Annotated in this window: 53 protein-coding genes (1 of these 53 cut by a window edge); 27 read left to right on the forward strand and 26 right to left on the reverse strand. The window is 54.3% G+C overall.

Going from position 1 to position 57,671, the window contains the following annotated elements; translation table 11 throughout:
• Positions 1-23: 23 nt before the first annotated feature.
• Complete coding sequence (gene tyrS, locus IEX96_RS09740; RefSeq protein ID WP_150005083.1) at positions 24-1,274, reverse strand: tyrosine--tRNA ligase; 1,251 nt, start codon at positions 1,272-1,274, stop codon at positions 24-26.
• 90 nt (positions 1,275-1,364) lie between these two features.
• Between tyrS and IEX96_RS09745 the strand changes: the two genes are divergently transcribed.
• The gene (locus IEX96_RS09745) at positions 1,365-2,495 is read left to right on the forward strand and encodes an anhydro-N-acetylmuramic acid kinase (protein ID WP_188873851.1); all 1,131 of its coding nucleotides are present in this window, start codon (positions 1,365-1,367) and stop codon (positions 2,493-2,495) included.
• A gap of 55 nt (positions 2,496-2,550) precedes the next feature.
• On the opposite strand, the gene IEX96_RS09750 is transcribed toward IEX96_RS09745, so the two are convergent.
• Positions 2,551-3,189, reverse strand: coding sequence for an alpha/beta hydrolase (locus tag IEX96_RS09750; protein WP_150005082.1), 639 nt, complete (start codon positions 3,187-3,189; stop codon positions 2,551-2,553).
• Positions 3,190-3,380: 191 nt separating this feature from the next.
• Here IEX96_RS09750 and IEX96_RS09755 point away from each other — a divergent pair, with 191 nt between their 5' ends.
• From IEX96_RS09755 to IEX96_RS09775, 5 genes are all read left to right on the forward strand, one after another.
• Positions 3,381-4,532 (forward strand): cysteine desulfurase family protein, encoded by a 1,152-nt coding sequence (locus IEX96_RS09755; RefSeq protein WP_150005081.1) that lies wholly within the window; start codon positions 3,381-3,383, stop codon positions 4,530-4,532.
• A 24-nt stretch (positions 4,533-4,556) separates the two neighbouring features.
• Positions 4,557-5,717, forward strand: coding sequence for a cysteine desulfurase family protein (locus tag IEX96_RS09760; protein ID WP_150005080.1), 1,161 nt, complete (start codon positions 4,557-4,559; stop codon positions 5,715-5,717).
• A 16-nt stretch (positions 5,718-5,733) separates the two neighbouring features.
• Complete coding sequence (locus IEX96_RS09765) at positions 5,734-6,051, forward strand: 2Fe-2S iron-sulfur cluster-binding protein (RefSeq protein WP_150005079.1); 318 nt, start codon at positions 5,734-5,736, stop codon at positions 6,049-6,051.
• Between the two features lie 15 nt (positions 6,052-6,066).
• Positions 6,067-6,402, forward strand: a complete 336-nt coding sequence (locus IEX96_RS09770; RefSeq protein ID WP_150005078.1) for a TfoX/Sxy family protein — start codon at positions 6,067-6,069, stop codon at positions 6,400-6,402.
• A gap of 74 nt (positions 6,403-6,476) precedes the next feature.
• Complete coding sequence (locus IEX96_RS09775) at positions 6,477-7,118, forward strand: glutathione S-transferase family protein (RefSeq protein ID WP_150005077.1); 642 nt, start codon at positions 6,477-6,479, stop codon at positions 7,116-7,118.
• On the opposite strand, the gene IEX96_RS09780 is transcribed toward IEX96_RS09775, so the two are convergent.
• The 7 genes from IEX96_RS09780 to IEX96_RS09810 form a co-directional block, all read right to left on the reverse strand.
• Entirely contained in the window at positions 7,115-7,843 is a 729-nt protein-coding gene (locus IEX96_RS09780) for an SDR family NAD(P)-dependent oxidoreductase (protein ID WP_188873852.1), read from the reverse strand. The genes IEX96_RS09775 and IEX96_RS09780 overlap by 4 nt on opposite strands.
• A 13-nt stretch (positions 7,844-7,856) precedes the next feature.
• Positions 7,857-9,350 (reverse strand): amidophosphoribosyltransferase, encoded by a 1,494-nt coding sequence (purF, locus tag IEX96_RS09785; RefSeq protein WP_188873853.1) that lies wholly within the window; start codon positions 9,348-9,350, stop codon positions 7,857-7,859.
• A 97-nt stretch (positions 9,351-9,447) separates the two neighbouring features.
• Entirely contained in the window at positions 9,448-10,125 is a 678-nt protein-coding gene (locus IEX96_RS09790; protein ID WP_150005076.1) for a CvpA family protein, read from the reverse strand.
• 112 nt (positions 10,126-10,237) lie between these two features.
• On the reverse strand, positions 10,238-11,611 hold the full coding sequence (radA, locus tag IEX96_RS09795) for a DNA repair protein RadA (RefSeq protein ID WP_150005075.1): 1,374 nt from the start codon (positions 11,609-11,611) through the stop codon (positions 10,238-10,240).
• A 98-nt stretch (positions 11,612-11,709) separates the two neighbouring features.
• Positions 11,710-12,486, reverse strand: a complete 777-nt coding sequence (locus IEX96_RS09800) for an ABC transporter ATP-binding protein (protein ID WP_150005074.1) — start codon at positions 12,484-12,486, stop codon at positions 11,710-11,712.
• The gene (locus IEX96_RS09805) at positions 12,483-13,256 is read right to left on the reverse strand and encodes an MlaE family ABC transporter permease (RefSeq protein WP_150005073.1); all 774 of its coding nucleotides are present in this window, start codon (positions 13,254-13,256) and stop codon (positions 12,483-12,485) included. Before IEX96_RS09805 ends, IEX96_RS09800 begins: the two co-directional genes overlap by 4 nt.
• A 206-nt stretch (positions 13,257-13,462) precedes the next feature.
• Positions 13,463-14,980 (reverse strand): replicative DNA helicase, encoded by a 1,518-nt coding sequence (locus IEX96_RS09810; protein ID WP_229773650.1) that lies wholly within the window; start codon positions 14,978-14,980, stop codon positions 13,463-13,465.
• A 303-nt stretch (positions 14,981-15,283) separates the two neighbouring features.
• Here IEX96_RS09810 and rpsB point away from each other — a divergent pair, with 303 nt between their 5' ends.
• From rpsB to fabZ, 11 genes are all read left to right on the forward strand, one after another.
• Entirely contained in the window at positions 15,284-16,084 is an 801-nt protein-coding gene (gene rpsB, locus IEX96_RS09815) for a 30S ribosomal protein S2 (RefSeq protein WP_150005072.1), read from the forward strand.
• A gap of 74 nt (positions 16,085-16,158) precedes the next feature.
• The gene (gene tsf, locus IEX96_RS09820; protein ID WP_150005071.1) at positions 16,159-17,085 is read left to right on the forward strand and encodes a translation elongation factor Ts; all 927 of its coding nucleotides are present in this window, start codon (positions 16,159-16,161) and stop codon (positions 17,083-17,085) included.
• 181 nt (positions 17,086-17,266) lie between these two features.
• Positions 17,267-18,001 (forward strand): UMP kinase, encoded by a 735-nt coding sequence (gene pyrH, locus IEX96_RS09825; protein WP_150005070.1) that lies wholly within the window; start codon positions 17,267-17,269, stop codon positions 17,999-18,001.
• Positions 17,994-18,551, forward strand: a complete 558-nt coding sequence (gene frr / locus IEX96_RS09830) for a ribosome recycling factor (RefSeq protein WP_149999428.1) — start codon at positions 17,994-17,996, stop codon at positions 18,549-18,551. The genes pyrH and frr overlap by 8 nt, the downstream gene beginning before the upstream one ends.
• Positions 18,551-19,285: an isoprenyl transferase gene (locus IEX96_RS09835; RefSeq protein ID WP_150005069.1), complete on the forward strand. Its 735-nt coding sequence runs from the start codon at positions 18,551-18,553 to the stop codon at positions 19,283-19,285. The genes frr and IEX96_RS09835 overlap by 1 nt, the downstream gene beginning before the upstream one ends.
• Positions 19,275-20,123 carry a phosphatidate cytidylyltransferase gene (locus tag IEX96_RS09840; RefSeq protein ID WP_229773651.1) on the forward strand — a complete coding sequence of 283 codons (849 nt, stop codon included), beginning with the start codon at positions 19,275-19,277 and terminating at the stop codon, positions 20,121-20,123. The genes IEX96_RS09835 and IEX96_RS09840 overlap by 11 nt, the downstream gene beginning before the upstream one ends.
• Before the next feature lie 15 nt (positions 20,124-20,138).
• Positions 20,139-21,302, forward strand: a complete 1,164-nt coding sequence (locus tag IEX96_RS09845; protein ID WP_188873855.1) for a 1-deoxy-D-xylulose-5-phosphate reductoisomerase — start codon at positions 20,139-20,141, stop codon at positions 21,300-21,302.
• A gap of 11 nt (positions 21,303-21,313) precedes the next feature.
• The gene (rseP, locus tag IEX96_RS09850; protein ID WP_150005067.1) at positions 21,314-22,423 is read left to right on the forward strand and encodes an RIP metalloprotease RseP; all 1,110 of its coding nucleotides are present in this window, start codon (positions 21,314-21,316) and stop codon (positions 22,421-22,423) included.
• A 131-nt stretch (positions 22,424-22,554) separates the two neighbouring features.
• Positions 22,555-24,855: an outer membrane protein assembly factor BamA gene (bamA, locus tag IEX96_RS09855; protein ID WP_229773652.1), complete on the forward strand. Its 2,301-nt coding sequence runs from the start codon at positions 22,555-22,557 to the stop codon at positions 24,853-24,855.
• Between the two features lie 20 nt (positions 24,856-24,875).
• Positions 24,876-25,436 (forward strand): OmpH/Skp family outer membrane protein, encoded by a 561-nt coding sequence (locus tag IEX96_RS09860; RefSeq protein WP_188873856.1) that lies wholly within the window; start codon positions 24,876-24,878, stop codon positions 25,434-25,436.
• 56 nt (positions 25,437-25,492) lie between these two features.
• On the forward strand, positions 25,493-25,954 hold the full coding sequence (gene fabZ, locus IEX96_RS09865) for a 3-hydroxyacyl-ACP dehydratase FabZ (RefSeq protein WP_150005064.1): 462 nt from the start codon (positions 25,493-25,495) through the stop codon (positions 25,952-25,954).
• Positions 25,955-26,086: 132 nt separating this feature from the next.
• Here fabZ and IEX96_RS09870 read toward each other — a convergent pair whose 3' ends face one another.
• The 3 genes from IEX96_RS09870 to gltX form a co-directional block, all read right to left on the reverse strand.
• Entirely contained in the window at positions 26,087-26,476 is a 390-nt protein-coding gene (locus IEX96_RS09870) for an RDD family protein (protein ID WP_150005063.1), read from the reverse strand.
• Positions 26,477-26,685: 209 nt separating this feature from the next.
• Entirely contained in the window at positions 26,686-27,996 is a 1,311-nt protein-coding gene (locus tag IEX96_RS09875) for a citrate synthase (RefSeq protein WP_150005062.1), read from the reverse strand.
• Positions 27,997-28,080: 84 nt separating this feature from the next.
• Positions 28,081-29,499: a glutamate--tRNA ligase gene (gene gltX / locus IEX96_RS09880; RefSeq protein WP_150005061.1), complete on the reverse strand. Its 1,419-nt coding sequence runs from the start codon at positions 29,497-29,499 to the stop codon at positions 28,081-28,083.
• Between the two features lie 129 nt (positions 29,500-29,628).
• Here gltX and IEX96_RS09885 point away from each other — a divergent pair, with 129 nt between their 5' ends.
• Complete coding sequence (locus IEX96_RS09885) at positions 29,629-31,761, forward strand: ComEC/Rec2 family competence protein (protein ID WP_150005060.1); 2,133 nt, start codon at positions 29,629-29,631, stop codon at positions 31,759-31,761.
• A gap of 105 nt (positions 31,762-31,866) precedes the next feature.
• Here the strand turns inward: IEX96_RS09885 and lexA are convergent, their stop codons facing one another.
• The 6 genes from lexA to IEX96_RS09915 are packed head-to-tail and all read right to left on the reverse strand — an operon-like array spanning position 31,867 to position 36,760.
• Positions 31,867-32,574, reverse strand: a complete 708-nt coding sequence (lexA, locus tag IEX96_RS09890; protein ID WP_150005059.1) for a transcriptional repressor LexA — start codon at positions 32,572-32,574, stop codon at positions 31,867-31,869.
• Positions 32,575-32,628: 54 nt separating this feature from the next.
• Positions 32,629-33,840 (reverse strand): molybdopterin molybdotransferase MoeA, encoded by a 1,212-nt coding sequence (locus IEX96_RS09895; protein ID WP_188873857.1) that lies wholly within the window; start codon positions 33,838-33,840, stop codon positions 32,629-32,631.
• Positions 33,840-34,346 (reverse strand): cyclic pyranopterin monophosphate synthase MoaC, encoded by a 507-nt coding sequence (moaC, locus tag IEX96_RS09900; RefSeq protein ID WP_150005058.1) that lies wholly within the window; start codon positions 34,344-34,346, stop codon positions 33,840-33,842. Before moaC ends, IEX96_RS09895 begins: the two co-directional genes overlap by 1 nt.
• Positions 34,343-35,140, reverse strand: a complete 798-nt coding sequence (gene trpC / locus IEX96_RS09905; protein ID WP_150005057.1) for an indole-3-glycerol phosphate synthase TrpC — start codon at positions 35,138-35,140, stop codon at positions 34,343-34,345. Before trpC ends, moaC begins: the two co-directional genes overlap by 4 nt.
• Complete coding sequence (gene trpD / locus IEX96_RS09910) at positions 35,133-36,161, reverse strand: anthranilate phosphoribosyltransferase (protein WP_150005056.1); 1,029 nt, start codon at positions 36,159-36,161, stop codon at positions 35,133-35,135. The genes trpC and trpD overlap by 8 nt, the downstream gene beginning before the upstream one ends.
• 2 nt (positions 36,162-36,163) lie before the next feature.
• A complete protein-coding gene (locus IEX96_RS09915) occupies positions 36,164-36,760 on the reverse strand; it encodes an anthranilate synthase component II (RefSeq protein WP_150005055.1) in 597 nt (198 codons plus the stop codon).
• A 172-nt stretch (positions 36,761-36,932) separates the two neighbouring features.
• On the opposite strand from IEX96_RS09915, the gene IEX96_RS09920 reads away from it, so the two are divergent.
• Entirely contained in the window at positions 36,933-38,138 is a 1,206-nt protein-coding gene (locus IEX96_RS09920) for a divergent polysaccharide deacetylase family protein (RefSeq protein ID WP_188873858.1), read from the forward strand.
• A 19-nt stretch (positions 38,139-38,157) separates the two neighbouring features.
• Here the strand turns inward: IEX96_RS09920 and trpE are convergent, their stop codons facing one another.
• Positions 38,158-39,705, reverse strand: a complete 1,548-nt coding sequence (trpE, locus tag IEX96_RS09925) for an anthranilate synthase component I (RefSeq protein ID WP_150005053.1) — start codon at positions 39,703-39,705, stop codon at positions 38,158-38,160.
• On the reverse strand, positions 39,706-41,619 hold the full coding sequence (locus IEX96_RS09930; RefSeq protein ID WP_188873859.1) for a peptidylprolyl isomerase: 1,914 nt from the start codon (positions 41,617-41,619) through the stop codon (positions 39,706-39,708). It abuts the gene before it with no gap.
• A gap of 204 nt (positions 41,620-41,823) precedes the next feature.
• Here IEX96_RS09930 and tpiA point away from each other — a divergent pair, with 204 nt between their 5' ends.
• From tpiA to pyrG, 3 genes are all read left to right on the forward strand, one after another.
• A complete protein-coding gene (gene tpiA, locus IEX96_RS09935; protein ID WP_150005051.1) occupies positions 41,824-42,585 on the forward strand; it encodes a triose-phosphate isomerase in 762 nt (253 codons plus the stop codon).
• A 133-nt stretch (positions 42,586-42,718) separates the two neighbouring features.
• Positions 42,719-43,021: a preprotein translocase subunit SecG gene (secG, locus tag IEX96_RS09940; protein ID WP_150002409.1), complete on the forward strand. Its 303-nt coding sequence runs from the start codon at positions 42,719-42,721 to the stop codon at positions 43,019-43,021.
• Positions 43,022-43,138: 117 nt separating this feature from the next.
• Complete coding sequence (pyrG, locus tag IEX96_RS09945; protein ID WP_188873860.1) at positions 43,139-44,767, forward strand: CTP synthase; 1,629 nt, start codon at positions 43,139-43,141, stop codon at positions 44,765-44,767.
• 70 nt (positions 44,768-44,837) lie between these two features.
• Here pyrG and IEX96_RS09950 read toward each other — a convergent pair whose 3' ends face one another.
• The 5 genes from IEX96_RS09950 to IEX96_RS09970 all read right to left on the reverse strand — a co-directional run bounded on the left by IEX96_RS09950 (position 44,838) and on the right by IEX96_RS09970 (position 52,517).
• Positions 44,838-46,640, reverse strand: a complete 1,803-nt coding sequence (locus IEX96_RS09950) for an acyl-CoA dehydrogenase (protein ID WP_188873868.1) — start codon at positions 46,638-46,640, stop codon at positions 44,838-44,840.
• A 79-nt stretch (positions 46,641-46,719) separates the two neighbouring features.
• Complete coding sequence (locus IEX96_RS09955; RefSeq protein ID WP_188873861.1) at positions 46,720-48,081, reverse strand: TRAP transporter large permease; 1,362 nt, start codon at positions 48,079-48,081, stop codon at positions 46,720-46,722.
• Positions 48,078-48,671, reverse strand: coding sequence for a TRAP transporter small permease subunit (locus tag IEX96_RS09960; RefSeq protein ID WP_150005050.1), 594 nt, complete (start codon positions 48,669-48,671; stop codon positions 48,078-48,080). The genes IEX96_RS09955 and IEX96_RS09960 overlap by 4 nt, the downstream gene beginning before the upstream one ends.
• A 5-nt stretch (positions 48,672-48,676) precedes the next feature.
• Positions 48,677-49,765 (reverse strand): TRAP transporter substrate-binding protein, encoded by a 1,089-nt coding sequence (locus IEX96_RS09965; protein WP_229773654.1) that lies wholly within the window; start codon positions 49,763-49,765, stop codon positions 48,677-48,679.
• A 22-nt stretch (positions 49,766-49,787) separates the two neighbouring features.
• The gene (locus IEX96_RS09970) at positions 49,788-52,517 is read right to left on the reverse strand and encodes a coiled-coil domain-containing protein (RefSeq protein WP_188873862.1); all 2,730 of its coding nucleotides are present in this window, start codon (positions 52,515-52,517) and stop codon (positions 49,788-49,790) included.
• 131 nt (positions 52,518-52,648) lie between these two features.
• On the opposite strand from IEX96_RS09970, the gene IEX96_RS09975 reads away from it, so the two are divergent.
• The 3 genes from IEX96_RS09975 to IEX96_RS09985 all read left to right on the forward strand — a co-directional run bounded on the left by IEX96_RS09975 (position 52,649) and on the right by IEX96_RS09985 (position 54,095).
• On the forward strand, positions 52,649-52,963 hold the full coding sequence (locus IEX96_RS09975; protein WP_188873863.1) for an Hpt domain-containing protein: 315 nt from the start codon (positions 52,649-52,651) through the stop codon (positions 52,961-52,963).
• A 75-nt stretch (positions 52,964-53,038) separates the two neighbouring features.
• Positions 53,039-53,590: a response regulator gene (locus tag IEX96_RS09980; RefSeq protein WP_150005047.1), complete on the forward strand. Its 552-nt coding sequence runs from the start codon at positions 53,039-53,041 to the stop codon at positions 53,588-53,590.
• Positions 53,583-54,095 carry an Hpt domain-containing protein gene (locus tag IEX96_RS09985; protein WP_188873864.1) on the forward strand — a complete coding sequence of 171 codons (513 nt, stop codon included), beginning with the start codon at positions 53,583-53,585 and terminating at the stop codon, positions 54,093-54,095. Before IEX96_RS09980 ends, IEX96_RS09985 begins: the two co-directional genes overlap by 8 nt.
• A 21-nt stretch (positions 54,096-54,116) precedes the next feature.
• Here IEX96_RS09985 and IEX96_RS09990 read toward each other — a convergent pair whose 3' ends face one another.
• The gene (locus IEX96_RS09990; RefSeq protein ID WP_150005045.1) at positions 54,117-54,329 is read right to left on the reverse strand and encodes a cold-shock protein; all 213 of its coding nucleotides are present in this window, start codon (positions 54,327-54,329) and stop codon (positions 54,117-54,119) included.
• Positions 54,330-54,502: 173 nt separating this feature from the next.
• On the opposite strand from IEX96_RS09990, the gene pepN reads away from it, so the two are divergent.
• A complete protein-coding gene (pepN, locus tag IEX96_RS10000; RefSeq protein WP_229773655.1) occupies positions 54,503-57,157 on the forward strand; it encodes an aminopeptidase N in 2,655 nt (884 codons plus the stop codon).
• Positions 57,158-57,505: 348 nt separating this feature from the next.
• A protein-coding gene (locus IEX96_RS10005) for a TadA family conjugal transfer-associated ATPase (RefSeq protein ID WP_150005044.1) crosses the window boundary here: on the forward strand, positions 57,506-57,671 show its 5' portion. 1,244 nt of this gene lie beyond the right edge of the window; only the first 166 of its 1,410 coding nucleotides appear in the window; the start codon lies at positions 57,506-57,508; the stop codon falls past the right edge of the window.

Consider the following 57,671-nt stretch of genomic DNA (forward strand, 5'->3'; position numbering starts at 1 on the left):
TATGGGTATTTTATACGCTTATGTCAGGACTTCATCACCAAAGCATGGCGCTTTTTTCCTGCCGATAATTTCACCACATCGCCATCGAAATCCGATGCCGTGATCTGATAGGCTTCGTCGGAAATCGGCACATCATTGAGGCGCGCCCCATTTTGCGCAATCAAGCGCCGCACTTCTTTGCGGGATGCAGCAAGACCCGCATCCACAAATAGATCAAGCACGCCCAAGCCCGTATCAACGCGTGCCCCATCAATATGCACGGTTGGCAATCCTTGCGAGCTTGCCCCTTGTTCAAAGGTTTCTGTCGCTGTTTTGCCAGCCTGCTTTGCGGCCTCTTCCCCGCGCGCCAAGCGGGTTGCTTCAAAGGCGAGGATTTTCTTGGCCTCGTTGATTTCTGCGCCGTTCAAGGCTTCCAATTTGGCAATTTCACCAAGATCCAATTCCGTGAACAGACGCAAAAACCGCCCCACATCCGCATCCGGCGTGTTGCGCCAGAATTGATAATAATCATAGGCGGGCAGGGCTTCTTCATTCAGCCATACAGCACCAGAGGCCGTTTTGCCCATTTTCGAGCCATCGGATTTGGTGATTAGCGGGCTGGTAAAGCCCAGCAATTCCCGGCCTTCCATGCGGCGGCCAAGCTCGATCCCATTGATGATATTGCCCCATTGATCCGAGCCGCCAAGCTGCACACGGCAGCCATATCGGCGGGCCAATTCAACGAAATCATAGGCTTGCAAGATCATATAATTGAATTCGAGGAACGTCATGGGGGTTTCACGTTCCAGCCGCAGCTTTACCGAATCGAAAGTCAGCATACGGTTGATGGTGAAATGGCGGCCCACATCGCGCAGGAAGGGTACATATTCCAAGCCATCCAGCCAATCGGCATTGTTCACCATGATGCCGCCGGTTTCACTGTCATTGAAATCAATCAACCGGGAGAAGATGGTTTTGATCCCTGCCATATTCCGGGCGATATCATCATCCGTCAGCAGTTTTCGGGCATCATCGCGGCCTGTGGGGTCACCGATACGGGTGGTGCCACCGCCCATCAAAGCGATGGGCTTATGCCCGGTTTTCTGCACCCAGCGCAGCATCATGATCTGCACCAGCGACCCAACATGCAAAGAAGGGGCGGTGCAATCAAAGCCGATATAGCACGGCAGTATTTGTTTTTGCGCCAAGGCATCAAGGGCTTCGGCATCGGTTGCCTGAAACAAAAAGCCACGTTCATCAAGAACGCGCATGAGATCTGATTTAAAACTCGCCATCGGGTGTCGATCTTGCCAAATATTGTGGGGGTAAAAAACGTGCAGCCATCTAACATGGTCTGCAGCCCCGAGGCAATGAAAGGACATCACATGGCAGACAGAGCAGGCAGGGCGAAGCCTTATCTGGCTCTTGGATTAATGAGCGGCACCTCCCGCGATGGGATTGATGCGGCTCTTGTCCGGACCGATGGCCGTCATTTTGTCGAGCCGGGGGAAACGCTTTTTTTGCCTTATGATTCTGCCTTTCGTGCGCAATTGGCACAGGCTGTGGAAAAAGCCCGTCTTTATGGAATGGAAGCCGCAGCAGATCTGCGTGATGTTGAAAAATCCCTTACGGATTTTCATGCCAAAGCCGTTGATGCATTGATAGAAAAAGCTGTTCTAAACCCCGAAGCTATCGACCTTATCGGCTTTCACGGTCATACGGTTTATCATGCCCCCCAGCAGCAATTGACATGGCAATTGGGTGATGGCCAAGCTCTTTGTGACACTACAGGAATTGCGGTGGTGGGTGATTTCAGGAGCAATGATGTGGCCCAAGGCGGAGAGGGTGCGCCTTTGGCACCCGCTTATCATAAAGCCCGACTGAGCAATGATGACCGCTGCTGCCCGGCTGTGGTTCTCAATATTGGCGGGGTATCCAATGTCACATGGATCGGGGCAGATGAAGAACCGCTTTTGTCTTTTGATTGCGGCCCCGGAAATGCCCTGATCGACGATTGGATTCTTGCCGAAACAGGATACGCCTTTGATGAAGGCGGGAAGATCGCCGGAGCCGGAGATGTGGATGAAAATATCGTCCTGCAATTGATGTCGGATTCGTTTTTCATGCAAAATCCGCCAAAATCTTTGGATCGGGATGCCTTCGCATCGGAAGGGGTGCGCGGATTATCCACGGAAGACGGGGCCGCAACATTGACCGCTTTCACGCTTGAGGCCATCAAGGCGGCCCAAGAGCATTTCCCCAGACCGCCGCAATGCTGGTATGTTACCGGCGGAGGACGCTTTAACGAAACACTGATGGACGGCTTGCGTCAGCAGCTTCATGGGCATGTGACGACGGTGGAAAGCCTTGGCTGGAATGGTGATTTTTTAGAGGCCGAAGCCTTCGCCTATCTGGCGGTGCGCAGCGTTGAAAATCTGCCACTAAGTTGGCCCGGCACCACCGGCGTTTCAAAACCCGTAACTGGCGGGCAGCTTTTCAGACCGCGTCTGAAATAAAGAATGAAAGGCCATCCGGGGGCATTGGCTATCCCCCGGATGATAATGGTTTTATTCAGCCTAGGCGCTTGTCGAGATAGGCGTTCACCTCGCCGATCATTTCTTCCAGTTTTCCTTCGAAGAAATGGTCGCCACCTTCGATGATGGATTGATCGATGGTGATGGCTTTTTGCTGTTTCAGTTTTTCAATCAGCTTTTGTACCGAAGCCGGTGCGACGATATCATCTGCCGTGCCCTGAACCATAAGGCCCGAGGACGGGCAAGGGGCCAGGAACGTGAAATCATATTTATCCGCAGGGGGGGCAACAGAAATAAAGCCCTGAATTTCAGGACGACGCATCAGCAATTGCATGGAAATCCATGCCCCGAAGGAAAAGCCGGCAACCCAAGTGGCGGGGGCATCGGTGTTGAAGGTTTGCAGCCAATCCAGCGCGGCCGCGGCATCAGATAGTTCGCCAATGCCATTGTCGAATTCGCCTTGCGACCGGCCTACGCCTCGGAAATTGAAGCGCAGCGTTGCAAAACCGCGTTGGGCAAAGGCATGAAACAGGTGGTACACCACTTTATTGTTCATGGTGCCGCCAAATTGCGGATGAGGATGCAAAATCAACGCAACCGGGGCATTGGGGGTTTTACCGGGCTGGTAACGGCCTTCAAGACGGCCTTCGGGGCCGTTAAAAATCACGTCAGGCATAAGGGGGTGGACTCTCTCCAGTAGGGGCTAATTCGGGGAATCGCCCCAAAATTCCGGGCAAAGGGGCAAATGCCCCTGATCAGGCCTTTATATAGCCCCAAACAGCCCCTGCGCAAGTAATCGGCTTATTTTGTCACTGAAATCGGATATTTGCCTTTGAAATATGGCCATGGGCGTGCCATTTCAAACCCATGACAAAAGATCGCCTCTATCTTGATTATAACGCCACTGCTCCGGTTACAGCTGCGGCGCGGGCCGCTGCTTTGGATGCCATGATGCTTATGGGCAATCCGTCATCCGTGCATCAGGAAGGGCGCGCGGCAAAGGCGTTGGTTGAAAATGCCCGTGCAGAGGTGGCAAGCCTTCTGGCTGCCCGACCGCGCGATATCGTTTTTACATCTGGCGGGACGGAAGCCAATGGTCTTGCCCTCAAGGGGCTTTATGCCGGGTCGAAAACATATCGGCGGCTGATTGTTTCCGCCATCGAGCATGACAGCGTTCTGGCTTCAGCACGTGCGATAAATTCAAATGTGCAGATATGTCCGGTGCATACCACTGGGGTGGTAGACCTCGCAGCCCTTGAGGAGCTTTTGGCGCAATCGTCAGAGCCGGCCATTGTTTCGATCATGCTGGCCAATAATGAAACCGGCATCATTCAACCTATTGCCGATATTGCCGAGAAAGTGCAGGCTTCTGGTGGGGTGCTGCATTGTGATGCGGTGCAGGCAGCAGGGCGTATTGCCCTTGATTGCATGGCCTTGGGTGCGGATTGCATCAGCCTTTCGGGGCATAAACTTGGTGCCATGAAGGGCGTGGGAGCCTTATGGGTGCGCCCCGGCCTTGCGATTGCGGCGCAAGCGGTTGGTGGCGGGCAGGAATTAGGGCGGCGGTCCGGCACGGAAAACCTTCCCGGCATTGCCAGCTTTGGCGCAGCGGCCCGTGAAGCCTTGGCGCATCTTGACACAAATAGCGCCATTGAAAAACGCCGCAATGATCTGGAAGCGGCCATCATTGAAAATGCACCGGATGCTCTTGTTTTCGGGCAATCGGTGCCGCGTATTGCCAATACCAGCGCCATATATATGCCCGGCATGTCGGCAGAAACGCAGGTGATGACCTTTGACCTTGAAGGGATCGCCATCAGTTCCGGCTCTGCTTGTTCATCGGGAAAGGTGCGGGCAAGCCATGTGCTCAAGGCGATGGGCTGTGATGATACGCTTTCCAGCCAAGTGATCCGCGTTAGCCTTGGCCGCAACACCAGCGATGCAGATGTGGCGCGTTTTGTATCTTGCTGGTGCAGGCTTTACCAGCGCAGTCAACGCCGGTTGGGGACTTTGGTTTAATCTTTCACGCAAAGAGATGGTATCATGGCACCCAAAACCCCTGTCTATATGGACTATCAGGCCACCACGCCCCTGGACCCCAAGGTGTTCACAGCCATGCAACGCTGGTTTGTCGAGGGCTTTGGTAATCCTCATTCCAGCACCCATCGCTATGGGTGGGAGGCAGAGGCCGCGGTTGAAGAAGCGCGTAAATCTGTAGCCGGGCTTATCAATGCAGATGCAAAATCGGTTTTCTTCACATCGGGAGCAACGGAATCCAATAATTTGGCCATCAAAGGTGTGATGGAGGCGTTAAGCACGCAAAAACCTCATCTGATCATACCGGTGACAGAGCATAAATGCGTGGTGGAATCCGCGCAGGCCGCCGCCCGCCATGGAGCGCGGATCACCTGGTTGCCGGTGAAACCCGATGGGCTTATCGATCTGGATCTTTTGGCTCAGGCATTAAGCGACGATACGGCGCTTGTGTCTGTGATGGCGGTCAATAATGAAATTGGCGTGATCCAACCGGTGGCCGAGATCGGGGCGCTGTGCCGCAAGGCCGGGGTCTATTTCCATTGTGATGCGGCGCAGGCATATGGAAAAATCCCGCTGGATGTGGACGGGATGAATATCGATTTGATGAGTATTTCGGGCCATAAAATTTATGGTCCCAAGGGTATCGGGGCCATTTATCTGCGTCGGGCGCGGCCACGGGTGCGCTTTGTGCCGCAAATGTCGGGTGGTGGGCAGGAAGGGGGCGTGCGCTCCGGAACCTTGTCTCCGGCTTTATGTGTGGGACTGGGGCAGGCTGCCAGCATAGCCAAAACCCGGATGCAGGCCGATCAAGCGCATATCGATCATTTGGCCAAGCGCTTTCTTGATCCCATTGAACAGGCGTTCCCGCAGGTGATTTTGAACGGTGATCGCCACGCGCGTTTTTGGGGCAATATCAATCTCAGCTTTCCCGGGGTGGACGGGGACCTTTTATTATCCTCGTTACGCGATCTGGCTGTGTCGTCGGGGGCGGCCTGTGCCTCGGCCACTTCTGGCCCGTCCTATGTATTGGAAGCCATTGGCCGCAGCCGCAAAGATGCCTTGTCCTCCATCCGTTTCGGAATCGGGCGCTTCACCACGCCGGAAGACATTGATTTCGCCGCTCGAACGGTTATCACAGCCCTTACGGAACTGGGGTGGGACAAGTAGGAACATGGGTAGGCGCATGGTAACACTCACCTTCGTTTCCAGCGACGGCAAGGAAAGCCGGACTGTGAACGCCCCCATTGGCATATCGCTGATGAAGCTGGCGCATTTTGAAGGCATCGATGTGGAAGGCGCATGCGGCGGCAATCTGGCCTGTTCCACCTGTCATATGATTTTTTCCGAGGCGGATTTTGCCCGCCTGCCACAAATGGGCGCCGATGAAGATGATCTGCTGGATCTTGCCCCCAATGTTACCGCAACATCTCGCTTGGGGTGCCAGATCACTGTCAGCCCCGAGCTTGATGGTTTGACCATTCATTTACCCCCGGCATCCTAGAACGACAGGCGCATTATGGCCGTTTCATCGGAGTTTTTAGAGCTGTTGAAAGAACGGATGGAGCCTTTGGGCATCATTCGCAGCAAGCGCATGTTTGGCGGCGTTGGCTTTTATTGCGATGATCTGTTTTTTGCCATCGCCATTGATGATGCGCTCTATTTGAAAGTGGATGATGAAAACCGCGACCGGTTTGAAGCCGAAGATCTAAAGGCATTTCACTATCCCAAGAAGGACGGCACCTTTGCAACCATGTCTTATTATCAGGCACCGGAAAGTGTTTTGGACGATGCGGATGATATGGAAGAGTGGGGCCGTTTGGCGCTGGATGCTGCCTTGCGGGCACGTGCATAAGCGCGCATGATGCTTGGCATTTCCAGAAATCTTCCCAAAAACCTTCCCTCAAAATCATAAAAGGTCAGGCACATATGATTACGCTTCATCATTTAAGCGATTCCCGCTCGCAACGCATTTTGTGGCTGCTGGAAGAACTGGGTGTTCATTATGAAGTGGTGCGCTATGAACGTGATGCGCAAACCCGCTTTGCACCAATTGAACTGGCCGCCATTCATCCGCTGGGGAAATCGCCGGTTATTGTGGATAATGGCACGGTGATCGCAGAATCCGGTGCCATTGTGGATTATTTGACGCAGCTTTATGGCAAGGGCGCTCTGACCCCACCTCAAAACAGCGCGGCCTATTGGGAGCATCAGCAATGGATGCATTTTGCCGAGGGCTCGGCCATGCTGCCATTTTTGCTGGGACTTTATTGTGGAAAACTGGGTGAGGCTGCAGCCCCTTTACAGCCGCGCATCGCGGGCGAGATGGACAAGATGCTGGGCTATTTGAATCAGGCCCTTGAGGGGAAAGACTGGATCATGGGCGACAGGCTCAGCGCCGCTGATTTCATGCTCAGCTTTATTGGGGAAATCGCCGCCAGCAGCACAGGCCTTGGCAGCTATCCCCATATTGCCGCTTATTTGAAACGTATTCATGCCCGCCCGGCCTTTAAACGCGCCTTAAAAGCCGGTGGTCCGTATATATTCGCCGCCAGCAGCAACGACGCTTAAGAGGCTTTGGCCCAATCCTTATAATGAACGATTGTGCCGTTTTTCGTATAATCCGGGCAGGCCATTTCCACGAAAAGCGGTGCAATATCGGCGGGCTTTGCCAAAATATCCGGATCTTCTCCGGGGAAGGCTTTGGCGCGCATGCCGGTGCGGATGGGGCCGGGATTGATCAGATTCACCCGAACATTGGTTTTTGCACATTCTGCCGCATAAATTTCGGCCATTTTTTCCAAAGCGGCTTTGCTGGTGGCATAAAGCCCCCAATAAGGAACCGCTTTATGGGCCGCCCCAGAGGTTACAAACAGGGCCCGTCCGGCATCGGATTGGCGCAATAGCGGATCAAGGCTGCGGATCAGCCGCCAATTGGCTGTCACATTCACCGCCATCACCTTGTTCCATTCCTTGATATCCAAATGCCCAAGGGGGGAAAGCGATCCCAGCAAGCCTGCATTGCCCACCAAAATATCCAATTTTCCCCAGCGTTCATAAATGGCGGCACCCAGCCGGTCGATGGCGTCATAATCGGTCAGGTCCACCGGCGTCAGGGTGGCTTCCCCGCCCAAAGCGCGGATGTCATCGTCCAGTTCTTCCAAAGCGCCAACGCTGCGGGGGCGGGCAATGGCAATAATATGCGCCCCTTCCGATGCCAGCGCCTTGGCCACGGCATATCCAATACCCCGCGAAGCGCCAGTGACTACGGCAAGGCGGCCTGTCAATCGTCCCATAAAGATATTCCCGTTAGTTTAAAGCGGTGATTTCTGCCCTTTGTTTTAAATCGGGCTCTTGATCTTGATCAGTCAAATGCGTCGGATAATCGCCCGTAAAGCAGGCGTCACAATAGCTTGGCCGGTCCATTTGCCGGCCATTTTCCTGCTGGCAGGCGCGGTAAAGCCCATCAATGGAGACAAAGGCCAAACTGTCCGCATGGATATAGCGACACATCTCGTCGATATCCATACGGGCAGCCAACAGCTTTGACCGTTCCGGCGTATCGACACCATAAAAGCAGCTATGTCGGGTTGGGGGGCTGGCGATGCGCATATGCACTTCGCGCGCGCCCGCTTGCCGCATCATATCGACAATCTTCAAGGATGTGGTGCCACGCACGATGGAATCATCCACCAAAATGATGCGCTTTCCATCAATCTGCCAGCGATTGGCATTGTGTTTGAGACGGACACCCAAATGGCGGATTTGGTCCGATGGTTCGATGAAGGTACGGCCCACATAGTGATTGCGAATAATCCCTAATTCAAAGGGAATACCGGATTCGGCTGCATAGCCGATGGCTCCGGGAACGCCTGAATCGGGGACGGGGATCACCACATCCGCGTCAACAGCCGCTTCGCGGGCCAGTTCCGCGCCAATGCGCTTACGCACATCATAAACGGACAGACCATCCACAAGGCTGTCGGGGCGGGCAAAATAGACATGCTCGAAGATACAAGGGCGCGGATTGCACTGCTCGAACGGTTTGATAGAACGGATTGTTGGCACCCCGGCATTATTATTGATGATGACAATTTCGCCCGGTTCCACATCGCGTTCATAGCGGGCGCCCAAAATATCCAGCGCACAGGTTTCCGAGCACAGGATATAGGCATCGCCCAGTTTCCCCAGCACCAAAGGCCGTACACCCAATGGATCGCGCACCCCCATAAGCCCTTCGCGGGTAAGGGTGACAAGAGAATAAGCCCCTTCAATCTTGTGGAGGGCATCGATCAATTTGTCCAATAAGGTATGACAGCCCGAGGTGGCCACAAGATGAATGATGACTTCGCTATCGGATGTGGATTGGAAAATAGAGCCATGCTTTACGAGCTGGCGGCGCAAATGCCACGCATTGGTGAGATTGCCATTATGGGAAACGGCAAAGCCGCCTGTTGCCAGATCCGCGAACAAGGGCTGCACGTTGCGTATGGAACTGCCACCCGCCGTGGAATAGCGCACATGGCCAATGGCCGCGTCGCCCTTCAAGGTTCCGATCAGCTTTTCACTGGTGAAATTATCGGCCACAAGGCCCAATTGTCGCTGGGTGACAAATTGCTTGCCATCGAATGCGGTGATACCGGCGGCTTCTTGCCCGCGATGCTGCAAGGCGTGCAGCCCTAAAACGGAATGAGCGGCGGCATCTTCTGTGCCATAAATTCCGAAAACGCCACATTCTTCATGGAGCTTATCATCATCGAAAGGATGCGTAGAAAGCGGACGACATTGCGATTGGTGGCTCATGTCCGGTGCGGCCCCTGATTTGGTTGGAGGGTCCAAAGTCTGCCTTCATATAGCTTTTGAGTGCGCTTGTGGAAAGGTGTTTTCCCCATATGGCCGATCAGTCGCCGCCATCTTCCTCATTTTGTTCTTTTGTTTTCAAAAGTTCTTCGAATTTTTGATTCATCAAACGCCGCTGTGCCTCTTCATAGGCGGGCTCGGCTGCATCGCGCAGCCGGTCTTTTGACTGATCATAGCTTTCCCGCATCTGATCCAGCAGCGCATCGCCGGTCGGATCGTCTTTTACCGCGCGGAATATATCCGGCCCGGTTTTGGCAAGCATGCTTGCCCCATAAGCCACCAAGGGTTTCAATCGCGCATCTTGCACCCATTGGGGATAGCGTTTTTCCCCCACAACAGACGAAAAGAACAAATATGTGGCAGACACCAGAACAGCCCCCAAAAACAGCCCCAAAGCCGCCCCCAGGGATCGATCGAGAAAACCGGCAGGGCCTGAGCGCACCTTTGATCCGATAAATCCGGCGATCAATTTTAAAAGCACCAGACTGACAATAAACAATAAGGGCAGGGCGATGAAATCCGCCAATGTGGCCGGCGTGATCCAATCGCGGGCAAAACCGGACGCATAGGGCATGCCATAAAGCGTGATCACCACCGCTCCGAACCATGCGACAACCGTTAATAACATGGTGGTAAAGCCGCGAAACACCGCATAGAGCACCGTACCGCCCACAAACAGCAGTACAATCACATCAAAGGCTGTCAAACTTTCGCTCATGCTCTTCCTCGCGGAGATCAATAAACATGCCGGACTGGCCGGCCCCGATGGCACAGACTAACGCATAATTCTGTTCTGGCACCCATTTAGCCGCCGATGCCAGTTCATAAGCTTACACCATTTCACCGTCTGCAAACACCGACACCAGATCTTGCAATCGCCCACAGCTGTTCAGCTTTAGATTATTGCCACCGGCTTTGGTGTTGGCTGGCACCAAAGCGCGGGAAAAGCCAAGCTTGGCAGCTTCTTTCAGCCGGGCTTCTGCCTGTGTAACGGGGCGGACATCGCCCGATAGGCTGATTTCCCCGAAAATAACGGTTTCAGCGGGGACAGGAACACCGGAAAGTGACGATACAAGGGCAGCGGCAACGGCCAAATCCGCCGCAGGTTCCCCCACCTTTAAGCCGCCTGCCACATTGAGATAAATATCCGAAGAGGACAGCCCAAGGCCGCATCGGGCATCCAAAACCGCCAGGACCATGGCCAAGCGACCGGAATCCCAGCCCACAACGGCACGGCGCGGATTGGCCGCCGAACTGGCCGCCACCAGCGCTTGGATTTCCACCAGAACGGGGCGCGATCCTTCAATTCCCGCAAACACAGCCGACCCCGCCACTTCGGCCGATCGGTCCGATAAGAACAGTTGGGAAGGGTTGGATACTTCGGCCAAGCCCATGCCGGTCATTTCAAAAACGCCAATTTCATCGGTGCCGCCAAAGCGGTTCTTGACGCTTCTTAAAATGCGATATTGGTGGCCGCGTTCGCCTTCAAAATAGAGCACCGTATCAACCATATGCTCCAAAACGCGGGGGCCGGCGATCTGGCCGTCTTTGGTCACATGGCCGACAATCAATATGATCGTGCCGCGGGATTTGGCAAAGGAGATCAATTCCGCAGCACATGCCCGCACTTGCGCCACGGTGCCAGGGGCTGAATCGAGGCTATCCACAAACACGGTCTGGATGGAATCGATCACAAGCACCGCAGGCGGTTTGGCCCCATCCACGGTGGTAAGGATATCCCGCAAATTGGTGGCCGCGCCCAAAGCCAATGGCGCTTTGCTCAGCCCCAAACGATCGGCGCGCATCTGCACCTGTGCCGTGGCTTCTTCGCCAGAAATATAGACGCAAGAATGTCCGGCATTGGAAAGCGCCGCCATGGCTTGCAACAATAATGTGGATTTGCCGATTCCCGGATCTCCGCCGATCAGCAGCGCCGAGCCCGGCACAAGACCGCCGCCCGTAGCGCGATCGAATTCCGCCAGACCGCTTTGCAGGCGGGGCGGATTGTCCGCCGGTTGGCCAAGATCCACCAGATCCACTTTGCGCCCCCGGCTGCCGCCCAGACCTTTGGGCCGCCCGGATGCACCAAGGCTGACTTCTTCCGTGATGGAGTTCCATTCGCCGCAATCGTCGCAGCGACCTTGCCATTTGCGATAAACCGCCCCGCAAGATTGGCAGATAAATTGTGTCTGTGTTTTCGCCATAGTCTGGATGTTAGCGTTTTGTTCTTATATCGCAAGTGTATTTTGGCCAATCGCAGCACTTTATCCGGCGAGAGGGGAAATCAATCGAAGCCGCCGCCCTAGGCCGACCGAACAGCCATTTTGATCGGTCCATCAGCGCGCCCGTGGATGAATTGATCCACATAGGCGTTGTTGCTGTTATCCACCTGTTCCTTGGCGCCTTGCCAGATGATCTTGCCCTGATAAAGCATGGCCACCTGATCGGCGATTTTCCGCGCACTGGCCATATCATGGGTAATGGTAACGGTGGTGACCCCCAGATCCCTTACACATTCGACAATCAGATCATTGATCACATCGGCCATGATGGGATCAAGCCCGGTGGTTGGCTCGTCAAAAAAGATAATGTCCGGTTCGGTGGCAATGGCCCGCGCCAATCCCACCCGCTTTTTCATCCCGCCGGACAGTTCATCGGGGTGCAAATTGGCCACATCCGCAGCAAGGCCAACCCGCTGCAGCTTTTCAATGGCGATCTCTTTGGCTTCATTGCGCTTCATGCCGCGTGCCTTCATCAAGCCGAAGGACACATTTTCCCAGACGGGCAGGGAATCGAACAGCGCCGCCCCTTGGAACAGCATCCCGAATTTGGCCATTTGGGCTTTGCGTTCCTTATGGGACTGGCGAAGCACATCTTTGCCATCAATACGGATCATGCCGCTTTCCGGGCGCAAAAGCCCCAGAATACATTTTAGCAAAACGGATTTTCCGGTGCCCGATCCGCCAATGACCACAAGGCTTTCGCCTTTGAGGACCGTCAGATCGACACCATCCAGAACCACTTTGGAGCCAAAGCGCTTTTTGACACCGGCTAATTCAATTTTGGGAGTTTGCGTCATGATTGAAACACCGTGATGGTGATGATCAGATTGGCCAGCAAAATCAGGATAAAGGCCGACACAACCGCATTGGTGGTGGCCCGTCCCACGCCTTGCGCGCCACCGGAAGAATGATAGCCGTGATAACAGCCCATCAGCGAAATGATCACCCCGAAAACCCCGGCTTTTACCAAGGACGATACAATGTCGGTGGTTTCCAGAAAATTCATGGTGGCCACCAGATAATTACCCGGATTAAAGCCAAGCCGTTGTGTCGCCACCAGAAAACCGCCGAACACGCCGATGGTATTGGCAACGATCACCAGAAGGGGCAGGGTGACGAGCCCGGCCAGAAGGCGCGGCACCACCAGATATTTATAGGGATCGGTGGAGAGTGTCACCAAAGCGTCGATCTGTTCCGTCACCCGCATGGTGCCGATTTCGGCGGCCATGGCAGACGATACCCGCCCCGCGACCATCAGCCCCCCCAATACCGGCCCAAGCTCGCGCACAATGGCGATCACCACAACGGCCGCCATGGTGCTTTCAGCATTGAATCGCTCGGAGCCAACATAGATTTGCTGGGCCAAAGCGGCGCCGGTGAATAAGGCGGTCAGCCCCACAACAGGTAAGGAATAATATCCGATGACCATCATTTGTTGGCCGATATTCTTCAAAAAGAACGGCGGTTGCAGCACATGACGGACCGAATTGGCGGCGAAAATGGCAAGACGGCCCAATGCCGCCAGCGCTTCAAGAGTGAAGCGACCAACAGTGGCAAAAAAATTCACAGCACATCCTTTTCATGAAGTGTGCGGTGCAAGCCATTGAATGAAAGGCCAGACCTGGCGACAGAGATAAGATACATAAGCCGTAAAAATCCGAAGATAGGGCCGACATGCGGACAGAATTCGATCATAAGTGCGCGCGACCTTAGAGGACCGCTTGGCATGGGTCAATTCACGCAAGCGTGCCTTTTTTGTGCAGCATGCTATCCTTATTCAAATCTGTCGGCGGTATATTCGGGAACCGCTTCATCGGTGAAGCGCGTGGTTTCCTTGGCAAAGCGCAGGCGCACGGTGCCGGTGGGGCCATGTCTTTGTTTGCCCACGATCACCTCGGCCAATCCCCGTGACCGCTCCATCATATCCACCCATTCGGCGAATTTTTTCTCATCGCCCTCATCGGGCTTTTGCTGCTCTTTATAATATTCATCACGATAGACGAACATCACGATATCAGCATCCTGCTCAATGGAGCCGGATTCACGCAAATCCGAAAGCTGTGGGCGTTTGTTTTCGCGGCTTTCCACTGTACGGCTAAGCTGAGACAGCGCCATCACCGGCACCTCCAGCTTTTTCGCCAAGGCCTTCAGGCCACGGGTGATCTCCGAGATTTCCTGTACCCGGCTTTCCGATCGGGTCGAGCCGCTTAGAAGTTGCAGATAATCGACAATCACCAGACCGATATTGTGCAGCCGCTTCAATCGCCGCGCACGGGTGTAAACCCCGGCAATGGAAAGGGCGGCGGTATCATCCACATAAAGCGGCAAATTTTCGATATCCCGCACGGCGCGGGCCAGATCTTCAAATTGGGAATCGGTCAAACGGCCCCGGCGCATTTCTTCGGATTTGATATTGGCGCGGTCGGCAACCACACGGGCTGCAAGCTGATCCGCCGACATTTCCAACGAGAAAAAGGCCACCGCCGCACCGCGTGTGCGCTTCATATCCACCCCGGCTTCCCTATCATCAAGCCAGCGTTTGGCAGCATTGAAGGCGATATTGGTTGCCAGCGAGGTTTTCCCCATGGCCGGACGCCCGGCCAGGATCAGCAAGTCGGTGGGATGCAGGCCGCCAATTTGCGCATCCAAAGCTTTCAGCCCTGTGGACACGCCGGAAATTTTATCCGGATCTTTATACGCGGCTTCCGCCGCTTCCAGGGCTTTATAAACAGCGGTCCGGAAAGGCGTGAAAGAGGTGCCGGCACTTCCGGTTTGCGCCAGATCGAACAGTTTCGATTCCGCCGCCTCCAATTGCCCTTCGCCCGAATCCGCAGGGTCGGCGTCATAAGCACTGACCACCATTTCGTTGCCGACTGAAATCAATGAGCGGCGAAGCGCCAGATCCCGCAAGGTGCGGCCATAATCCACCGCATTGATGATGGTGGCGGCCGATGCGGCCAGACGCGCCAGATACGCGCCGCCGCCCATATCGGCAAGGGCTTCATCTTTATCGAAAAATGGCCGCAGCTTGATGGGGTCTGCCGTATGATCGCGGTCAATGAGCCGCAGAATCATTTCATAGATGCGCCCATGCACCGGTTCAAAAAAATGTTCCGGATGCAGATATTCGCGCACCTGTTCGGCGGCTTCATTGTTTACCAGCATGGCGCCAAGCAGCGCTTGCTCGACCTCCAGATTGCTGGGAGGCCGGCGATAATCCAATGTGTCATCAGCGGCGCTGTCTCGTGCGTCACTGTGGGTCATGTTTTGAGTATATTCGGTCATAGACATGACAGATGCCATGAAGCATCGAAACAGTGAAGATAAATTGAGCCCTTTTGCGCTTTGTCCCCGTTATTCTTATCCACAGCTGTGAACTCTGGGGATAAGTTGTCGGTATCGGATTGTGACAGAACGGCCCTTCATTGGTGCGATTTCCCTTGCAATCCGAGGCGGACCGATATAGGCCACGCTTATTCCACACATGGGCCGCAAGGCAGGGTGACCCGCAGGTCATTTCCCGCCATCCGGTGTTTCTGAATGTTCAGAGATATTTTGGCTCATGGAGGACGAACCGGTAAAGGAGAGAGACCTATGGCGCTGCCAGAATTCAGCATGCGTCAGCTTTTGGAAGCTGGCGTTCATTTCGGCCATCAAACCCATCGTTGGAATCCCAAGATGGGGCCGTATATTTTCGGTGATCGTAACGGCATTCATGTCGTTGATCTGTCGAAAACCGTTCCCCTGCTTGCCCGTGCAATGAAAGAAGTCCGCGATGTTGTCGCCGGTGGCGGCCGCGTGCTTTTCGTTGGCACCAAGCGTCAGGCATCCCCGATCGTGGCCGATGCGGCCCGTCGCTCCGGGCAATATTATGTGAACCACCGTTGGCTTGGCGGCATGCTGACCAACTGGCGGACCATTTCCCAGTCGATCAAGCGTTTGAAGCAACTTGATGAGCGTTTGGCCGATACGACCACCGGCTTCACCAAGAAAGAACGCCTGCAATTGACCCGCCAGCGCGATAAGCTCGAGCTGTCTTTGGGCGGTATCCGCGATATGGGTGGTTTGCCTGATCTCATTTTCATCATCGATACCAATCGTGAAGAAATTGCCATTCAGGAAGCCAATCGCCTTGGCATCCCCGTGGTGGCTGTGGTTGATACCAATTCCAATCCCGATGGTGTGTCTTTCCCTGTTCCCGGGAATGATGATGCCACCCGCGCCATCAAACTTTATTGCGACCTGATGGCCCTTTCCATCCTTGATGGGATTTCCGAGCAGCTTGGTGCAAGCGGGGCCGATATTGGCGCCATGGATGAAGCGCCGGTTGAAGAAGCCCTTATCGAAAGCGCGCAGCCTTCCGAAGAAAATGCTGCTCCGGCAAGCGCCGAATAAGGCTCCATTCGGGGCGCGCATGAAAACCGTGCCGCCCCTTCGACCCTATCAGGATAAGACTCGAGGAAGAGAACATGGCTGGAATTACAGCTGCAATGGTGAAAGAGCTTCGCACCAAAACCGGTGCGGGCATGATGGATTGCAAAAAAGCGCTGGGTGAAAATGACGGCGATGTAGAAGCCGCCATTGATTGGCTGCGCAAAAAAGGTCTGGCGGCCGCTGCCAAGAAATCCGGTCGCGTGGCCTCTGAAGGCCTGATCGGCGTTGTCACAAACGGCACGCGCGGTGCAATGGTTGAAGTGAACTCGGAAACCGATTTCGTTGCCCGTAACGACCAGTTCCAGGGCTTTGTGAGCGAAGTTGCCAAAATTGCGCTTGCTGCGGGCTCCGATGTGGATGCTATCAAAGCCAGCGATTTCCCGGGGGCAGGCCGCACAGTGGAAGAGCAGGTCACACATCTGATCGCCACGATTGGCGAGAATATGTCCTTCCGGCGCGCTGTTGCACTTGAAGTCTCCGAAGGCTATGTGGGCAGCTATGTCCATGGCGCGGTTTCCGATGGTATTGGCAAGATCGGCGTTCTTGTGGCGCTGCAATCAAGTGCTTCGGAAGATGTTTTGGCGCCCTTGGCCAAGCATATCGCCATGCATGTGGCGGCAACGGCTCCGCAATCCCTGACGGTGGAAGATCTTGATCCCCAGTTGATCGAGCGTGAAAAAACCATTTTCAGCGATCAGGCGCGCGCTTCCGGCAAGCCGGACAATATCATCGAAAAGATGATCGAAGGCCGTATGCGCAAATACTATGAAGAAGTGGTGTTGCTGCGTCAGGCTTCCGTTGTGGATGGTGAAAACCGTATCGAACAGGTTGTGGAAGCAGCTGCCAAAGCAGCTGGAACTCCCATCACACTGACCGCATTCAGCCGTTTTGCGCTGGGTGAGGGCGTGGAAAAAGAAGAAACCGATTTCGCTGCAGAAGTGAAAGCGGCCGCCGGCGTCTGATTTTCAGACCAAGGGCATGAAACAATCCAGCCCGGTGGCATATTTGCCTCCGGGTTTTTTTCGGAAAAAAATCATCAGGATTGCTGTTTTCGCTGGTGGCAAGACACCGAAACTACGGTTAAGCTGCTGATCCGATATTCAGTCGATCCATATATCCCCCAGGCAGATGGAAGTGCGTATAATGGCCTCTCCCAAATATAAGCGTGTGTTGCTTAAACTGTCCGGCGAGGCGCTGATGGGTGATAATGCATATGGCATTGACCCTTCGGTGATCGACCGTGTAGCCGAGGATATTAGTGAAGCGCGCGATCTGGGCGCCGAGATTTGTCTGGTGGTTGGCGGAGGAAATATTTTTCGCGGGCTTTCCGCTGCCGCCAGTGGGTTTGACCGTGCTTCGGCCGATTATATGGGCATGCTGGCCACGGTGATGAATGCCTTGGCCGTTCAGAACGGCCTTGAAAAACAAGGGATTCACACCCGTGTTTTGTCTGCCATTCCCATGTCTAGCGTGTGCGAGCCTTATATTCGCCGCCGCGCCATTCGGCATATGGAAAAGGGCCGGGTGGTTATTTTCGCGGCCGGCACCGGTAATCCATTCTTCACCACAGACACAGCCGCCGCCTTGCGGGCCGCCGAAATGTCGTGCGATGCCTTATTGAAAGGCACGCAGGTGGATGGTGTTTATACAGCAGACCCGAAAAAAGATCCCACGGCAGAGCGATATGAAAGCCTGAGCTTTATGGATGTCTTGCGGCAGGATTTGCAGGTCATGGATGCTTCGGCTGTCAGCTTGTGTCGTGAGAACAACATTCCTATTTTGGTTTTTTCAATTCAAAGCAAGGGAGAGCTGGCGCGCGTTTTAGACGGGTCAGGCACTTGCACGATTGTTGGTGAGGAGGACGGAACCAATGGCTGAGCCCGATATCAAAGATCTCGAACGTCGGATGAATGGCGCAGTTGAAACCTTGCGTCAGGACTTTGCAGGATTGCGCACCGGGCGCGCCAATACAGCCATGCTGGACCCTGTTATGGTGGATGTTTATGGCGCGGCCATGCCCATCAATCAGGTTGCGACCATATCAACACCGGAAGCGCGTTTGCTTAGCGTGCAGGTGTGGGACCGCAGCAATGTGAGCGCTGTAGAAAAGGCGATTCGCAATTCCGGACTGGGCCTCAATCCCATGACCGAAGGATCGACTTTGCGGATTCCCGTTCCTGAATTGAATGAAGAACGTCGGCGGGAAATGTCGAAAGTGGCTTCGAAATATGCCGAGCAATCCAAAGTTGCCATTCGCAATGTGCGCCGCGATGGTATGGATGGTGTGAAAAAGAGCGAAAAGAACGGTGATTTGGCACAAGATGATGCCAAGAAATGGTCTGAGCGCATCCAGAAGCTGACAGACGATCATATCGCGCAGGTGGATGAGATTCTCAGCCATAAGGAAAAGGAGATCATGCAGGTCTGATGGCCTCTGTTCAGCCGACAATAGACAGTGCCAGTGCGGTCATTCCGCGCCATGTCGCCATTATCATGGACGGCAATGGCCGATGGGCGTCTGCGCACCATCTTCCCCGCGCCATGGGGCATCGGCGCGGCGCCGAAGCTGTGCGCCGGGCCGTGAAGGGCTGCATTTCGCAAGGGGTGTCCGTTCTTACGCTTTATGCGTTTTCTTCGGAAAACTGGAAACGGCCCGCCGACGAGATCGAAGACCTTATGGGGCTTTTGCGCCTTTATTTGCGGCGCGAAATAGATGATCTGCATAAAAACGATGTGCGTTTGCGGTTTATGGGGGATGTGTCCAAACTCTCTCCGGATTTGCAAAAAATGATCTCGGCTGCCGAAACCCTGACAGCCCGGAACCAGACCCTGACCCTTGTGATTGCATTGAATTACGGATCGCAGTCGGAAATCGTTGCGGCCTGCCAGACTTTGGCAGCGAAAGTGGCAAAGGGCGATTTGACCCCTGATGACATAACCGATGACCTTTTGGCGTCGCATCTACAATTGTCTGATCTGCCGCATCCTGATCTGGTTATCCGCACCAGCGGCGAGCGACGTCTGAGCAATTTTTTGCTTTGGCAATCGGCTTATGCGGAATTGCTGTTTCTCGATGTGCTCTGGCCTGATTTTAACGAGCAGACCCTTAAGGATGCCATTGCGGATTATCAAAGACGGGAGCGACGTTTTGGTGGACGGTAGCAGCGACGAGCAAAGCCTTGAGGGGCAGGCCATCCCCGTACAAAGTGCCCCATCGCATTTGATGACGCGGGTGGCGTCTGCCCTGATTTTGATCCCCTTGGCGTTGGCGGCGGTTTGGCTTGGCGGAGACTGGTTCGCAGGGCTTTTAAGCCTTGTGGGGATTTTGATGATCCTGGAATGGGGGCAGATCATTGGATTGCCAAAACGGGATCTGGGGCTTTTTCTTGCGCTTAATCTGATGCTTGTTGTGGGCTTTATCCTGCTGCCAGTTGATATGTTGTTGCCACAATGGGCCGGGGTAACTGTTGGATTGTCCCTGTATTTTCTGTTGTTCGGTGCCTTTTTTAAATCAGCACGTCCGGTTATCTGGCTGGGGCTGGCGACCCTTTATTGCTGGACACCGCTTTATGCCCTTTATTGGCTGCGCGGGGCTGAAAACGGCTTATGGCTTGTGGCGTGGGTGCTTTTGGTGGTGTGGGGCACGGATATCGGCGGCTATTTTGTTGGCCGATCCGTGGGGGGTGCCAAACTCGTGCCACAAATTAGCCCCAACAAGACATGGTCTGGCCTTATTGGTGGTATGGCGCTTGCCGCATTGGCTGGGTTTATCGGGGCCATATGGTTCGACCTTGGTTCAATCGTGCTTTTGGCCAGTCTGGGAGCCTTGTTGGCCATTGTGGGGCAGGCCGGTGATATTGTGGAAAGCGCGTTGAAACGGCGATTTGGGGTAAAAGATTCTGGCCGAATCATCCCCGGGCACGGGGGTGTGCTTGATCGGGTTGATGGTTTGGTTTTCGTGGCTCCAGTGGTGGCGCTGGCTGTCGCGCTTTATAATTAAAAGATAGGCACTTTAATGAACGAGACGCGCAGTATTACAATTTTGGGGTCCACCGGATCGATCGGGTGCAATACCCTTGATCTGATTGAAGCGAACCCCGATCAGTGGCGCGTTGTGGCGCTTACAGCCAACAAAAATGTGGCCAAATTGGCTGAACAGGCGCGGCGCGTTGGTGCCGAGCATGCAGTGATTGCTGATCCGGATCACTATACGGCGCTCAAAGAGGCATTGGCAGGCAGTGGCATCAAGGTGTCCGCTGGGCCGCAGGCTTTGGTGGATGCCGCACAAGAGCCCGCCGATTGGGTGATGGCCGGGATTGTCGGTGCAGCGGGCCTTGCCCCCACATTGGCAGCGGTCAAACGTGGGGCGATGGTTGGCCTTGCCAATAAGGAATGTCTGGTTTGTGCCGGTGATCTGGTGATGAAAGCCGTGAAAGAGTGCGGCGCAACCATTTTACCCGTCGATTCCGAACATAATGCGATTTTTCAGGTCTTTGATTTTGTCCGCTCAGAAGGCGTTTCGAAAATTATCCTCACCGCTTCCGGAGGGCCATTCCGCACCCGCCCGCGCCACAGCTTGGCAACGGTCACACCAGAAGAGGCGGTGAAGCATCCCAATTGGGCCATGGGCGCGAAGATCTCTATCGATTCTGCCACGATGATGAACAAAGGGCTGGAACTGATTGAAGCTTATCATCTTTTCCCACTTCCCGAAGATAAGATAGAAATCCTTGTCCACCCGCAATCGGTGATCCATTCCATGGTGGAATATGTTGATGGATCGGTTTTGGCGCAGCTTGGCAGCCCGGATATGCGCACGCCCATCGCTTATTCTTTGGCATGGCCAGCGCGGATGCCAGCCCCTGTGAAGCGGCTTGATCTGGCACAAATTTCGCGGCTGGATTTCGAGGCTCCCGATGACACGCAATTCCCGGCCTTGCGCATGGCTCGTGAGGCTTTGCGTCAGGGGGGATTCGCACCGACAATCCTGAATGCCGCCAACGAAATCGCCGTTGCGGCTTTTCTGGATCGGCGCATCGGCTTTTTGGATATCACATCTGTGGTCGAGGATTGTTTAGCCGCGTTTCCGCATAGCGAGCCGGACAGCCTGGAAGGCATCTATGATATGGATGCCCGCGCCCGCGCCCAAGCGGATATATGCATCAAAGCGTTGGCATAGGGACATAGACGATGGAAACCGATGGCCCCGGTCTGATTTTTACGATTCTCAGCTTTCTGTTGGCGCTCACCATATTGGTTTTCGTACATGAATGGGGCCATTATATCGTCGCGCGCTTTTTCAAAGTGCGGGTCGAGGTGTTTTCCATTGGATTTGGACGGGAAATTTACGGCTGGACGGCGAAAAGCGGGACCCGCTGGAAAATCAGCCTTCTCCCTTTGGGCGGCTATGTGCGGTTTTTCGGTGATGCCGATGCGGCCAGCAAGGGAGCGGCCAATCTGGACAGCACCCTAAGCGCTGAAGAGCGTGCCGTGTGTTTTCACTTCAAGCCCGTGGGGCAACGGGCGGCGATCGTTGCCGCCGGTCCGCTGATCAATTTCCTGTTTGCCATTCTCATCTATTTCGGCCTGTTCATGAGCTATGGACAGCCGGTGCAGCCCCCCATTGTTGCCGGGCTTGCGCCAGATATGCCTGCGCAAGCTGCAGGCCTGCAGGAAGGGGACCGCATCCTTTCCGTAGCGGGGCATAAAATCGAAGATGTGCGTGATCTGGTGCGCACAGTGTCACTTTACCCAAAAATGGCCGTGGATATCACGTTTCAACGGCACGGGCAGCGCATGGATAGCCGCGTGACCCTTGCTGAAGACCTGCAAGTCGACCGTTTCGGGAATGAATATCGGCGCGGATTGCTAGGGGTGCAGCTGGATGCGCCAACAGAGATTCGCACAGTCGGGCCCATCGAAGCCTTTGGTGATTCCGTTTCGGAAACCCTGACCATGGCCCGAATGATGCTGACGGCGACCGGGCAGGTGATTATGGGGATTCGCTCTCTTGACGATCTTGGCGGTCCGGTGAAAATTGCTAAAGTGACGGGTGAGCAAGCGTCATTGGGGTGGTTGGCCTTTATCGAGTTTGTGGCGCTGATTTCCATCAATTTGGGGCTTGTGAACCTGTTTCCCATTCCTATGCTGGATGGTGGACATCTGTTGTTTCATCTGTTCGAGGCCATCAAAGGATCGCCGGTTAATGCCCGAATTCAGGAGATGGGATATATGGTCGGCTTTGCCCTTATTATCGGGCTAATGCTTTTTCTGACCTTGAACGACTTGCAATCTTTGTAGCCTTACGACAGTGTGCGCACGCATCCGTTATGAATTTCAATTATTATAAAAGGTCTGTGAAATTGCGTTCGATCTTGCTTGTCCGGGTGCTTGCGTTTCTGTTTGTGATTGGCTGCTTAGGGCCTTTGGCCGTGCCAGCCTCCGTCAAAGCGCAAGGGTCTGCTCCTTTTCCTTCGGGGGAAGGGCGGATTGAAGGAATCGCGGTTTCCGGGATTCAACGTATTGAGCCAGCCACGGTTGTCTCATATCTTTCGGTTCGGGTCGGTGACCCATTTGATCCCGAAAGATTGGATGACAGCCTGAAACGGTTGTTTGCAACCGGGCTGTTCGCGGACGTTTCCTTCGACCGCAACGGCAATACGTTGGTGATTCAGGTCACGGAAAATCCCATTATCAACCGCATTATTTTCGACGGAAATAAACGGCTGGATAATGAAGAACTGAGTGCCGAGGTGCAATTGCGCCCGCGTATTGTTTTCACCCGTGCCAAAGTGCAGGCCGACGTACAGCGCATGCTGGACCTTTACCAACGGTCCGGGCGCTTTGCTGCTGTGATCGAACCAAAGGTGGTGCAGCTTCCGCAAAACCGCGTCGATTTGATCTTCGAAATTTCGGAAGGGCCGAAAAGTAAGATCCGGCGGATCAATTTTATCGGAAATACGGCCTTTTCCGACAAGGATTTGCGCGAACAGCTTGCCACCACGGAAGCGCGTTGGTGGCGGCTTTTTGGATCGAACGATACCTATGATCCCGATCGTCAGGCCTTTGACCGCGAACAGCTTCGCCGGTTTTACTTCAATAATGGCTATGCGGATTTCCGGGTGATTTCTGCTACGGCCGAGCTGACCCCGGACAGGGAAGATTTTATCGTCACCTTCGTTGTGGAAGAAGGCGAGATTTATCATTTCGGCACCGTCGATGTGGAAAGTGAAATCCGCGACATCGATGAAGGGCTGTTCCGTGTTTTTCTCGGGATGCGCGAAGGCCAGCTTTATAATCTGGACAGAATCACCGACACGGTGGATCGGCTGACCAATGCGGCCGGTGTGTTGGGGTATGCTTTTGTCAATGTGCGGCCCATGCCGCGCAAAAACCGGGAAACCAGAACGCTGGATATCACCTTCAGGGTGCTGGACGCGCCGCGCGTTTATGTGGAGCGTATTGCTGTGCATGGCAATGTGCGTACCCGTGATGAAGTGGTTCGCCGTGAATTCCGCCTTGTGGAAGGCGATGCGTTCAATCTTTCAAAGATGGAACGCTCTCGTCAGCGCATCCAGTCTTTGGGATTCTTCCGTGAGTCAGAGGTGGAACAGCTTCCCGGGAGCCGCGAAGACCGTTTGGTCCTTGATGTGAGCTTGCAAGAAGATGCAACCGGTGAATTGTCCCTTGGTGCTGCTTTTTCCAGTCTGGAAAACTTCATTTTCGAGTTCAGCATTCGGGAACGGAATCTTTTGGGACGTGCGCAGGAATTGCGGTTGAATTTCTCGCTGTCCAGCTTGCGTCAGCAGATTGATGTCGGTTTTACAGAACCGCGCTTCTTGGGACGCAATATTTCGGCAGGGATCGATCTGTTCCAGATCAATCTTGAACAGAGCCAATTCAGTAGCTTCCAGACCACCACCACCGGTATTTCCTTCCGCCTTGGTCTTCCCATTGCAGAACGTGCGGTCTTGGCCTTGCGTTATTCCATCCGGCGCGATTTGGTGGATATTGGCAATATCGATCCGAACAGAACGTCCCGTTTCATTCGTGATCAGCTTGGCGATAATATTACGTCCTTGTTCGGCTATAGCCTGATCTATGACAGCCTCAACCATCCCTTGCGGCCCACCCGTGGCCAACGGGCCGTATTCAGTCAGGATCTTGCTGGTTTGGGCGGCGATATCTTTTATCTTCGGACCCGCCTGGATTATGATAAATTCGTTCCGCTGATCTGGGGCTTCTACGGGCGCTTGGGCGCAGAAGGTGGCTATATCCGGGGGCTTGGTCAGGATATTCGCATCAATGACCGTTTCTTCCTCGGCGGCCCCAAAGTGCGTGGCTTTGATACGGCTGGTCTTGGCCCTGCGGCTGTTCTTCTGGATGATGATGGTAACCCGATCGCCGGCCTTCGCCCCGATTTCATCGGGGGTGAGGCTTTCTATCAGGGAACGGCCGAATTGTTCCTTCCTTTGGGTGAAGCCGCGCGTGAAATGGGCGTTCAGGCCAGCCTGTATCTGGATGCCGCATCTTTGTTCGAATTGAGCAATGATTTCGACTTCGAAGGTGAGGCAGTGTTTGGTGACACTGCGGAACCACGCGTTTCGGTTGGTCTTGGTGTTGCGTGGGAATCGCCTTTCGGGCCGTTCCGTATCGATTTTGCCAAGATTTTGAAGAGCCAACCATTTGATGACACAAAATCGTTTCAATTTAATGTTGGAACTAGCTTCTAATGTATAAGGGAGGACCTATCGTGCTTCGTAATCTGTTTCTTACCATCGGCTTGCTGTTCCTTGTGGGATCGGCCCATGCGCAATCCGTTCCCAATTCGAAAATCATTGTGGTTGATTTCGATCGGGTGTCGCGGGAATCGCTCGTAGGCAAGGACATTGCTGCTCAGACGCAATCTTTCCGCGTTGATCTGGAAGGCCGGGCCCGTGCGGTTCAGCAAGAATTGTCAACGGAAGAAGAAGAGCTGGCTAAACAGCGGTCCATCATCAGCCAGGATGCCTTTAACGAGCGCGTTCGTGCATTCCAGCAAAAGGCGCAACAGCGCCAGGCTGAATTGCAGCAGATTGACCGCCAAAGCGGCCAGGCCATGCAACAGGCCAATCTGGAAGTTCAGCGCTCTTTGCGCCCCATCGTGCGAGAAATCATGGAAGCCAAAGGGGCCAATATGGTTCTGGATAAAGCCTTGGTTTCGCATCATGCATCGGGCCTTGATGTGACGACAGAAGTGATCGAGAAGCTGGACGAAACCATGCCGAGCTTTGATGTTTCTCTTCCCAAAACCGCGTCCGCTACGTCCAACTGACCGGCGAAGACCATCACTTTTTATGCTGTCTCTCACAAATAAGGTAAGAGCTTAGGATGGATACGCTTGATACGCTTGAGATCGGTGACATCGTTCGCAAGATTCCACACCGGTTCCCCTTCCTGCTGGTGGATCGTGTGCGCGATATTGAACCGGGTGAGCGTGCAACTGGCATCAAGAATGTCACCATCAACGAACCGTTTTTCCCCGGCCACTTTCCCGAACGCCCGGTTATGCCTGGTGTTTTGATCATTGAGGCCATGGCGCAAACCTGCGGCATTCTCGTGGTTCACACCATGGGAGAAGAAGGGGAAGGGCGGCTTGTTTATTTCATGAGCATCGACAATGCCCGCTTCCGTAAACCGGTGGTTCCCGGGGATGTTTTGCATCTGGAGGTGAGTAAAGACCGGGCACGCGGCAATGTTTGGCGCTTTAATTGCGTGGCGAAGGTAGAAGGCGCGGTTGTCGCGCAGGCGACAATTGCGGCGATGCTTTTGGAGAAAGAGAAAGAAAACTAAAACGACCGTTCTTGTTTTTAACCTAAATAATAAGCCGTCGATCAACAGGATCGGCGGCTTATTTATGCGATGTGTTTTGAAAGAACAATCAATGGCGAAGCCAATTTTCCGGCTTTGCCACCATCTTCAGGATTATTTGCGCTCCTTTAAGACAAGACAGCCGGCGATCATGTCGTGAAGGCCTTGTTTGCGCTTTGTAAACAAGATCACCACATAATCGATCATCAATATAATCGTGCTGAGTATTTTTCCGAAATGCCGCCCTATGGCGCGTAGGAAAGAAATCCGCTGGCCATTCATATCGGTTACTTTAATGCCGATGGCCGCCTTGCCGAGCGTGGCCTGCTTTTCCGAGCTTTCCATGAGGGCAAAATAAAGCCAGCCAACAACACCCCCAACGATATTCGAATATAGCTCAATGGCTTCTTGCTCGCTTCCCAAGATACTCAAAACGACACCAAAAACGAGGCCAATAAGAAGACTGATGAAAAGCAAAATAATAAAATCGATGATTGGCGCCATCAACTGGCATAGATGTATCCTGCTGGAGGTTGAAGTGCATGATCCTGATGAATCTTTTTCATAAGAATATCCCCATTTTTATTTGTATAATGAGGCGTTTACCTACGCTCTGATACAGATCATCGGAATGGCCGGTGCTCTGTCCATAAAAAAACACCGGCCATTCATGACAGCCGGTGTTTTCATTATTGCAATCGACGCAGAACGCTTCAGCGTTTGTCCATGGGGATATAATCCCGCCGCGTTGCGCCTGTATAAAGCTGACGTGGGCGGCCAATGCGCTGAACCGGGTCCGAAATCATTTCGTTCCACTGCGCCACCCAGCCAACGGTGCGGGCTACGGCGAACAAGACCGTGAACATGGAGGTCGGGAAGCCCATGGCCGATAGAATGATGCCTGAATAGAAATCCACATTGGGGTAGAGTTTCTTTTCGACGAAATATTCGTCTTCCAGAGCAATTTTCTCAAGTTCTCGTGCTACATCAAAAAGTGGGTTCTTGATGTTAAGTTCATTGAGAACCTCATGGGCGGTTTTACGCAAAACCGTCGCCCGCGGATCGTAATTCTTATAAACCCGATGACCAAAGCCCATCAGGCGGAAGGGATCGTTCTTGTCTTTGGCACGTTCAATATATTCCGGGATACGGTCTGGCGTACCAATTTCTTCCAGCATTTTCAGAGCAGCTTCATTGGCGCCACCATGAGCGGGGCCCCAAAGGCAGGCGCAGCCGGCAGAAATACAGGCAAAGGGATTGGCGCCAGAAGAACCGGCCAACCGGACCGTGGAGGTGGAGGCATTTTGTTCATGATCCGCATGCAGCGTGAAGATCATATCCATTGCCCGTTCCAAGGTTGGGCTGACTTTGTATGTTTCACATGGCACGGAGAACATCATATGCAGGAAATTGCCCGCATAAGACAAATCGTTCCGGGGATAGCTAAAGGGTTGGCCCACAGAATATTTATAGGCCATCGCCGCAATGGTCGGAATTTTTGCGATCATGCGATAGCTGGCAATAATCCGCTGACGCTCGTCGGAGATGTCTGTGCTGTCATGATAGAAGGCCGCCAGGGCGCCAACCACGCCCACCATGATGGCCATTGGATGGGCATCGCGGCGGAAGCCACTGAAAAAGTGGTTCAACTGCTCATGCACCATCGTGTGATAGGTGATGTCGTGCATGAATGTGTCTTTTTGCTCTTTCGTTGGCAATTCGCCATTCAAAAGCAGATAAGACACTTCCATGAAATCGCTGTTCTGGGCCAATTGCTCGATCGGATATCCACGATAGAGCAATTCACCTTTGTCCCCGTCGATATAGGTGATCTTTGATTCGCAGCTCGCCGTTGAGGTGAAAGCCGGATCATAGGTGAACTTCCCGGTTTTGGCGTACAGCTTCCTGATATCAATGACCTCTGGGCCGACTGTCCCGGACTTGAGCGGCAGTTCGATGCCCACACCTTCACCATTCAGCGAAAGAGAGGGGCCTTGTGTGCCTTGAGCGGAATTCTTGCTCATAGGGAATTTCTCCTTACCCTAGACTGCTACCGATTTGGAGCGTTGCGATTTTGGCAGAATTGCCAATCGACACATGGTCTTCTCTTAAAGAGACGACTGGTCGTGCAAACGCCCCAAACTTTCATCACGCCCAAGCACTTCCAAAACGTCGAAAATGCCGGGCGAAACATTGCTTCCCGTAAGTGCTGCGCGCATGGGCTGCGCAACCTTACCCAATTTTATATCTGCGGATCGTGCGAAGTCTTGAACGGCACTTTCCAGGCTTGATGCCGTCCAATCCTCTACAGCTTCCAATCGTTGTGCGACAGATGCGAGAACGGCCCGTGAGGCGTCATCCAGAATTTTTGTCGCCTTGTCATTCATTTCAAGCGGACGGGACTTGAAAAGGAAGTGAGCGCTTTCACCCAACTCGACGAGTGTTTTGGCCCGCTCTTTCAATCCCGGCATGGCTTTGGTCAGCACAGCCTTGTCCGCATCATCAAATGCGCGGTTAAAATGCGCGGCAAGCAATGGCTCTGTCAATTCAACAAGATGTTCATTGTTTGCTTCACGGATATAGTGTCCATTGAAGTTTGCCAACTTCTTGAAATCGAAGCGCGCTGCCCCTTTGCCGATGCCTTCAAGGGAAAACAGGCGAATGGCTTCTTCGGTGGACAAAAGCTCCGTGTCCCCATGGCCCCAGCCAAGGCGCAGCAGATAATTTCTCAAGGCTTCGGGCAGATACCCCATATCGCGGTACGCATCGACGCCCAAGGCTCCATGACGTTTGGACAGCTTTTTACCGTCCGCGCCATGAATCAGCGGAATATGCGCATAAATCGGTGGCTCCCAGCCCATAGCGCGAACAAGCTGAACCTGTCGGAAGGCATTGGTGAGATGGTCGTCACCACGAATGACATGGGTAACACCCATATCGAAGTCATCCACAACCACCGACAACATATAGGTGGGCGAACCGTCTGAGCGCAAAAGCACCATGTCGTCCAATTCATCGTTGGAAACACGCACGCGCCCTTGAACCTGGTCTTCAATCACTGTTTCGCCAGCGCGCGGCGCCTTGAAACGCACCACAAAGCTGCCATCTTGCGGAGCATCGTCCGGTTGTTTATCGCGCCACGGACTATCAAAGCGCAAAGACTTACCCGCAGCCCGGGCGGCTTCGCGGGCGGCTTGCACCTCTTCCTGGCTGGCAAAGCAGCGATAGGCATGGCCCGATTCCAGCAAGCTCTTGGCGACCTCGCGGTGGCGGTCGGCCCGTGAGGCCTGAGATACCGCATCCCCATCCCAATCAAGGCCCAGCCATTTCATGCCATCAAGGATCGCTTCTATGGCTTCATCGGTGGAGCGTTTGCGGTCGGTATCTTCGATTCGCAACAAGAATTTGCCCTGATGATGGCGGGCAAATAACCAGTTAAACAATGCGGTTCTGGCACCACCAATATGCAAAAAGCCGGTGGGAGACGGCGCAAAACGAGTCACAACAGGCGTGGAGGGGGAACCCATGCTCTTCAAAATCTCTCATATTTGGTTAGACTAACAGACAGATACGTTGCAGGCTGCACAGATCCGCATCCACCCCAAGGCTGAACGCTGACATGCGACCGCGTGGCCTTCTAGCACATTGATTGCAAAGTGACAAAGAGCCCTGTCCATATCGCTGTATCGCGCGCCGTCGATCACGTGGCAGGCTTCTCTCATCCACTTGAAATTAAAAGAATTTTAGAAGAATCCATTCTTTCGGAACGAGAGCATTGGCTGTTATGGACGCCGGTGTTTTTGGCTTTGGGAATCGGCGGATATTTCCTTTTGCCCATTGAACCGCCCGGTTTGGTCGTCATTTTGGGCCTGTGCGTGGCATTTGCCGCTGTGGTTTTAAGCCAATCCGGCATCAGGCTCTCCTTCATTGCCCTTATGATCTTTATGAGCGGCCTTGGCCTTGCCCAATGGCGCAATGACAGGGTTGCTGCCCCGCAAATCATTGATGGATCACATCGTTTTTCGGTGGAAGGCACTGTGAAAGCCGTGGAGCCACAAGATAATGGCCATGTGCGGATTTTGTTGGACGCCTTAAAGATAAAAACGCTGGCTCTTGAGGACACGCCGCAGCGCGTGCGCATTACGGTTCGCACAGATAGCCATGATGTGACCGCAGGGGACCGCGTTTCCCTGCGGGCGATTTTGTCCCCTCCGCCTGATCCCGTTGCCCCTTATGCCTTCGATTTTGCCCGCGATTCGTGGTTCAAGCGCATTGGTGGCGTGGGGTTTGCCGTTACGGATCTTGCGATTCTGGAAAGGCCCAACACGCGTAGCCTCACCAATTGGGTGAATGGATTGCGTCAATATATCGCCCATCGGACCACAATGCGGCTGGACAATGGGGCAGGGGGAATTGCGGCAGCTTTGCTTACCGGCTTGCGCGGCTATATGGCGGAAGATGATGTGGAAGCTATGCGTATAGCGGGATTGGCTCATCTTTTGGCCATTTCCGGCTTGCATCTTGGGCTTGTGGCCAGCACGGCCTTTTTTCTGATTCGTCTGGGTGCCGCCGCCATTCCGGCCATCGCCCTGCGCTTTGATACAAGGAAGGCCGCCGCCATGATGGCGTGGCTGGTGGCTTTTGCGTATTTTTGGCTGGCCGGGGCCACCATTCCCACCCAACGCGCGTTCTTGATGATCAGCATTGTTTTGCTGGCTTTGCTGATAGGACGGCAGCCCATTTCTTTGCGTGTGGTGGCGTTATCGGCCTTGGTGATTTTAGTCGCTACGCCAGAGGCATTGCTGTCGGTCAGTTTTCAAATGTCTTTTGCTGCCGTCACCGCCCTTGTGGCGGCTTATGAGGTGCTGGCTCCCAAGCTTGCCCCTTGGCGTCGACGGGCAGGGCTTGGCAAGCGGATGGCTTTGTATTTTCTTGGAGTGGTTTTAACGACCCTGATTGCCGAAGCCGCTATTGCTCCTTTTTCCGCCTATCATTTCAATCAGCTGACCAGCTATGGCCTGATTGCCAATCTGGTAGCCGTTCCGTTGATGGCCTTTGTGGTGATGCCTTTGGGATTATTGGCTTTGTTGCTGATGCCCTTTGGGGTGGATGGGCCGGTATTGGACCTTATGGGCCTTGCCATTTCCGGGATTTTGAGCACCGCTCATCAGGTTTCAGGCTTTCCCGGCGCGGAAATCGTCGTGCGGAGCGTTCCAGCCTTTGTCCCGATGCTTTTCACCCTTGGTGTCTTATGCCTAGCATTATGGAAGACACGGCCTCTTCGGCTGCTGGCCGTGCCGTTTTTTTGTGGCGCGGTGGCCATTCTGGCCGCCAGCAAGCCCCCCGATCTGTTGATCAGCCGCGATGCGGATTTGTTCGCCGCCCGTACATCTGATGGTCTGGCGGTTTCAACCATGAGCAAAGCCCGATATAGCCGCGAGCAATGGACGGCGATGATCGGTGCCTCATCGGTTTATTTGTGGAGCACCAGCACCATGAACAAGCCCCCGCCGGTTCGTTGCGATCGATTTGGGTGTAGCCTTGGGGAGGCGCCACACAGGATCAGCTTTGCATTTACCCCTGAAGCACTGCGCGAAGACTGCCAAACCGCAACGCTTTTAATTGCGGCCATTCCGGTGCGCCAGAATTGCCCCGCACCATCCAAAATCATCGACCGCTTCGATGTGTGGCGCGATGGAGCTTATGCCCTGTGGATTAATGGCGATGACATCAAAAGCCGGTCCGTTCGCCAAGTGCGCGGCCAACGCCCTTGGGTGCAAAACCGGTGATTTTTATAGCCTATAGGCCAAGTCCGTGTGGCGGGAAAGATTTGGTGCGTTGCAAAGAAGCATTGAAGTCAGGGCATATAAGCCCTGATGCCACATTATGATCGCTTAATATCGGCGCAAAAGACCCACAAGGCGGCCTTGGATTTTCACCCGCTCTGCCGCTAAACGCTGGGTTTTATGGCTGGCATTCGAGGGGATCAATTCCACATCGCGGCCAGCGCGGCGCAAGGTTTTGAGCGTGGCTTCCTGATCGTCCACCAAGGCAACCACGATTTCACCATCCTGAGCGCTTTCACAGCCCTTGATCACCACCGTATCGCCATCCATGATACCGCTTTCGATCATGCTGTCGCCATCGACGGTCAGTGCGAAATGGTCGCCGGTTCCGAACATGCTTTGCGGTACGGTGATATAGCTGTCTACAGCCTCTAATGCCTCGATGGGTGTTCCTGCAGCGATGCGCCCATGAAGGGGAATATCCACCTGATCCGATGCGGGCGACTGATCCCGGCCATGGGAAGGCTGTGCTTCCGGCTTTGCAGGAGCACTAAACGGCACCACATTGGCCGATGTCTGTGTATTGCCAGCATCGCCAATGCCATCGGGCATGCGCACAATGTCCAATGCGCGAGCTTTGTTGGGTAAACGACGGATAAAACCGCGCTCTTCCAATGCGGTAATCAGGCGATGAATGCCGGATTTCGATTTCAGGCCCAAAGCATCCTTCATTTCATCGAAAGAAGGCGAAACGCCATCCGCCGACAAGCGGCTATGGATGAACAAAAGAAGCTGGTGCTGTTTGGCTGTAAGCATTGGATGCGCCCCGTGTTTCTGTTATGTTCTATATTAGTTCACGGGAACATCCTGTCAAGAACCAATGCTTGCATCCAAAAGCAGGGCTTCTGCCTTGTCTCCAGCTTGGGACTTTGGGGCAAAAGGTGGGCGGATAATCAGGGCATCGGCATTGGCAAACCCGCTCAATATGCTGCTGTCTTGCTGAGGGAAAGGGGTGGCACACAGGCCATTATTTCCAGCTTCCAAACTGGCGCGCAAATAGGCTTCACGGGGGCCGTTTTCCGGTAAAGCTGCGCCCAATATTGCCGGCAAACGCAGGGGCATACGGGGCGAGCGGCCCGATAGCCGGTCAATGGCAGGTCCCATGAACAACAATGCGCACACAAGGGCGGACACCGGGTTTCCCGGAAGCCCCAGCATAGCCGTCGCACCAAGCCGCCCAAAAATCATCGGCTTGCCGGGACGCATGGCAATCTTCCAGAAATCGAGCGCCAAGCCTTCTTTGCCAAAGGCATCGCGCACCAGATCATAATCCCCGACGCTGGCCCCGCCTATGGTCACCAGCATATCGCAGCCTTTGGCCGCATTTGCTGCGGCTTTCAATGCCTCGTGCCGATCCTTGGCGATGTCCAGAGAGTGCACAACGCCGCCGCGCGCACGGATCATGGCGGAAAGCGCCGGGCCCACGGCATCGATAATGCCGTCACGCCCCAAAGGCTCACCGGGTCGCACCAGTTCATCGCCCGTGGAAAGAAGGGCAATCCGCGGTTTTCGTACCACCGATAGCCAAGGCACATTGGCCGCAGCGGCAAGGGCGATATGACGTGGCTCCAGGCCTGTCCCTGCCTCAAGCACCCTGTCGCCTTCGTTAAAATCGATCCCGGCCCGGCGGATATGGTCGCCCATGGCCACCTTATGCAGCACCTGCACCGACTGGTCTGTCTTCTTTTCGGTATTTTCCTGAATGACCACCGCATCGGCCCCTTCAGGCAGGGGAGCACCGGTGAAAATCCGCACAGCTTGTCCGGGTTCCACGGCTTTATCATAGCCCAATCCGGCACGGGATTCCCCAATGACTGTCAGGCTTGCTGGCAGCACCGCACATTCTGTACTGCGGACGGCATAACCGTCCATGGCGGAAAAATCTGCGGGCGGCTGGGTGCGGCGGGCAATCACAGGTGCGGATAATACACGTCCTGCCGCTGCACTGAGTGCCACCACTTCTTCTCCCACAGGGGAAAGGGCGGAAAGAATACGGGTGCGCGCGTCTTCAACGGATAACATCAGGCTGTCTCGTGATAATCGCCAGAAGCCCCGCCTTCTTTGCTGACAAGGCGGATTTGGCCAATATGCATGCTGCGTTCCACAGCCTTCGCCATATCATAAAGGGTCAGGGCCGCAACGCTTACCGCTGTCAGGGCTTCCATTTCAACACCGGTCCGCTCGCATGTGGAGACAGTCGCGGTAATGTCGATCCCTTCGGCGCATGCTTTGAAGTCTACGCGAATAGCGCTTAAGGACAAAGGATGGCACAGCGGCACCAGATCCGCCGTGCGCTTTGCAGCCATGATCCCCGCGATCCGGGCGGTGGCCAACGCATCGCCTTTTTTTAAGGCCGAGGCCATCACCAGATCCCGTGTGGCTGCCGTCATTTCAATCACACCTTTGGCCGTGGCCTTGCGGGTTGTGACCGGTTTTTGCGACACGTCCACCATATGGGCGGCGCCTTTTTCATCCAGATGGGTCAAGCGCGTCCCTTTGCCTTTGGGGCTTTGTGGGTCTGTGCTCATGCGGTTTCCCCAAGCAATTGGCGGGTGGCGACAGTCACATCCTGTTGCCGCATCAAGGATTCACCGATCAGGAAAGTGTTTACCCCCACATCCGCGCAGCGATCCAGATCATCTTTGGTGAAGAGGCCGGATTCCGCGACCACCAGCCGGTCTTCTGGAATATCCTGAGCCAAATCGATCGTTGTCTGAAGATCCACCTTCAAGGTCTTGAGATTGCGGTTGTTTATCCCGATCATCCTAGACGGAATATTCAAGGCCATTTCCAGTTCCGAGCGGTCATGAATCTCGACCAGAATATCCATATCCAAAGATAAGGCCGCCTGTGCCAAATCGTCGGCCTGGGCAGGATCAAGCGCCGCCATGATCAGCAAGATACAATCCGCCCCCAAGGCCCGTGCCTCTGTTACCTGATAGGGATCAAGCATGAAATCTTTGCGCAAGACCGGCAAGCTGCAGGCATTACGGGCGCTGACGAGATAGTCATCGCAGCCCATGAAATATGGTTCGTCCGTCAAGACCGACAGGCAGCTTGCGCCTCCGGCCTGATAAGCACGGGCAAGCTGGGCCGGATCGAAATCGGCGCGGATCAGGCCCTTGGAAGGGCTGGCCATTTTTATTTCGCAAATCAGGCCGGTGCGGCCAGCGCTATAGGTGCTCATCAAGGCATCGAAAAAGCCCCGGGGCGGCAAGCCATTACGGATGCGGGCTTCCAGATCGGCCAAAGAAACCGTTTCCTTACAACGCGCAATATGCTGGCGTTTATCCTTGCAAATGCGGGTCAAGACATCAGACATGCGCGGTTTCGCCCTTTGTAAAAGCTGCCCATTGAGCAAGACGGTCTTGCGCCTTTCCGCTATCGATTACGGAGGCCGCGAGAGCCACACCCTCTGCCAAAGTGTCAACGTGATCGCCCACCAGCAAAGCAGCGCCTGCATTGAGCAAAACAATATCACGATAGGCCGATGGCTCCCCACGCAAAACGGTGTGCAAGGCCTGTGCGTTATAAGCGGCATTGCCGCCCTTCAAGGCATCAAGGGAATGGCGGCGTAGCCCCACATCTTCGGGGCGCACAGTAAAGCGGCTGAGCGTACCATCTTTGAAACAGGCCACCATGCTTTCGCCGGTGACGGTCAGTTCATCAAGGCCATCGCTGCCATGCACCACCCACACATGGTGCGAGCCCAAAAGGCCCAAGGTTTTGGCCATGGGCTCCAGCCAGCGAGCATCATAAACGCCGATCAACTGCCGTTTCGCCCCGGCAGGGTTGGTCAATGGCCCCAAAATATTAAAGATGGTGCGCATGCCCAAGGCTTTGCGAACCGGAGCCACATGGCGCATGGCCCCGTGATGGCGTGGGGCCAGCAAGAAACAGATGCCTAGCTGGTCAAGGGATTCCTGAACCCGCTCCACAGGGCCGTCCACACACACCCCAAGCTGTTCCAGCACATCGCAAGAGCCGGATTTGGACGACACCGCCCGATTGCCATGCTTTGCCACAGGAATACCCGCCGCCGCCGCAACGATCGCCGCCGCCGTGGAAATATTATAGGTGCCAAGACCATCACCCCCGGTGCCACAGGTATCCACCGCCTTGTCTGGTGCCGATAAGGGCAGGGCATGGGCGCGCATGGCATCGGCCCCGCCAGCAATTTCCTCGACACTTTCGCCGCGCGTTTTCAAGGCCACCAGAAAAGCCGCGATCTCGATATCGCTGGCTGCTCCCGACATGATGAACAAGAACGCCTCGCGTGCCTCTTCCCGGTTAAGAGACTGCCCTTCGGCAACTCTCTCGATATATGATTTAAACATCGTCATGGTCACGCAATTTGTAGGGCGGCATAAGCATTTGCAAGGGTGAGAAAATTCTCGAGAATTTTATGCCCATGCTCCGATGCGATGCTTTCAGGGTGAAATTGCACCCCGTGAACCGGATGCGTTTTGTGCTGTAAACCCATGATCAAGCCATCATCGGACCGCGCTGTGATCTCCAGATCTTCGGGGAAGCCATCTTCGGCAATCACCAAAGAATGATAGCGCGTGGCATTGAAAGGCGAGGGTAGGTCTTTGAATACGCCCGCACCATCATGGCGCATGGCGCTTACCTTGCCGTGCATCACCTTTGGTGCCCGCACCACCTTCCCGCCGAAGACTTCGCCAATGGCCTGATGGCCCAGACACACGCCCAAAATCGGAAGGCATGCTGCAGATTGGCGGATCAGGGCTTCGGTGATGCCCGCATCTTTTGGCTCGCCGGGGCCGGGAGAGATAATAACGCCTTGCGGGCGGATTTTATCCAGAACATCCGAAACCGTCAGCGCATCATTGCGCACCACCTCGACATCGGCCCCCAATTCACCAAGATAATGATACAAATTGAACGTGAAGCTGTCGTAATTATCGATCAAAAGATACATTAATCTGACACTCTCTTTACGATGAGCAGGGCCATCCTGCATGCCTTGCCGGCATATTTTGACAAAGCTATTCTATGGGCTGGTGCTTTACCAACGAAGTCTTTACCAGTCTCGGGTCAAATGAACCAGTAGGAAGAACGGCTGTTTTTCTCTTCCAAAAAATGGAAATTGTGTGAAAGCCAAGCGCAACAATAAGGGAAAGGCCAAAACCCCGTCCAGGCAGGCCGGGTTCGGGCGAAGGACATCCCGGCCATCTGGCAGCAGGGCAAAGCCTGCGCGTCGTGCTTGGTGGCCCCATTTTGCGCAGCGCCTTCGGGCGATCTCGCAGCATGGGCAGAACTTTACCGGGCGTCTGGCACAATGGGCCGGCGTTTTCGGGGCTTTGCTGGTTCTGGGCCTTATTTTGGTCGCCTTGTCCCAACTGACCGGCGTACATCCCCCCCGTGAAACCGAAATAGGGATGGAAAGGGAAACGCGCCCCGCGCCTTCGCTCATCACGCCTCCGCAAATGGTTTTCGATGATAGCCCGCAAGGCGACAGCCGGATTGCCAACCGATCAAATGCAAGCCCGCATATCACACCGCTTGATCCGCCACCCACACGGCCCGCATGGAGGCGTTTTGCGGCGCCCCCCCCGAAAGATGCGGATTCAAAACCGGCCATTGTACTGGTGATTGATGATGTGGGGCTCAACCATTCGGCCACCAAAAAGTTGATCAAATTGGACGGGGCTTTGACATTATCCTTCTTGCCCTATGCCGATCATTTGCCTGAACAAACCGCTGCGGCCCGAAAAGCTGGCCATGAGCTGATGGTGCATTTGCCTATGGAACCGCAAGGCGATAGCGCAGATCCGGGGCCAATGGCTTTGTTGGGGGCGCTGAATGAGCAAGAGTTTCAAAGCCGCTTGCAGTGGAATCTGGAGCGCTTCACAGACTTTGTCGGGGTCAATAACCATATGGGCAGCCGGTTGACGGAAAACCCGAAAGCCATGGAAATGGTGATGCAAAACCTACAGGAGCGAGGCTTGCTCTTTCTCGATTCCCGCACCACCGCCAACACGGTTGCCCAGAAAAAAGCCGCGGAAATGGGCGTTCCCAATATCGCCCGTGATGTGTTTTTGGATAATGAGCAAACCGCACAAAGCGTGATCCAGAATCTCGACGATATGGAACGCCTTGCAAGACGAACAGGTCTGGCCATCGGAATCGGTCATCCGCATCCGCAAACCATCAAGGCCATTGCCCGTTGGTTGCCCGATGCGAAAAAGCGGGGGCTGGTTCTTTTGCCCTTGAGCGCGGCTGTGACACGCATGGAAAATCGCCAAAAACGATTTGCCGCCACCCCAAATCACGGCACCGGCATGGCAACACCCTGATTTTTATGAAAAGCGAGGCTCAGCTCAGCTTTGGGCCGCGCCCCGGCTTGGCGGCGAAATGTACGGCCTCTTCAGCGGCGCGGAACAAGGCACGCGCCTTGTTTTCACATTCCAGATGTTCCGATTCCGGCACGCTATCGGCCACAAGCCCGGCGCCCGCATGAACATGCATGGTGCCATCTTTTACCACCGCCGTTCTTAAGACAATGCAGGTGTCCATGCTGCCATTTGCCGCGAAATAGCCAACAGCACCGGCATAGGGGCCGCGACCTTCGCTTTCCAGTTCATCGATGATTTCCATGGCACGGATTTTAGGCGCTCCGGAAACCGTTCCCGCAGGAAATCCTGCTTCCAGGGCGGCCACGGCATCATAATGATCGGAATCCAGTGTGCCGGTTACATTGGACACGATATGCATCACATGGGAATATTTCTCGACGAGATTGCGTTGTGTCACCTGAACACTGCCGGGAATCGACACCCGCCCCACATCATTGCGCCCCAGATCGAGCAACATCAAATGCTCGGACAGTTCTTTGGGGTCGGCCAACAGATCGGCGGCCAGTGCCTCATCTTCTTGTGTGTCTTTCCCGCGCGGACGGGTGCCGGCAATGGGGCGAATAGTGACCTCATTATCCCGCAACCGCACCAGAATTTCCGGGGACGACCCCACCAAGGCGGCTTCATCGAAATTCAGGAAATAAAGAAATGGCGACGGGTTCAAGCGCCGCAAAGTGCGATACAGGGCAAAGGGCGGCAGGGTGAAGGGCACGGAAAAGCGCTGGGCCAGAACCACCTGAAAAATATCGCCAGCAGCCATATGCTCCTTGGCAGAGGCCACCATCTCCCGATAGCGCTCAAGCCCAGTATGGCTGGTGATATCCGCCGGTCCATCCGATGCGGGCTGATCTTCGGCCACATCCATCATGGGGAGGGGCCGTTCCAGGGCCGTGACTGCGGATTGAAGCCGCTCGACACCGCGTTCATAAGCCTCGGTCGCCGATATACCGGCCTTGGGGCGGATTGGCGTGACAAGGGTGATGCGATCGGTAACGGAATCGAAAATCGCCATCACGGTGGGGCGCACGAACAATGCGGTGGGAAGGCCATAGGGATCGGGATTACCCGGCCCAAGGTCTTCCATCAGGCGTACCATGTCATAGCCCATATAACCCACAAGGCCCGCAGCCATGGGCGGCAGATCTTCGGGCAGATCGATCAGCGAACTGCGTAAAAGCTGGCGCAAGGCGGGCAGGGCATCCAGATCTTGTGTTTCAAACACAGCGTCCTTGGCTGCCAGACCTTCCTGAAGATGGGCGATCTCTGCCTTGTTGCCCGTGCACCGCCACAGAATATCGGGGGAAAAACCGATGATGGTATAGCGGCCCCGCACAGCACCGCCTTCCACCGATTCCAGCAAGAAACTGCCCGATTGTCCGCCTGTCAGCTTCAAATAGGCGGAAATCGGTGTTTCAAGATCTGCAACCAACCGGGTGGAAAGAACCTGTGCGGTGCCGTTGTCGTAAAGCGTTTGTGCCTTTGGCTGCGACGGAAAGACATCAAGCACCTAGAGCGCCCCTTGCGGATTGATCACTTGTTGCAATAAATTGGTATTCACCTCAACGCCATAGTCTTTGCGTAAGGCGCTTTCATATTGCACCAGTGCATCATTGAGCATGGCTGTGCTCAGGCTATCCAGAAGGGCTTCATATTCAGCAGCATCGGTTTGCGGATTGCCCGGTTTTTTATCATCAAGGCGCACCACCACATAGCCATCGCCCGATGCGGCGCGTTCCACAGCCACATCACCCACGGGCATCTGGAACATCAAGCGACCCACAATCGGCGCCACCTGATTGGACCGGCCAATGCCGGAGCGGGTGATCCAATCGGTTTCCAACAGATCCGCACCTGCCGTTTCGGCCAAAGTCGCAATCGGTTCGCCCGACCGCAAGGATTGGGCAAGCTCTTCAGCCTTTTCCCCTGCCTTGGCAAGCTGGCGCTCAGCGATCAAATTCTCACGGAGCTGATCTTGCACCTCGATAAAGGGGCGCTGCTGCGGTGGGATTTCATCAGTGACATCCATCAAGGTAAAGCCGCCATCATCGGTTGGCTCCAGCATGACGGGTTCGTCGATTTCAAGCGCCCAGACATCCGACAAATGGCGGGAAATCGCCCCTTGTACAACGCCGCCCGTCTGCAACAGACCTTCTCTCGAAACAGTGGCCTGTTCAAAAACAAGCTGAAGATTGGTGGCGATTTCTTGCAAGCCCGCACCACGTGCCAACATTTCTTCTGCCTCAACGGAGACATCATAAACCGCATCAAGGGCTTTTTCTTCGGCAATTTCCTGACGCAAGATATTGGCCACCTGATCCAACGGACGGTTGACCGGCTCGGTAATTGAGCGAACACGGAAGATATGCCAGCCAAACACACTTTGGGCGGGCGCGCTGAGGCCCGGTTCTGTCAGGGCAAACACCGCATCGGCCACTTTGGTATTATAATCTTGCTCGATATCGCTATGGCTCATATCGCCAAGCGCGATTTCATCCGGCTGAAAATCCGTCATATCGCTCAAAACAGTGTCGAAGGGCTCGCCTGCTTCAATGCGGGATACGAATGTTTCAGCCAATTCCTTGTCGTTCACGCCAAAGGAAACCAGATCGACATCGCGCAGTTCCGGCGTCTGAAATTCGGCCAAACGGGCCGCATAGCCCTCTTCCAGTTCCTCGTCCGTCACCTCATCGGGCTTGGCGACAGAAGCGGGAGAAATTTCCGCCACGGCCACCACTTTATAAGCCGGGGTCATGAAACGCCCTTTTTCAACATCGAAAGCGGCGCGCAGCTCATCTTCTGTGGGCAAATCTACGGTTCCCACCTCTTGCGCAGATACGCTCAGGATCGTCGCTTTGCGGCTTTCATTGCGATAGCGGAACAAGGACTTGGCAAGGGCATCAGGGGCCGGCTTGGCAGCCACCAAAGCCTCGACCAACTGACGACGCATCAGATCATTGCGCAAGGATGTCTCAAATTCACCGGGTGTCACACCGGCTTGGGCCAATTGGTTTTCATAGGCCGTGCGGTCAAAGCGCCCGTCAAAGCCCTCAAAAGCTTCCACCTCGTGTATGGTGGTCACCACCTGCCGATTGCTGCCCCGCAAACCAAGCTCTTTGGCATGCATATTGAAACTGCGTTCGGATACCAGTTGTTGCAGCACCTGCTGAGGGATGCCAATGGCCGCCGCCTGTTCACGGTCGATCACCTGCCCGAACTGCGCTTCCATCTGGCGAAGACGCTGGCCATAGGCCCGATCGAATTCAACCACATCGATTTCTTGATCGCCAATGGTGACCACCGCGCGTCCGCCGGTATTGGAAAATAGGTCGGGAATGCCCCAAAGGGCGAAACTGGCGATCAAAAGCCCCAAAAGTGTCAGGACGACAAATGAACCCAAAGTGCCTCGAATTGCGCTGAGCATGAACTGTATCTCGCTCCGAAATGAATATGTCGCACATCTGCCACAAGAGCAGGCGGCGGCGCATCTTATCGCTTGCCGCCATAAAAGCAAATGTGCACCGATCTTGGCGTTTTCTTATGGTGCTGCTAGAGGTATCCGCAAGGATAATCTGCCAAAATATGCTCTTAATCGTGAATTCCACTCTGAAATCGGGAAAGAACGACCATGGCCTTGCCAATAATTACGCCGCTTGTCGCCGGAAACTGGAAAATGCACGGTCTTTTGAAAGATCTGGAGGAAGCCCGGCATTTGCAAGCCTTGTTAACGGAGAACCCGGCGCAGGCCGAGGTGCTTTTATGCCCGCCCGCCACGCTGATTCACCCGATGACTGCCATATTGCGCGGCGGCCTCGTAAGTGTTGGGGCCCAGGATTGCCATTCTCTTGAAAAAGGCGCGCATACCGGCGACATTTCGGCGAAAATGTTGGCGGATCTCGGCGCACGCTATGTGATCGTTGGACATTCCGAACGCCGCGAGGATCATAATGAAACCAGCGAACAGGTACGTGAAAAGGCCCTTGCTGCCCACAATGCGACTCTGTGCGCCATCATCTGTGTGGGGGAAACCTTATCGCAGCGCGATGCAGGCTGGGCAGAAAAGATTGTGCTCGACCAATTGGCCCATTCCGTTCCCGATGGTGCCACGGCGTCCAATACTGTCATTGCCTATGAGCCTATCTGGGCCATTGGCACCGGGCGCATCCCGAAACCCGAAGATGTGGCCGTGATGCACCAGACCATCCGTGACCATCTGGCAGACCGCTTTGCTTTGGGTGATCAAATGCGCATTCTTTATGGAGGGTCGGTGAAGGCCAGCAACGCGCATATATTGATGGCGGTTCCCAATGTGAATGGGGCCCTTGTCGGAGGATCAAGCCTTAAAGCCTTGGATTTCAATGGGATTCTTGATGCCTATCGCAGCAAATAAAGGACAGTTTTCCCCAAGTGTAAACTTCGCACTGGTCATTTTGGGGCGGCTGCGCTAGACAGGCCATCAACGCACCGACGGGCAACATCCTGGGACGGTGCCTTTCGCATTCAATCCGTATGGTAACGATAAGATGCAAGTTGTTCTTCTCATTATCCATTTGGCCATCGCCATCGCCCTTGTGGGCGTAATCTTGCTGCAGCGTTCCGAAGGGGGCGGTCTGGGCATGGGGGGCAATGCTGGTGGAATGATGTCGGCCCGCGGTGCCGCCGACCTTCTCACAAAAGCCACGTCTTTTCTTGCCGCAGGTTTCCTGCTCACCAGCTTGACGCTGGCGATTTTGGCCGGGCAAGGGCGTGAAAGCAGTTCGGTGCTCGATGAAACCAATATCGAAGCGCCGCAGCCGGAAACCCCAACGGTTCCGATTCCCGATTGAGGGACAAAGCAATGGTGCGCTCTTGATGGAAAATCCGGAGCGGACGACCAGTGTTACCCAAAATCATCTGAAATCCAAGACTGTTGCTTTGCCAATAGTCAACTATAGTGCATGTCCATGACCCGGTATATTTTCATCACCGGCGGTGTGGTTTCCTCGCTTGGCAAGGGGCTGCTATCCGCTGCATTGGGAACACTGCTTCAGGCGCGCGGTTATACTGTGCGGCTGCGCAAGCTCGATCCATATTTGAATGTGGATCCGGGCACCATGAGCCCTTATCAGCATGGCGAGGTTTATGTCACCGATGATGGGGCAGAAACCGATCTGGATTTGGGCCATTATGAGCGTTTTACCGGTGTGCCTTCACGCACCACTGATAATGTCACATCGGGCCGAATCTATCAGGATATTCTGACGAAAGAGCGACGCGGGGATTATTTGGGCGGCACCGTGCAGGTGATTCCCCATGTGACCGACGCCATCAAGGATTTCGTGCTCGCACAAACCGATGGCATTGATTTCGTGCTATGTGAAATCGGCGGTACGGTGGGGGATATCGAAAGCCTTCCATTCATGGAGGCGATCCGCCAATTGGGCACCGATCTGGATCGCGGCCAAAGCTGCTTCATTCATTTGACATTGGTGCCGTTCATCAAAGCGGCGGGCGAGCTGAAAACCAAACCGACCCAACATTCCGTGAAGGAATTGCGCGGCATTGGTATCTCGCCGGATATTCTGGTGTGCCGGGCGGAACAACCGATTCCACTGGGCGAGCGCCACAAGATCGCGCTGTTTTGTAATGTTGCGAAATCGGCGGTGATCCAGGCCCTTGATGTCTCGTCCATTTATGAAGTCCCCATCGCTTATCATGGGGAAGGGCTGGATGATGAAGTTCTGAAAGTGTTCGGCTTGCCCGCTGAACAGCCTGTGGATCTGAGCCGCTGGAACGACATCGTCAAAAACCTTAAAAACCCCGAAGGCGAAGTGAAAATCGCCATCGTCGGGAAATATACCGGCCTTAAAGATGCCTATAAGTCTTTAAGCGAATCTCTGGTGCATGGCGGCATAGCCAATCGTGTCAATGTGAAGATCGAATGGATTGAAGCCGAGCTGTTTGAACAGCCCGATGCCATCCATCGTCTGGAAGACGTGCACGGTATTTTGGTACCCGGCGGATTTGGCCAACGCGGCACCGAAGGAAAAATTGCGGCAGCCCGTTTTGCCCGTGAACATAATATCCCCTTCTTTGGCATTTGCCTCGGGATGCAAATGGCCGTGGTGGAAGCCGCCCGGAATATGGCCGGACTGGAAGGGGCAGGGTCCACAGAATTCGGCACGCCAAAGGTTCCGGTTGTGGGCTTGCTAACAGAATGGGCCACGGAGGCGGGGATCGAAATCCGCGAATCCGATATGGATTTAGGCGGAACCATGCGTTTGGGTGCTTATCCCGCAAAACTCACCACCGGCAGCCATGTTCAAAAGATCTATGGCACAGACCGGATTTCCGAGCGCCATCGCCACCGTTATGAAGTAAACATTTCCTATCGCAGCCAGCTTGAAGAAGCTGGATTGGTGTTCTCTGGCTTGTCACCGGACAGCAATCTGCCGGAAATTATCGAGCTGCCGGATCACCCTTGGTATATTGGTGTACAGTTCCATCCAGAGCTGAAATCAAAGCCTTTTGATCCGCATCCGCTGTTTGCCAGCTTTATCGGCGCTGCCTTGAAGCAAAGCCGGCTGGTCTAAAAGCCGATGGACGCTCAGATAAAACCGGGGAGATCTCCCCGGTTTTTTTATGTCTGATCTTTCGGGCTGCTCAGAAGCCTTCATTGGGCATATCAAGAACCGTCGTGTCCAACGAAGCCAGCAAAGCGGCTTGTGGGCCGGTCTTGGGTAATTCATGGGTGAAGAAATACCGCGTCGCCATTAATTTCCCAGCAAAAAAGCTCCGGTCATCGCCCACCGCATCGGTGATTTTTGCCGCAGCAACCGTTGCTTGGCGCAACCACATCCATGCCATCACCACATGGCCCATCAGCAAAAGATATTCATGGGAATTGGCAAGAAAGGCTTCGGTTTTTCCTTCATGGGCGGCGGTCACCAGTTTCACCGTCACCCGGGACAGCAGATCCACAGCCCCTTGCATGGCCGCAACTTGTTCTTCCAGAACCGGATAGGCCTTGGCCTCGCCAATGGCGTCTCCGATGCGTTCCATCATCAACCGAAAGGCCAGTCCCTTTTCCGCCATAACCTTGCGGCCCAAAAGATCAAGGCTCTGGATACCATTGGTGCCTTCATGGATGGGGTTGAGGCGATTGTCGCGGTAAAGCCGCTCCAAAGGATAATCGCGGGTATAGCCATAGCCCCCCAGAATCTGGATCCCCAGCTTATTGGCTTCCAGACAAAATTCCGAAGGCCATGCCTTGGCAATGGGGGTCAAGAGATCAAGCAGCAAGAGATTGCGTTTTTTTGTGTCGGCATCTTCGGTTTGCTGCGCTTCATCCAGCAACCGTGCGCAATAAAGGCACAGCGACAGCGCCCCTTCCACATAGGATTTTTGTGCCAGCAACATGCGCCGCACATCCGCATGGGCAATGATGGGAACCGGCGGGCTTGCGGGATCTTTGGCATCCACCGGACGGCCTTGTGGACGCTGTTTCGCGTAATCCAGCGATGCCAGATACCCCGCATAGCCCATCATCGTCGCCCCGAGGCCAACGCCGATGCGGGCTTCATTCATCATATGGAACATATAGCCAAGACCATGATGCACAACGCCCACCAGATAGCCACGGCAGGCATCGTTCTCACCAAAATTCAGCATGCAATTGGTGGTGCCGCGATAGCCCATCTTGTGATTGAGGCCCGCCAAAGCCACATCATTGCTATCCCCCACACGGTCTTCATCATCCACTTGGTATTTGGGCACGATGAAGAGCGAAATACCTTTCACCCCTTCCGGTCCCCCGGGGATTTTCGCCAAGACCAGATGCACGATATTTTCTGCCAGATCATGGTCGCCAGCAGAAATCCACATCTTGGTGCCCTTAATGGCGTAGCTGCCATCGGGTAACGGCGTGGCCTTGGTGCGAATATCCGCCAAAGACGATCCGGCCTGCGGTTCCGATAGGCACATGGTGCCGAAAAAGCGGCCTTCCAGCATGGGTTTTAAGAATTTCTCTTTCTGGGCATCAGAGCCATAGGCGCTCAAAAGATTGGCCGCAGCGATGGTCAGAAACGGATAGGCCGTGGTGGATGCGTTGGCTCCGGTGAAGATCGCTGCGATCGCCTGGCTTATAACCAAAGGTAACTGCATCCCGCCTTCGGATTCATCGCGGTGGGCCAGATGGAAGCCACCGGCCAGATAATGGGAGAGCGCCTCTTTCACTTCCGGGATCATTACCACCCGACCATTTTCATATTGAGGCTCGTTCTCATCGGCCTTGTGGGCGTGATCGGCGAATTTATCCATGGCCAACCGTTCGGCAGCATCGATCACGGCTTCATAGCTGGCTTTGTCATGCTCCGAAAAACGCGGATAGGCCGACAAGGAAGCCACATCAAGCACGTCATAAAGCTGAAACGAAAGGTCGCGGCGGTTGATCACACGCTCCATCAGGGAACTCCTTGTCTTTTGCGGAAAGAACGGATGAGCCTTATAGGCAAAGTGCGAAGGCGCGCACAGGGCGTATTTTACCCTATTGCATGCGAGAGGGCAGCCATAAGGCAATATCGGGCCACGCCATCACCGCCCCAAGAGCCAAAATCTGCAAGATGATGAAGGGGATAACGCCTTTATAAATATGCTGGATGCGCACCGATCCGGGGGCCACACCTTTCAGGTAAAACAGTGCAAAACCAAAAGGTGGCGTCAAAAAGCTGGTCTGCAAATTCACCGCAACCAGCACCGCGAACCATGTAATGGTCAGTTCGGGGAAGGGGACATGGCCTGCAAAATCCAGCGCCTTGATCACCGGCGCAAACACAGGCAGCACAATCAAGGTGATCTCGATCCAATCGAAAAAGAATCCCAAAAAGAACACGATGGCCATCAGTACAAACAGAATACCCCATGGCCCGACATCAAGACTATCCACAAATCCGATGATCAGGTCATGGCCGCCCAACAGGGCAAAGACATAAGAAAAGGCTGTGGCCCCTACAAAAATTCCAAACAGCATGGCGCTTGTAAGCGTGGACTGATCAAGGCTTTCCAGAAAAGTTTTCCACCGGAAATTTTTCCGCAAAAGAGCCAGAACCAAGGCCCCCGCTGCGCCGATTCCGCTGGCTTCGGTTGGCGTGGCATAGCCGCCAAATATGGAGCCGAGCACAAGGGCAATCAGCAAAACCGGCGGCAAAAAACTGCGGATCATCAAACCCGACAGTGCCAGCAATGAGCGCGGCCCTTCGGATTTGGGCAGAGCAGGGGCAAGCTGCGGGGAAATCGCCGTACGTGCAATTATCCACAGCAGATACAGCGTGGATAACAACAAGCCGGGCAACAAGGCTGCCATAAATAGCCCGCCGACAGAGGTGGATAGCAAGTCCGCCATAACCACCAGCATGATCGATGGCGGCACAAGAATACCCAGCGTCCCCGAAGCGGCAATGGTGCCACTGGCCAGCGCTTTGTCATAGCCACGGTCGATCATCACCGGCAAGGCTAGAACGGTCATCATCACCACACTTGCGCCGATAATTCCGGTGGTTGCCGCCATCACAACCCCGATCAGGGTAACGGACAGCGCAAGCCCGCCGGGGATTCTCCGCGTCAGCACCTGCAAGGCTGATAACAGATCGCGGGCCACTCCGCTTTTTTCCAAAAGGGTGCCCATAAAAATGAACATGGGAATGGCGACCAAGGTGAGATTATTCACCACACCGCCGAAGATCCGGCCCACCACCAGAAAAAAGCTCAAGGGGTTTTCAATCCCCAAAGCCACCGCCAACAGCCAGAAAGCAAGCCCCACGCCGCCCAGAACAAAGGCCACGGGAAAGCCCGTGAACAGCAAGGCGGCCAGCACTAAAAACATCAACAAAGGCAGGATTTCGATGATCATGGCCGCGCATCTTCGGTCTGGAGATCGGTTTCATCATAAGGGCCAGCCCCTTCATCGGGAAAACCGCAATGCTGGGCCAAGGATTTCGGGCCGAATAAAAACACCATCAGAGTCAATCCGCGAGAAATGCCCGCAAGGCCAAGCACCGCAAATCCCAGAACCAGAATGGATTTGATGATCCATCTATCGGGCAAACCGGCAGGCGAGGGGCTGGATTCCCCCACAAGAAACGCCCGGGCTGCATAATCGGAGGCAAACCACAAAATGGCCGCACAATAGGGCAACATCATCAATATGAGTCCCCAAAGCTCGACCCATGCCTGTGTTCTGACGGGCCACCGTTCGTAGAAAATTTCGATCCGCACATGGGCGTTTTTGAAATAGGCATATCCCAAGGCCAATAAAAACAAGGCGCCATGAAGATGCCATTCCAGTTCTTGTAGTGCGGTAGAGCCGATCACGAACCAGTGCCGCAACACCACATCCATCACGATCACGATCATCAATGCGGGGATCAACCAGCCCGCCGTCCGACCAATGATCGTGACGATATATTCAAGGGATCGGGCAATCCGCAAAGTGCGTTCCATCCCCGTCATTTCTTTAGATATCCGCGTTCACGCCACACCCGATGTCCGGCGCGGAACTGGCGCAAGCTGTCCCATCCGGTAGCGAAATCGGCATTGGACGCCGAGAGCTCGTCGGCAACCTCGCCCCAGGCTGTTTCCAGAGCCTCCAGAATTTCCGGCGAGAATTTATGAAATTCCACGCCCTTTTCGCTCAGTTCGCGCATGGCGTCGATCTGCAAAGCCTCCCCTTGTGAAAGGCCATAGCGGATATTGCTGGAGCAAACGGCTTCGATTTGCGCTTGTTGGGTGGCGTTCAGCGCGTTCCACTGGTCCAGATTGATCATCAGCTCAAAAAATGTGCTCTGCTGATGCCAACCGGGGAAATAATAATGTTTCGCCGCTTGATAAAAGCCCATCTTCAGATCAACGGCGGGAACGGAAAATTCTGTGCCGTCAATAGTCCCAAGCTCCAATGCCGGGAAAATATCGCCGCCGGATAAAAGCTGCACAGAAGCGCCAAGTTTTTCCAGAACCTTGCCGCCCAATCCGAAAAACCGGATTTTAAGGCCCTTGAAATCTTCGACCTTGTTGATCGGCTTTTTATACCAGCCCGCAGCTTCAGGCGGAGAAATCCCGCAAATCAGTCCGTGGATATTGTGACGGTGATAGAGTTTTTCATAAAGAGCGCGGCCACCGCCATAATCGAACCATGCCAGATATTCTTCCGCAGATGGGCCAAAGGGCAGGGCCGAGAATAATTGCAAGGCCGGTTCGCGCCCGGCCCAATATCCCGGTGTGGACCATCCCGCTTCCAAAGCTCCATAAGATATGGCGTCAAAAATTTCAAAAGGCGGGGCCAGCGCCCCCGGCTCATAAAAGCGTATATCAATGCTGCCGCCAGAAATATCACGGGCAAGGCTTTCCACCCGCTTTCCCATGGTGCCCAAAATAATCAGGCTTGAAGGATAGGTGGAGGCCATCCGCCATTGAACAAGTGGCCTGTCCGATAGTGCCAAGGATGCTTTATCCGTTTCCGGTGATTGCTCGGAGGAGCAGGCCCCCAACATCCCCGCCAAAATGGCCCCAAGCCAGAACGGTCTGGCAATGATCCCCATAAATTTACTCTCTTATAAAGACTTACTGGATTTTCTTCAAAGATTGGGCAAGCAAAACATACAGCTTTCCCATCTCTGACGAAATAAGAGTGACAGACAACGCACTATGCTTGTCGCGGCTTCCGACCTGTTCCATCAAGGCTTCAAAATCCCGGAAGAATTTCAAGACCGTATCGCGGAATTCCCGATCCGTTTCAAACATCCTTATGATGCGTTGGCGGGTGGTGCGGTCGGCCAAACGAACGGTGCGCCGCGAAAAGATAGACCGATCGCCCGACAGATATTTTTGCCATACATCGTCGGGCACTTCGGCTTCCAGAATTTTATCAATATCCACAGAGGCAGATTGGAGGCTTTCGATCAGCAAGGAAGATGTGCGCACGAATTCATCACGTGATGAGGCCAGAATACGCCGCTCCACCTCTTCGGATTTGCTGAGAAAGCTATTGGCCTTGTGAATCAGTTTGTCCGACTGTTCGGCAAGGCGGTGCGCCATACGCTCGCTTTCATCGCCCGCCTGAGCCGAAGCCTCGCGAAGGGCATTGACCGTTTTATTGATGGTCTGGGTGATGTGGCTTTCCAGATCGCGCACTTCCTCATCAAACATGGTGTTGAGCGTATCCATGGATTGCCCCACTTCCCGAAGCCCGCGGGTAATGGCGACGGACAAGATTTGCTCGAACTCCTGACCGGATGTTTTGGCGCTGGTCTCGGCGGCGCGGGCCGCTTCCATGATTTTCTCCGCCGCGCCAGAAAAGCGGCTTGCGATGGCGTTCAGATGGTCGCCGGTTTCTCCCCCTGCTGTGCGGATATCTTCGGCTTTTTGCCCCACTTTTTCCGCGGCTTCGTGCAAATTCTTGGCGGCATCTGCGGTATCGTTCAGGATACGCTCTCGTTCGCCACCAAACGCTGTGGCCGCTTGCCCCAAGGAGTCTGAAGACCGTTCCAGCGTTTCCATCAGGCCGCTGCCTTCGGCTTTCAGGCTTTGTAATGATTGCGCCAAGGCCTGCACTGCGCCGCGCCCTTGTTGATCGATACGTGCGATTTCCGTCGAAAGATTTTCGCTGCTGGCCAAAACCTGTTCGGATGTGGCTTCGGCATGGCGGCTCAAATCGTCGGATTGCGTGCGGAAGCGGTCTGCGGCCTCCAAAACGGTATTGGCGCTGGCCTCTGAAGTGGCGGCCAAGGCCCCACGCTCTTCTTCCAGACGGGCGGTAACTTCATCAATGCGTTGGCGCATATCTTCCAGCACCTGCCCAAGATTGGCGGTGCGTTCATCCATGCGTTCTCCCGCTTCGCCCATATTTTGCGCCGCATCTCCTGCGGCAGAGGCAACCATTTCCGCCTGATCCGCAAGCATCGCAGCAAGGCGGTTCAATTCTTCCACACTGCGGGCGGCGCGATGTTCGACGGCCCCCGCTTCATCATCGAAATTGGATTTCAGATGCGAAATCCGCTCGGCAATGCGCATTCCCGCTTCATTGGCTTTGTCGTCAAATGTGGCAAGTTGCGCTTCAAAGCCCGATAGAGCGGCTTTCACCCGATCCAAAGCCTCATCGGCTTGTTGTTTGGAAATCGTGTCCGCTTCGTGGGCTTGCAGGGCCAGATTTTCCGAAAGTCCCCGGAAACTTTCCTGCGCCCGTTCCAATGTGCTGCCAATGATGCGATCCAGTTCCTGGGCTTGGCGCTCGATCTCGCGGCCCGCATCTTCGCTGCGGTTCAACGCCTCTTGCGCCCTGTCGTTCAAAAGATCGCTGCTTTTCTCCAATGCCTGGGTCACACGATGGGCATCGCTTTCAGAGGATTCCGCAAGATAGGCAAGGCGGCTATGGCGCTCTTCCAATGTTTGCGTAAGCTGTCCATCAAGTTGATCCAGTTCAGCCATGCGCTGTTTGAAGCGGTCAAGCTGGGTGGAAATATCGTGGCTCATGCCGTTGAAGCGGGCATCAAGCAAGCGGGACAGATCATCCAGTGCTGTCAACCGCTCCCCAAGGGCGGCTTCGGCTTCTTTCAAATCGGCCGCCGCCTGTTCGGCTGAAGCAATCAGGGACTGGCCGCGATCATCCAAAGTCCCGGACGCTTTATCCACAGCATCTCCGGCGGCACCGGCTGCCTTTATGACCCGTTCGGAAAAGCTGTCCGCCGTTTCTTCCGATTGACGCAAGCGTTGCGTTACCTGTTCATCCAATTGGTTAAGAGCTTCCCGTTCGCGCCGGAACATATCCTGAATGGACGCCGCTTTTGCTTCGGCATCTGCCGTGACGGAAAACAGATCGGCAATCTCGCTTTTGAAGCGACCTTCAAGGCTATCAATGCGGCTGGCCGCCAAATCTACAGCGGCTTCCACATGATCCATATCATGGCGAACCCGGGCCAAAAGCTGGTCGAGACGCTTTTCCGCATGTTCAATGGGGGCAAGGGCGCGGTCCATATTTTGTGCAATTTCCAGACGCCGTTCAAGCAAGGGATCGGTCCGTTGGAACACCAAGGCAATCAGCCATACAACGGCCAAGGGCGTAAGAACCCCCGCGATCAAAGCGGCAAGGTCTACCAATTGTAGCGGGTTATCCGGATTGAAAAGCCCGGCGCGCATGGCCGCAAAGCCCGCCGCGAGCACCCATAAGCTGCTCAACACAGCAGCAAAAGCAAAAGGCCAAAGCCGTCTGCCAAAAGACACCGCTGGCCCTGTTGTTTGCAGGGGCGCAGTTGTTTCTTCTTGTGGCGGCGGTTGAAAATCCAGTTTAGCGTTCATTAGACTTCCCGACAAACCCTTGCAGGCGCATCAAATATAGCACGGTATCATGGTCAGCATTTACACGAAGACATATGAAGGTCAGGTTATCATCGAACCAACGCTTCGGCGTATATCTGGAAATTGACCCCATGCCACATCATCCCTCTCCCATCGACCACACCCATCTTGACAATTTTACTGGCGGTGACAAGGCGTTGCAGGATGAAGTCATAGATATTTTCATAAAAAATACGCCGGATTATTTTGCAGCCCTTGAAACATCCTCCCCGCAAGACTGGCGAACGGCCCTTCACCGGCTGAAAGGGGCGGCACGATCCATCGGGGCCAAGCCTTTCGCCTTGCTTGCACAAAAGGCGGAAAAGGCCGAGCCCAAGGATTATGAAGCCCATCGATGCGCCTTACGGGAGGAATTTGCACGACTCAAAGCGACAATCACAAGATAACCCTTTGCTTTTTTATTGAAAAATTTACCTTATCGCGGTCTTTATACACATCTGGAGATCACTGAAGAGACTGAAATGGCGGACTATGATTTCGAAAAATTGAGCGTTCTGATTGTCGAAGACAGTTTGTTCATTCGATCCTTATTGATCAATTCCTTGAGAATTCTTGGCGTTGGAAAAGTGTTTGCCGTTGAAGATGGCGGCGAAGCCATCAATTTTTTAAAGCAGGTCAAAGAAGACCCGATGAAGGTTGGCACGCAAGAAGTCGATATCGTCATGTCCAACTGGCAGATGTCGCCGGTTGATGGCATGATCTTGCTGCGCTGGGCACGCCGTCATAAGGAAAGCCCGGATCGCTTCATCCCGTTCATCATGATTACCGGCTTTTCCGAACCAAAACGGGTTCAAGAAGCCCGCGACATGGGTGTTACCGAATTTCTGGCCAAGCCCTTTACCATACAGGCTATCGGAAATAAGCTGATTTCCATCATTGAGCGCCAACGGCAATTTGTGCATACGCGCAGTTATTTCGGGCCGGACAGACGCCGCAGACAGGCAGATATCGATTTCGAGGACCGGCGTGTGTTGACGGATAAAAGCCCCGGCGTGGAGATTGTGCGTGGCTAATGAAGAAAAAAAAGCCCCCACGATCGTGCGCTTTTATCGGTTCAGAAACCGGTTGAAGGAAAAAACCCATGGCTTGGGTGGCGGCAAGGGGGGCATTTCTCCGGAAGCCTTGGAAAAGGCGGAAAAAGCGTTGGAAACGCTTTCCGAAGATTATCCCGATTGGGTATCCGGCCTTATCACAAAACTGGCGGAACAACATGTCCGTTGCGTTGATACACCGGAAGACCGCAAGGATTTCTTCGAAGAAATCCACCGCATTGCCCATGATATGAAGGGGCAGGGCGGCACCTTCGGTTATCCTCTTATCACCAATTTCGCGGATTCCCTTTCCAACTTCACATCCATCAAAACCGATATCGACGACAAAATGGTCGAATTGGTGAAATCCCATGTGGATGCCATGCGCGCCGTGATCAAAGGGCGAGTAAAGGGCGAAGGGGGCGAGATTGGCCAGCAACTTCGGAAATCGCTACAAAAGGCCATTGAAACCTATAAGAAAAGCTGATCGGCGGCCCCCGTTCAGAAATTATATCGCCTTAAGATTCTGGGCAGAGGTGCGTGATGGATCTTTGCGATCGGGCTCTGCGTCAAATTCCACCATTTGCCCTTCTTCCAGTGTTTCAAGCCCTGCATTTTTGACGGCGGTAATGTGCACGAACACATCTTTTGGAAAGTCTTGAGACGCAATAAAACCGAAGCCTTTTGATGCGTTGAACCATTTTACCGTTCCGGTCGCCATCGTCTTATATCCTGTTTTCCTGAATATGCCGGACCCATGCTCCGGCGGCATGTGCAGAGTTTGCACCCCCGATTATGGCAAGGAACATGCCATGAGCCAAGCCCTTGCTCTTGCCGAAGGCGCTCTCTAATGTGGCGCCCTTGTTCTTCTTGATGATTAAAACAGGTGCCTTCATGCCGCTGGATCATGCCCAACCACAGACCATTTTTCTGAAAGATTATGAGGCGCCTGCTTTTGCGGTCGAGAGCATCGCGCTTTGCTTTGATCTTCGAGAGAAAGGCACGCGGGTTCTATCCACCATGACAGTGGTCCGGCAGTCGGAAAATATGCCGAATCTTGTTTTGGACGGCGATCCCCAGATGGATTTGCTTTCGATCAAGCTGGATGGCACCCCGCTTCCGGCCGGACGCATAAGCCGGGCTGGTGAGCAGCTTACCATCAAGGATATGCCCGCATCCGGCGTTTTGGAAATCGAAGTCGAAATCGAGCCGCAGAATAATGCACGGCTGGAAGGGCTTTATAAATCGGGCGGAAATTTCTGCACCCAATGCGAAGCGCAAGGATTTCGCAATATCACCTTTTTCCCCGACCGCCCCGATGTGATGACCCGCTTCACGGTGCGTATCGAGGCAGACAAGGCAGCCTATCCGGTTTTGCTGTCCAACGGGAACCGGATCGAACAGGGCGATCTGGGGGCGGGGCGTCATTTCGCTGTATGGGAAGATCCGTTTAAAAAACCGGCCTATCTGTTTGCTTTGGTGGCCGGTGATCTTGGTGTGTTGAGCGACCAGTTCACGACCCGGTCCGGCCGCACGGTGGCGCTCCATATCTATGCAAAGGCCCGCGATCTTCCCAAATGCCAGCATGCCATGGACAGCCTGAAGCGCGCCATGCGCTGGGACGAAGAGGTGTATGGGCTGGAATATGATCTGGATATCTACAATATCGTTGCCGTTTCGGATTTCAATATGGGGGCGATGGAGAACAAAAGCCTCAATATTTTCAATACCAAATATGTTCTAGCCGATCCCCAGATCGCCACGGATACAGACTTTGATAATGTGGAAGGGGTGATCGCCCATGAATATTTCCATAACTGGACGGGCAACCGAGTGACGTGCCGGGATTGGTTCCAGCTTTCTTTGAAAGAGGGGCTGACAGTATTCCGCGATCAGGAATATTCCGCAGATCAGGCCAGCCGGTCCATCAAACGTATCCATGATGTAAAAACCTTGCGGGCGTTCCAGTTTCCGGAAGATGCAGGCCCTCTGGCGCATCCCATTCGCCCCGATAGCTATATAGAAATCAATAACTTCTATACTGTCACGGTGTATAATAAGGGGGCCGAGGTCATCCGTATGATGCACCGGCTTTTGGGCGTGGAAGGCTTTCGGCGGGGCATGGATCTTTATTTCCAGCGTCATGATGGCCAAGCGGTGACCTGTGATGATTTCGTAGCGGCCATGGAAGATGCCAATGGAGCCGATCTGGGGCAATTCCGCCTGTGGTATGCGCAGGCTGGCACACCCGAATTGACCATCGAGGATCATTGGGAGGAAAGCACTGGACGTTACGAGCTGCACATCAAGCAATCGGTTCCACAAACGCCGGGGCAAACCGAAAAAGCACCCATGCACATGCCTTTTCTTTTGGGATTGATTGGTCCCAATGGGCAAGAAATGGATGCAGAGCTTGTGGCGGGTGAAGGGACACGTCATGACGCCGGTTGGTTGTTGCATATACGCCAATCGGATAATCGCTATCAATTCAGCGGCCTTGGCTCCCGGCCCATTCCCAGCTTGCTCCGCGGTTTTTCTGCGCCGGTCACCATTAAGGCCAGCCTCAACCGGGCCGATAAACTGTTTCTGACCGCCCATGACAGCGACCCCTTCGCCCGCTGGGAAGCCTGTCAGGATGTTATGATTGAGACATTGCTTGATCTTGTTAAAGCGGTGGACGCGGGGCAGCCTTTAGACGTCGGCCAGGACTTGATCGACGCCTGCGAAAAAATTCTGGAAGACGCGCAATCCGATCCGGCTTTTGCAGCAGAATTGATGACACTCCCCGGCGAGGCCTATATCGGGCAGATGATGGATGTGGTGGCCGTGGATGCCATCCATCATGCACGCATCCATTTGCGCCATGTTTTGGCACATGCTTTGGAAAGCCACTGGCGCAGGCTGTATCGGGAAATGACAGACACCGTTTTCGGGCTTTCTCCCGAGCAGAAATCCCGCCGCGCCCTTAAAAATGTTGCGCTTATCTATCTTGCCGCCCTTGGAGATAACGAGACGGCGCGCACCCATTATGCCCAATCCAATAATATGACGGACCGCTTGGCTGCTTTGCAGGTGCTTGTGAACGGTTCGGACGATGCCGCACGCGATGCGGCTTTTGCAGATTTTTATGATCGCTTCGAAATGGAAGATCTGGCCATCGACAAATGGTTTGCCTTGCAAGCTTTGTCCGACAAGCCCGACACTTTGAAAACTGTAAGAACCCTAAGAAATCATAGTGCTTTTTCGCTGCGCAACCCCAATCGCCTGCGGGCTTTGGTGGGCAGTTTTGCATCCGGCAATCAACTGCGTTTTCATGCCGTCAGCGGAGAGGGCTATGCGTTTCTAAGCGATATTGTGAAGCACGTGGACCAATTGAACCCGCAAACCGCTGCCCGGCTGGTTTTACCGCTGATCCGCCATGAACGCTATGACCCGGTGCGGGCAGGGCTGATGCGTAAACAGCTACAAGCCCTATTGAATGTCGATGGTCTTTCCAAAGATGTTTATGAGATCGTTTCGAAAAGCTTGATGACCAAAGAAATCTCCTAGAGGGAGGGGCTCTATTTCTAATGGAGCCCTACAATTTCTATATATTACATGATGTTTCATTTCCATAAACACTACCTTTACTGATTATGTGCATAATTTCCCCTGAAACTGATCATGGGGGATCATATGGCGGTGCAATCCAAAGGGATAAAATCAGCAGTTTTTGGGAATAGAGGGCCGTCTTCACTTGCCGATGCGCTGTCGCGGACACGGCCAGTCCGCTATCTTAACCGGCCCGCCGGCCCGGTTGTGGCGCGTCCATCTTATGAATCACGGCAGGATGGCGGGGAACCTCCACAAGACACACAAGAAGATATATCCGCTTTTTCTCCATCCGAAACTTCAGACATGGCGACCAACGCTCCTTCCGCCCCTGAGGAACAGACGGCGAAAGACCATGAAACCGCCAATCGCAGCCCCCGGATACAGCAGACACAGGTTCCAGCCAAAAAGCCCGGTCTGGCGCCGGATAAAGAGCGTGTGACGGAACTTTATAACACCGATAATCTCACCA

Source organism: Iodidimonas muriae (assembly GCF_014647255.1).
In the GTDB taxonomy this organism is placed as follows: domain Bacteria; phylum Pseudomonadota; class Alphaproteobacteria; order Sphingomonadales; family Rhodothalassiaceae; genus Iodidimonas; species Iodidimonas muriae.

What these genes read in the sequence shown, in the direction of transcription:
- IEX96_RS09800 (WP_150005074.1), bottom strand. Translation starts at nt 12,486, where the DNA reads ATGACGCAAACTCCCAAAATTGAATTAGCCGGTGTCAAAAAGCGCTTT.
- IEX96_RS09755 (WP_150005081.1), top strand. Translation starts at nt 3,381, where the DNA reads ATGACAAAAGATCGCCTCTATCTTGATTATAACGCCACTGCTCCGGTT.
- fabZ (WP_150005064.1), top strand. Translation starts at nt 25,493, where the DNA reads ATGGATACGCTTGATACGCTTGAGATCGGTGACATCGTTCGCAAGATT.
- trpC (WP_150005057.1), bottom strand. Translation starts at nt 35,140, where the DNA reads ATGTCTGATGTCTTGACCCGCATTTGCAAGGATAAACGCCAGCATATT.
- lexA (WP_150005059.1), bottom strand. Translation starts at nt 32,574, where the DNA reads ATGCTTACAGCCAAACAGCACCAGCTTCTTTTGTTCATCCATAGCCGC.
- trpD (WP_150005056.1), bottom strand. Translation starts at nt 36,161, where the DNA reads ATGACGATGTTTAAATCATATATCGAGAGAGTTGCCGAAGGGCAGTCT.
- IEX96_RS09915 (WP_150005055.1), bottom strand. Translation starts at nt 36,760, where the DNA reads ATGTATCTTTTGATCGATAATTACGACAGCTTCACGTTCAATTTGTAT.
- IEX96_RS09875 (WP_150005062.1), bottom strand. Translation starts at nt 27,996, where the DNA reads ATGAGCAAGAATTCCGCTCAAGGCACACAAGGCCCCTCTCTTTCGCTG.
- IEX96_RS09975 (WP_188873863.1), top strand. Translation starts at nt 52,649, where the DNA reads ATGCCACATCATCCCTCTCCCATCGACCACACCCATCTTGACAATTTT.
- IEX96_RS09745 (WP_188873851.1), top strand. Translation starts at nt 1,365, where the DNA reads ATGGCAGACAGAGCAGGCAGGGCGAAGCCTTATCTGGCTCTTGGATTA.
- IEX96_RS09750 (WP_150005082.1), bottom strand. Translation starts at nt 3,189, where the DNA reads ATGCCTGACGTGATTTTTAACGGCCCCGAAGGCCGTCTTGAAGGCCGT.
- IEX96_RS09765 (WP_150005079.1), top strand. Translation starts at nt 5,734, where the DNA reads ATGGTAACACTCACCTTCGTTTCCAGCGACGGCAAGGAAAGCCGGACT.
- pyrH (WP_150005070.1), top strand. Translation starts at nt 17,267, where the DNA reads ATGGCCTCTCCCAAATATAAGCGTGTGTTGCTTAAACTGTCCGGCGAG.
- IEX96_RS09760 (WP_150005080.1), top strand. Translation starts at nt 4,557, where the DNA reads ATGGCACCCAAAACCCCTGTCTATATGGACTATCAGGCCACCACGCCC.
- IEX96_RS09780 (WP_188873852.1), bottom strand. Translation starts at nt 7,843, where the DNA reads ATGGGACGATTGACAGGCCGCCTTGCCGTAGTCACTGGCGCTTCGCGG.
- IEX96_RS09770 (WP_150005078.1), top strand. Translation starts at nt 6,067, where the DNA reads ATGGCCGTTTCATCGGAGTTTTTAGAGCTGTTGAAAGAACGGATGGAG.
- IEX96_RS09835 (WP_150005069.1), top strand. Translation starts at nt 18,551, where the DNA reads ATGGCCTCTGTTCAGCCGACAATAGACAGTGCCAGTGCGGTCATTCCG.
- tsf (WP_150005071.1), top strand. Translation starts at nt 16,159, where the DNA reads ATGGCTGGAATTACAGCTGCAATGGTGAAAGAGCTTCGCACCAAAACC.
- IEX96_RS09970 (WP_188873862.1), bottom strand. Translation starts at nt 52,517, where the DNA reads ATGAACGCTAAACTGGATTTTCAACCGCCGCCACAAGAAGAAACAACT.
- secG (WP_150002409.1), top strand. Translation starts at nt 42,719, where the DNA reads ATGCAAGTTGTTCTTCTCATTATCCATTTGGCCATCGCCATCGCCCTT.
- IEX96_RS09790 (WP_150005076.1), bottom strand. Translation starts at nt 10,125, where the DNA reads ATGAGCGAAAGTTTGACAGCCTTTGATGTGATTGTACTGCTGTTTGTG.
- radA (WP_150005075.1), bottom strand. Translation starts at nt 11,611, where the DNA reads ATGGCGAAAACACAGACACAATTTATCTGCCAATCTTGCGGGGCGGTT.
- IEX96_RS09895 (WP_188873857.1), bottom strand. Translation starts at nt 33,840, where the DNA reads ATGTTATCCGTTGAAGACGCGCGCACCCGTATTCTTTCCGCCCTTTCC.
- IEX96_RS09810 (WP_229773650.1), bottom strand. Translation starts at nt 14,980, where the DNA reads ATGTCTATGACCGAATATACTCAAAACATGACCCACAGTGACGCACGA.
- IEX96_RS09845 (WP_188873855.1), top strand. Translation starts at nt 20,139, where the DNA reads ATGAACGAGACGCGCAGTATTACAATTTTGGGGTCCACCGGATCGATC.
- frr (WP_149999428.1), top strand. Translation starts at nt 17,994, where the DNA reads ATGGCTGAGCCCGATATCAAAGATCTCGAACGTCGGATGAATGGCGCA.
- purF (WP_188873853.1), bottom strand. Translation starts at nt 9,350, where the DNA reads ATGAGCCACCAATCGCAATGTCGTCCGCTTTCTACGCATCCTTTCGAT.
- IEX96_RS09990 (WP_150005045.1), bottom strand. Translation starts at nt 54,329, where the DNA reads ATGGCGACCGGAACGGTAAAATGGTTCAACGCATCAAAAGGCTTCGGT.
- pepN (WP_229773655.1), top strand. Translation starts at nt 54,503, where the DNA reads ATGCCGCTGGATCATGCCCAACCACAGACCATTTTTCTGAAAGATTAT.
- gltX (WP_150005061.1), bottom strand. Translation starts at nt 29,499, where the DNA reads ATGGGTTCCCCCTCCACGCCTGTTGTGACTCGTTTTGCGCCGTCTCCC.
- IEX96_RS09960 (WP_150005050.1), bottom strand. Translation starts at nt 48,671, where the DNA reads ATGGAACGCACTTTGCGGATTGCCCGATCCCTTGAATATATCGTCACG.
- moaC (WP_150005058.1), bottom strand. Translation starts at nt 34,346, where the DNA reads ATGAGCACAGACCCACAAAGCCCCAAAGGCAAAGGGACGCGCTTGACC.
- IEX96_RS09870 (WP_150005063.1), bottom strand. Translation starts at nt 26,476, where the DNA reads ATGGCGCCAATCATCGATTTTATTATTTTGCTTTTCATCAGTCTTCTT.
- tpiA (WP_150005051.1), top strand. Translation starts at nt 41,824, where the DNA reads ATGGCCTTGCCAATAATTACGCCGCTTGTCGCCGGAAACTGGAAAATG.
- IEX96_RS09955 (WP_188873861.1), bottom strand. Translation starts at nt 48,081, where the DNA reads ATGATCATCGAAATCCTGCCTTTGTTGATGTTTTTAGTGCTGGCCGCC.
- rseP (WP_150005067.1), top strand. Translation starts at nt 21,314, where the DNA reads ATGGAAACCGATGGCCCCGGTCTGATTTTTACGATTCTCAGCTTTCTG.
- rpsB (WP_150005072.1), top strand. Translation starts at nt 15,284, where the DNA reads ATGGCGCTGCCAGAATTCAGCATGCGTCAGCTTTTGGAAGCTGGCGTT.
- IEX96_RS09980 (WP_150005047.1), top strand. Translation starts at nt 53,039, where the DNA reads ATGGCGGACTATGATTTCGAAAAATTGAGCGTTCTGATTGTCGAAGAC.
- tyrS (WP_150005083.1), bottom strand. Translation starts at nt 1,274, where the DNA reads ATGGCGAGTTTTAAATCAGATCTCATGCGCGTTCTTGATGAACGTGGC.
- IEX96_RS09775 (WP_150005077.1), top strand. Translation starts at nt 6,477, where the DNA reads ATGATTACGCTTCATCATTTAAGCGATTCCCGCTCGCAACGCATTTTG.
- pyrG (WP_188873860.1), top strand. Translation starts at nt 43,139, where the DNA reads ATGACCCGGTATATTTTCATCACCGGCGGTGTGGTTTCCTCGCTTGGC.
- IEX96_RS09930 (WP_188873859.1), bottom strand. Translation starts at nt 41,619, where the DNA reads ATGCTCAGCGCAATTCGAGGCACTTTGGGTTCATTTGTCGTCCTGACA.
- IEX96_RS09965 (WP_229773654.1), bottom strand. Translation starts at nt 49,765, where the DNA reads ATGGGGATCATTGCCAGACCGTTCTGGCTTGGGGCCATTTTGGCGGGG.